At 39.9% G+C, this 57,432-nt stretch carries 60 protein-coding genes (1 of these 60 running past the window's edge); 39 read left to right on the top strand and 21 right to left on the bottom strand.

Annotated elements, in window-relative coordinates:
- Nucleotides 1-50 precede the first annotated feature (50 nt).
- The 9 genes from IGI44_RS17200 (at nt 51) to IGI44_RS17160 (ending at nt 11,630) form a co-directional block, all read left to right on the top strand.
- The gene (locus IGI44_RS17200) at nt 51-1,286 is read left to right on the top strand and encodes a four-carbon acid sugar kinase family protein (protein WP_438789171.1); all 1,236 of its coding nucleotides are present in this window, start codon (nt 51-53) and stop codon (nt 1,284-1,286) included.
- Nucleotides 1,287-1,306: 20 nt separating this feature from the next.
- Nucleotides 1,307-2,464 (top strand): iron-containing alcohol dehydrogenase, encoded by a 1,158-nt coding sequence (locus tag IGI44_RS17195; protein ID WP_438789170.1) that lies wholly within the window; start codon nt 1,307-1,309, stop codon nt 2,462-2,464.
- A 21-nt stretch (nt 2,465-2,485) separates the two neighbouring features.
- Nucleotides 2,486-3,382 carry a 4-hydroxy-tetrahydrodipicolinate synthase gene (gene dapA / locus IGI44_RS17190; protein ID WP_438789169.1) on the top strand — a complete coding sequence of 299 codons (897 nt, stop codon included), beginning with the start codon at nt 2,486-2,488 and terminating at the stop codon, nt 3,380-3,382.
- 15 nt (nt 3,383-3,397) lie between these two features.
- Nucleotides 3,398-4,423, top strand: coding sequence for a 4-hydroxythreonine-4-phosphate dehydrogenase PdxA (gene pdxA / locus IGI44_RS17185; RefSeq protein WP_438789168.1), 1,026 nt, complete (start codon nt 3,398-3,400; stop codon nt 4,421-4,423).
- 11 nt (nt 4,424-4,434) lie between these two features.
- The gene (locus IGI44_RS17180; RefSeq protein ID WP_438789167.1) at nt 4,435-4,881 is read left to right on the top strand and encodes a YhcH/YjgK/YiaL family protein; all 447 of its coding nucleotides are present in this window, start codon (nt 4,435-4,437) and stop codon (nt 4,879-4,881) included.
- A gap of 137 nt (nt 4,882-5,018) precedes the next feature.
- On the top strand, nt 5,019-6,182 hold the full coding sequence (locus IGI44_RS17175) for a sialidase family protein (protein ID WP_438789166.1): 1,164 nt from the start codon (nt 5,019-5,021) through the stop codon (nt 6,180-6,182).
- Nucleotides 6,183-6,658: 476 nt separating this feature from the next.
- Nucleotides 6,659-7,936 carry an SLC13 family permease gene (locus IGI44_RS17170; protein WP_438789165.1) on the top strand — a complete coding sequence of 426 codons (1,278 nt, stop codon included), beginning with the start codon at nt 6,659-6,661 and terminating at the stop codon, nt 7,934-7,936.
- A 14-nt stretch (nt 7,937-7,950) separates the two neighbouring features.
- Complete coding sequence (locus IGI44_RS17165) at nt 7,951-8,706, top strand: SDR family NAD(P)-dependent oxidoreductase (RefSeq protein ID WP_438789164.1); 756 nt, start codon at nt 7,951-7,953, stop codon at nt 8,704-8,706.
- Nucleotides 8,707-8,897: 191 nt separating this feature from the next.
- The gene (locus IGI44_RS17160; RefSeq protein WP_438789163.1) at nt 8,898-11,630 is read left to right on the top strand and encodes a cation-translocating P-type ATPase; all 2,733 of its coding nucleotides are present in this window, start codon (nt 8,898-8,900) and stop codon (nt 11,628-11,630) included.
- Nucleotides 11,631-11,678: 48 nt separating this feature from the next.
- On the opposite strand, the gene IGI44_RS17155 is transcribed toward IGI44_RS17160, so the two are convergent.
- Nucleotides 11,679-11,825, bottom strand: coding sequence for a hypothetical protein (locus IGI44_RS17155; RefSeq protein ID WP_438789162.1), 147 nt, complete (start codon nt 11,823-11,825; stop codon nt 11,679-11,681).
- Between the two features lie 474 nt (nt 11,826-12,299).
- Here IGI44_RS17155 and rsgA point away from each other — a divergent pair, with 474 nt between their 5' ends.
- Both rsgA and IGI44_RS17145 read left to right on the top strand, forming a co-directional pair.
- Nucleotides 12,300-13,304, top strand: a complete 1,005-nt coding sequence (gene rsgA, locus IGI44_RS17150) for a ribosome small subunit-dependent GTPase A (RefSeq protein ID WP_438789161.1) — start codon at nt 12,300-12,302, stop codon at nt 13,302-13,304.
- 138 nt (nt 13,305-13,442) lie between these two features.
- Nucleotides 13,443-15,146 carry a metallophosphoesterase family protein gene (locus tag IGI44_RS17145; RefSeq protein ID WP_438789160.1) on the top strand — a complete coding sequence of 568 codons (1,704 nt, stop codon included), beginning with the start codon at nt 13,443-13,445 and terminating at the stop codon, nt 15,144-15,146.
- Nucleotides 15,147-15,180: 34 nt separating this feature from the next.
- Here IGI44_RS17145 and IGI44_RS17140 read toward each other — a convergent pair whose 3' ends face one another.
- A complete protein-coding gene (locus IGI44_RS17140; protein ID WP_438789159.1) occupies nt 15,181-16,020 on the bottom strand; it encodes an NAD-dependent epimerase/dehydratase family protein in 840 nt (279 codons plus the stop codon).
- A gap of 121 nt (nt 16,021-16,141) precedes the next feature.
- Between IGI44_RS17140 and IGI44_RS17135 the strand changes: the two genes are divergently transcribed.
- Nucleotides 16,142-16,957 (top strand): helix-turn-helix transcriptional regulator, encoded by an 816-nt coding sequence (locus IGI44_RS17135; RefSeq protein ID WP_438789158.1) that lies wholly within the window; start codon nt 16,142-16,144, stop codon nt 16,955-16,957.
- Nucleotides 16,958-17,155: 198 nt separating this feature from the next.
- Here the strand turns inward: IGI44_RS17135 and IGI44_RS17130 are convergent, their stop codons facing one another.
- Nucleotides 17,156-18,070: an ArsR/SmtB family transcription factor gene (locus tag IGI44_RS17130; protein WP_438789157.1), complete on the bottom strand. Its 915-nt coding sequence runs from the start codon at nt 18,068-18,070 to the stop codon at nt 17,156-17,158.
- A 241-nt stretch (nt 18,071-18,311) separates the two neighbouring features.
- On the opposite strand from IGI44_RS17130, the gene IGI44_RS17125 reads away from it, so the two are divergent.
- The 9 genes from IGI44_RS17125 (at nt 18,312) to IGI44_RS17085 (ending at nt 28,237) form a co-directional block, all read left to right on the top strand.
- Complete coding sequence (locus IGI44_RS17125; RefSeq protein ID WP_438789156.1) at nt 18,312-19,589, top strand: extracellular solute-binding protein; 1,278 nt, start codon at nt 18,312-18,314, stop codon at nt 19,587-19,589.
- A gap of 78 nt (nt 19,590-19,667) precedes the next feature.
- A complete protein-coding gene (locus IGI44_RS17120) occupies nt 19,668-20,573 on the top strand; it encodes a carbohydrate ABC transporter permease (RefSeq protein ID WP_438789155.1) in 906 nt (301 codons plus the stop codon).
- 13 nt (nt 20,574-20,586) lie between these two features.
- Nucleotides 20,587-21,423, top strand: coding sequence for a carbohydrate ABC transporter permease (locus IGI44_RS17115; protein ID WP_438789154.1), 837 nt, complete (start codon nt 20,587-20,589; stop codon nt 21,421-21,423).
- A 4-nt stretch (nt 21,424-21,427) separates the two neighbouring features.
- Entirely contained in the window at nt 21,428-21,838 is a 411-nt protein-coding gene (locus IGI44_RS17110) for a hypothetical protein (RefSeq protein ID WP_438789153.1), read from the top strand.
- Between the two features lie 19 nt (nt 21,839-21,857).
- The gene (locus IGI44_RS17105; protein ID WP_438789152.1) at nt 21,858-23,660 is read left to right on the top strand and encodes a glycoside hydrolase family 2 protein; all 1,803 of its coding nucleotides are present in this window, start codon (nt 21,858-21,860) and stop codon (nt 23,658-23,660) included.
- 240 nt (nt 23,661-23,900) lie between these two features.
- On the top strand, nt 23,901-24,407 hold the full coding sequence (locus IGI44_RS17100; protein WP_438789151.1) for a GrpB family protein: 507 nt from the start codon (nt 23,901-23,903) through the stop codon (nt 24,405-24,407).
- A 76-nt stretch (nt 24,408-24,483) separates the two neighbouring features.
- Nucleotides 24,484-25,590, top strand: coding sequence for an ABC transporter ATP-binding protein (locus IGI44_RS17095; RefSeq protein ID WP_438789150.1), 1,107 nt, complete (start codon nt 24,484-24,486; stop codon nt 25,588-25,590).
- 516 nt (nt 25,591-26,106) lie between these two features.
- Nucleotides 26,107-27,822, top strand: a complete 1,716-nt coding sequence (locus IGI44_RS17090; RefSeq protein WP_438789149.1) for an ABC transporter ATP-binding protein — start codon at nt 26,107-26,109, stop codon at nt 27,820-27,822.
- Between the two features lie 67 nt (nt 27,823-27,889).
- The gene (locus IGI44_RS17085) at nt 27,890-28,237 is read left to right on the top strand and encodes a hypothetical protein (RefSeq protein WP_438789148.1); all 348 of its coding nucleotides are present in this window, start codon (nt 27,890-27,892) and stop codon (nt 28,235-28,237) included.
- A 236-nt stretch (nt 28,238-28,473) separates the two neighbouring features.
- On the opposite strand, the gene IGI44_RS17080 is transcribed toward IGI44_RS17085, so the two are convergent.
- Nucleotides 28,474-28,941: an Rrf2 family transcriptional regulator gene (locus IGI44_RS17080; RefSeq protein ID WP_438789147.1), complete on the bottom strand. Its 468-nt coding sequence runs from the start codon at nt 28,939-28,941 to the stop codon at nt 28,474-28,476.
- A gap of 106 nt (nt 28,942-29,047) precedes the next feature.
- Between IGI44_RS17080 and IGI44_RS17075 the strand changes: the two genes are divergently transcribed.
- Together IGI44_RS17075 and IGI44_RS17070 are read left to right on the top strand one after the other, a co-directional pair.
- Nucleotides 29,048-29,893, top strand: a complete 846-nt coding sequence (locus IGI44_RS17075) for an SDR family oxidoreductase (RefSeq protein ID WP_438790289.1) — start codon at nt 29,048-29,050, stop codon at nt 29,891-29,893.
- A gap of 18 nt (nt 29,894-29,911) precedes the next feature.
- Nucleotides 29,912-30,766, top strand: coding sequence for an NmrA family NAD(P)-binding protein (locus tag IGI44_RS17070; protein ID WP_438789146.1), 855 nt, complete (start codon nt 29,912-29,914; stop codon nt 30,764-30,766).
- A gap of 114 nt (nt 30,767-30,880) precedes the next feature.
- On the opposite strand, the gene IGI44_RS17065 is transcribed toward IGI44_RS17070, so the two are convergent.
- Nucleotides 30,881-31,477: a uracil-DNA glycosylase family protein gene (locus IGI44_RS17065; protein ID WP_438789145.1), complete on the bottom strand. Its 597-nt coding sequence runs from the start codon at nt 31,475-31,477 to the stop codon at nt 30,881-30,883.
- Nucleotides 31,478-31,669: 192 nt separating this feature from the next.
- Between IGI44_RS17065 and IGI44_RS17060 the strand changes: the two genes are divergently transcribed.
- From IGI44_RS17060 to IGI44_RS17050, 3 genes are read left to right on the top strand one after another with little or no spacing between them, the layout of a single operon-like run.
- A complete protein-coding gene (locus IGI44_RS17060) occupies nt 31,670-32,731 on the top strand; it encodes an ABC transporter permease (RefSeq protein ID WP_438789144.1) in 1,062 nt (353 codons plus the stop codon).
- An 11-nt stretch (nt 32,732-32,742) separates the two neighbouring features.
- Nucleotides 32,743-33,429, top strand: coding sequence for an ABC transporter ATP-binding protein (locus tag IGI44_RS17055; protein WP_438789143.1), 687 nt, complete (start codon nt 32,743-32,745; stop codon nt 33,427-33,429).
- A gap of 46 nt (nt 33,430-33,475) precedes the next feature.
- Entirely contained in the window at nt 33,476-34,015 is a 540-nt protein-coding gene (locus IGI44_RS17050) for a TetR/AcrR family transcriptional regulator (protein ID WP_438789142.1), read from the top strand.
- A 39-nt stretch (nt 34,016-34,054) separates the two neighbouring features.
- Here the strand turns inward: IGI44_RS17050 and IGI44_RS17045 are convergent, their stop codons facing one another.
- The 6 genes from IGI44_RS17045 to IGI44_RS17020 all read right to left on the bottom strand — a co-directional run bounded on the left by IGI44_RS17045 (nt 34,055) and on the right by IGI44_RS17020 (nt 38,642).
- Complete coding sequence (locus IGI44_RS17045) at nt 34,055-34,699, bottom strand: hypothetical protein (protein ID WP_438789141.1); 645 nt, start codon at nt 34,697-34,699, stop codon at nt 34,055-34,057.
- Between the two features lie 252 nt (nt 34,700-34,951).
- Nucleotides 34,952-35,653, bottom strand: coding sequence for a 2,3,4,5-tetrahydropyridine-2,6-dicarboxylate N-acetyltransferase (gene dapD, locus IGI44_RS17040; protein ID WP_438789140.1), 702 nt, complete (start codon nt 35,651-35,653; stop codon nt 34,952-34,954).
- Nucleotides 35,654-35,834: 181 nt separating this feature from the next.
- Nucleotides 35,835-36,590: a 4-hydroxy-tetrahydrodipicolinate reductase gene (gene dapB / locus IGI44_RS17035; RefSeq protein WP_438789139.1), complete on the bottom strand. Its 756-nt coding sequence runs from the start codon at nt 36,588-36,590 to the stop codon at nt 35,835-35,837.
- Nucleotides 36,587-37,477, bottom strand: a complete 891-nt coding sequence (dapA, locus tag IGI44_RS17030; RefSeq protein WP_438789138.1) for a 4-hydroxy-tetrahydrodipicolinate synthase — start codon at nt 37,475-37,477, stop codon at nt 36,587-36,589. Before dapA (IGI44_RS17030) ends, dapB begins: the two co-directional genes overlap by 4 nt.
- A 141-nt stretch (nt 37,478-37,618) precedes the next feature.
- On the bottom strand, nt 37,619-37,951 hold the full coding sequence (locus IGI44_RS17025) for a YrdB family protein (protein ID WP_438789137.1): 333 nt from the start codon (nt 37,949-37,951) through the stop codon (nt 37,619-37,621).
- Between the two features lie 55 nt (nt 37,952-38,006).
- Nucleotides 38,007-38,642 carry a hypothetical protein gene (locus tag IGI44_RS17020; protein ID WP_438789136.1) on the bottom strand — a complete coding sequence of 212 codons (636 nt, stop codon included), beginning with the start codon at nt 38,640-38,642 and terminating at the stop codon, nt 38,007-38,009.
- Between the two features lie 383 nt (nt 38,643-39,025).
- Between IGI44_RS17020 and IGI44_RS17015 the strand changes: the two genes are divergently transcribed.
- The 8 genes from IGI44_RS17015 to IGI44_RS16980 all read left to right on the top strand — a co-directional run bounded on the left by IGI44_RS17015 (nt 39,026) and on the right by IGI44_RS16980 (nt 46,508).
- On the top strand, nt 39,026-40,168 hold the full coding sequence (locus tag IGI44_RS17015) for an aminotransferase class V-fold PLP-dependent enzyme (RefSeq protein ID WP_438789135.1): 1,143 nt from the start codon (nt 39,026-39,028) through the stop codon (nt 40,166-40,168).
- Nucleotides 40,169-40,174: 6 nt separating this feature from the next.
- Nucleotides 40,175-41,239, top strand: coding sequence for a YedE family putative selenium transporter (gene yedE, locus IGI44_RS17010; RefSeq protein WP_438789134.1), 1,065 nt, complete (start codon nt 40,175-40,177; stop codon nt 41,237-41,239).
- Nucleotides 41,240-41,260: 21 nt separating this feature from the next.
- Nucleotides 41,261-41,494: a DUF3343 domain-containing protein gene (locus tag IGI44_RS17005; protein WP_438789133.1), complete on the top strand. Its 234-nt coding sequence runs from the start codon at nt 41,261-41,263 to the stop codon at nt 41,492-41,494.
- A gap of 262 nt (nt 41,495-41,756) precedes the next feature.
- Nucleotides 41,757-42,911 carry a M20 metallopeptidase family protein gene (locus IGI44_RS17000; protein WP_438789132.1) on the top strand — a complete coding sequence of 385 codons (1,155 nt, stop codon included), beginning with the start codon at nt 41,757-41,759 and terminating at the stop codon, nt 42,909-42,911.
- Nucleotides 42,912-42,926: 15 nt separating this feature from the next.
- On the top strand, nt 42,927-44,225 hold the full coding sequence (gene lysA, locus IGI44_RS16995) for a diaminopimelate decarboxylase (RefSeq protein WP_438789131.1): 1,299 nt from the start codon (nt 42,927-42,929) through the stop codon (nt 44,223-44,225).
- Between the two features lie 24 nt (nt 44,226-44,249).
- A complete protein-coding gene (gene dapF / locus IGI44_RS16990; protein ID WP_438789130.1) occupies nt 44,250-45,077 on the top strand; it encodes a diaminopimelate epimerase in 828 nt (275 codons plus the stop codon).
- A 153-nt stretch (nt 45,078-45,230) separates the two neighbouring features.
- Complete coding sequence (locus IGI44_RS16985) at nt 45,231-46,130, top strand: NAD(P)-dependent oxidoreductase (RefSeq protein ID WP_438789129.1); 900 nt, start codon at nt 45,231-45,233, stop codon at nt 46,128-46,130.
- Between the two features lie 174 nt (nt 46,131-46,304).
- Complete coding sequence (locus tag IGI44_RS16980; protein WP_438789128.1) at nt 46,305-46,508, top strand: hypothetical protein; 204 nt, start codon at nt 46,305-46,307, stop codon at nt 46,506-46,508.
- A gap of 56 nt (nt 46,509-46,564) precedes the next feature.
- Here the strand turns inward: IGI44_RS16980 and rarD are convergent, their stop codons facing one another.
- From rarD to IGI44_RS16935, 9 genes are all read right to left on the bottom strand, one after another.
- Complete coding sequence (rarD, locus tag IGI44_RS16975; protein WP_438789127.1) at nt 46,565-47,455, bottom strand: EamA family transporter RarD; 891 nt, start codon at nt 47,453-47,455, stop codon at nt 46,565-46,567.
- 111 nt (nt 47,456-47,566) lie between these two features.
- Nucleotides 47,567-47,740: a hypothetical protein gene (locus tag IGI44_RS16970; RefSeq protein ID WP_438789126.1), complete on the bottom strand. Its 174-nt coding sequence runs from the start codon at nt 47,738-47,740 to the stop codon at nt 47,567-47,569.
- 110 nt (nt 47,741-47,850) lie between these two features.
- On the bottom strand, nt 47,851-48,495 hold the full coding sequence (locus IGI44_RS16965; RefSeq protein ID WP_438789125.1) for a hypothetical protein: 645 nt from the start codon (nt 48,493-48,495) through the stop codon (nt 47,851-47,853).
- Nucleotides 48,496-48,712: 217 nt separating this feature from the next.
- Nucleotides 48,713-48,970 (bottom strand): hypothetical protein, encoded by a 258-nt coding sequence (locus tag IGI44_RS16960; protein ID WP_438790288.1) that lies wholly within the window; start codon nt 48,968-48,970, stop codon nt 48,713-48,715.
- Between the two features lie 101 nt (nt 48,971-49,071).
- Entirely contained in the window at nt 49,072-49,527 is a 456-nt protein-coding gene (locus IGI44_RS16955) for a GNAT family N-acetyltransferase (protein WP_438789124.1), read from the bottom strand.
- A 32-nt stretch (nt 49,528-49,559) separates the two neighbouring features.
- Nucleotides 49,560-49,745 carry a hypothetical protein gene (locus IGI44_RS16950; protein WP_438789123.1) on the bottom strand — a complete coding sequence of 62 codons (186 nt, stop codon included), beginning with the start codon at nt 49,743-49,745 and terminating at the stop codon, nt 49,560-49,562.
- Between the two features lie 113 nt (nt 49,746-49,858).
- The gene (locus tag IGI44_RS16945) at nt 49,859-51,028 is read right to left on the bottom strand and encodes a galactokinase (RefSeq protein WP_438789122.1); all 1,170 of its coding nucleotides are present in this window, start codon (nt 51,026-51,028) and stop codon (nt 49,859-49,861) included.
- Nucleotides 51,018-52,061 (bottom strand): aldose epimerase family protein, encoded by a 1,044-nt coding sequence (locus IGI44_RS16940; protein WP_438789121.1) that lies wholly within the window; start codon nt 52,059-52,061, stop codon nt 51,018-51,020. Before IGI44_RS16940 ends, IGI44_RS16945 begins: the two co-directional genes overlap by 11 nt.
- Nucleotides 52,062-52,806: 745 nt before the next feature.
- Entirely contained in the window at nt 52,807-53,013 is a 207-nt protein-coding gene (locus tag IGI44_RS16935) for a hypothetical protein (protein ID WP_438789120.1), read from the bottom strand.
- Nucleotides 53,014-53,172: 159 nt separating this feature from the next.
- Here IGI44_RS16935 and IGI44_RS16930 point away from each other — a divergent pair, with 159 nt between their 5' ends.
- The 3 genes from IGI44_RS16930 to IGI44_RS16920 all read left to right on the top strand — a co-directional run bounded on the left by IGI44_RS16930 (nt 53,173) and on the right by IGI44_RS16920 (nt 55,505).
- Nucleotides 53,173-54,078 carry an AraC family ligand binding domain-containing protein gene (locus IGI44_RS16930; protein WP_438789119.1) on the top strand — a complete coding sequence of 302 codons (906 nt, stop codon included), beginning with the start codon at nt 53,173-53,175 and terminating at the stop codon, nt 54,076-54,078.
- 160 nt (nt 54,079-54,238) lie between these two features.
- Entirely contained in the window at nt 54,239-54,940 is a 702-nt protein-coding gene (gene deoC / locus IGI44_RS16925; RefSeq protein ID WP_438789118.1) for a deoxyribose-phosphate aldolase, read from the top strand.
- Nucleotide 54,941: 1 nt separating this feature from the next.
- Entirely contained in the window at nt 54,942-55,505 is a 564-nt protein-coding gene (locus tag IGI44_RS16920) for a YdeI/OmpD-associated family protein (RefSeq protein ID WP_438789117.1), read from the top strand.
- An 18-nt stretch (nt 55,506-55,523) separates the two neighbouring features.
- Here the strand turns inward: IGI44_RS16920 and IGI44_RS16915 are convergent, their stop codons facing one another.
- On the bottom strand, nt 55,524-56,630 hold the full coding sequence (locus IGI44_RS16915) for an NAD(P)/FAD-dependent oxidoreductase (protein ID WP_438789116.1): 1,107 nt from the start codon (nt 56,628-56,630) through the stop codon (nt 55,524-55,526).
- 238 nt (nt 56,631-56,868) lie between these two features.
- Here IGI44_RS16915 and IGI44_RS16910 point away from each other — a divergent pair, with 238 nt between their 5' ends.
- On the top strand, nt 56,869-57,195 hold the full coding sequence (locus IGI44_RS16910; protein WP_438789115.1) for a PadR family transcriptional regulator: 327 nt from the start codon (nt 56,869-56,871) through the stop codon (nt 57,193-57,195).
- A gap of 3 nt (nt 57,196-57,198) precedes the next feature.
- A protein-coding gene (locus IGI44_RS16905) for a permease prefix domain 1-containing protein (RefSeq protein WP_438789114.1) crosses the window boundary here: on the top strand, nt 57,199-57,432 show its start. 711 nt of this gene lie beyond the right edge of the window; 234 of the gene's 945 nt are visible here — the first part of the coding sequence; it begins with the start codon at nt 57,199-57,201; its stop codon lies off the right edge, out of view.

Raw genomic sequence — 57,432 nt, 5'->3', positions numbered from 1 at the left:
GAGGAGGATGCAAGCTAAAATGAAACCATGAAATCTAAGGTGGTGAACGGATGATAAAGCTATTAGTTATCGCGGATGATTTTACTGGCGCACTTGATACAGGCGTACAATTTTCGAAACAAGGTATTCCAACAGTAGTCTCCACCGATACAAATTTGATTTTTGACAAAGTAAGTGAAGATATTGATGTTTTAGTGATTAATACAGAAAGTCGTTACTTGAGTTTTACAGAGGCTTACACATTGATACACGCTATAATTGTAAGCGCTAAAAAGGCGGAAGTACCTTTCATTTATAAAAAAGTTGATTCTGCTTTACGAGGAAATATTAGTGCTGAGATCAAAGCAGCACTAGATGCTAGTCAAAAAGCTGCAGTGCCGTTTTTACCTGCATATCCTGAAATGAATCGCATCGTGGTCAATGGAGATTTATACATTAATCATCGATTGGTTTCGGAAAGTGTTTTTGGAAGAGATCCTTATGAACCAGTAACGGAAAGCAATATCTTACGACGATTAAAAAATGAAGCCGGCATTGATGGACATTTAATCAAACAAACACTTCCGGAAAAGGTGACTGGCGTGCTAGTTTTCGATGCGAAAACCAATCAAGATTTAGAACAGCAAATTGCTACATTGGAGCGATCAGACCTTTTATCACTCACGATCGGTTGTGCCGGTTTTGCGAAGATACTCGCACAAAAAATTTTTCCACAAAAAGAATCCAAAAATTATGCGTTAAAAAAACCGCTTGTTGTCGTTTGCGGCAGTGTGAATCCTATTACAAGAAAACAGGTTGATTATGTGGAGAAACAAAACTATCCTAGAATTTCTTTGAGTCATCACCAATTACTGAGAACCAACTATTGGACTGGACGAGAGGGAAAAGAAGAAATTGATCAATATGTGTCTTTAATGAAAAAGTTTCAACTGATACTTTTTGAAACGCTAAGTAAAGAAACCAGTTTGGGAATTGAAACGTACAAACAGGAGCAAGGGGTGGAGCTTTCAGACTTTCGTTTCAAAATCGGCCAGTCATTAGGTGAATTGACCCAAGCGATTTGGTCGAGGGATACTGAAAATACCTTCTTGTTTACTGGGGGGGACACGTTGTTCCAATCGATGAGTGTGTTGGGGATTAATGAAATAAAACCGCTTGCGGAAATCAGCGCTGGTGTGGTTCTTTCTTCTATTGAATGGAAAGGACAAGAAATTCAAGTCATTACTAAATCTGGTGGCTTTGGAAATATTGAACTTTTTGAAGAAATCAGTCAATTAACAGAATAGGTGAAAATGGAGGAAATATAATGCTTGTAGATTACAGTTTAAAGATGCCAAAGAATATCATCGCGGGTGAACATGCACTTGAACAGCTTGCAGATATTGTTGCAAAAGATGTTCAGAAGATCGTCATCTTTACCGATAAAGGAATTTTAGGTGCGGGGTTAGTCGACTTACCTAAAGCAGTGATTGAAAAATCCGGCGTGGTGTATACGATTATTTCGGAAATTCCAGCAGAGCCAAATTATCATGAAGCGCAGGCAATGGTAGAAGAATTTAAAAAAGAGGGCGCAGATTTCATTATCGCTATCGGCGGCGGCAGCGTGATGGATGTAGCGAAGCTCGCATCGATCCTTGCGACGGATGACTACACGGTTAAAGATTTGCTAGATGATCCATTATTGGCAAAAAAACAAATCACCAGCTTAATGATTCCTACGACCGCTGGTACCGGTTCTGAGGCAACACCGAACAGTATCGTAGGCGTACCGGAAAAAGAATTAAAAATCGGAATCGTTAATCCTGAAATGATCGCAGATTACGTAATTTTAGATAGTCGCATGATCAAAAATTTACCGCAGCCGATTGCTGCTGCTACCGGAGTTGATGCTTTGTGTCACGCAATTGAATGCTTCACATCTGCTAAAGCAAATCCAATCAGCAACACGTTTGCTTTAGAGGCACTTGATCTGATCATGAACAATATCATTGAAGCCTGCACAAACTCTGAAGCCTTAGAAGCGAAAAGCAACATGCTGTTAGGCTCGTTCTACGCAGGAGTTGCGATTACTTCTTCAGGAACGACGGCCGTGCATGCATTATCGTATCCACTGGGTGGAAAGTATCATATCGCTCATGGCGTTTCAAATGCGATGCTGTTAACACCAGTTATGAAATTCAATGAACCAGCGATCAAAGAATTACTAGCGGTGGCATACGACCGAGTAGTAAAAAATGGCGAGAAAAATTTAACTGTGATTGAGAAATCTAGTTACATGATCAATCAGCTAGAGGAAATCGTCAAAGTATTGGAAATTCCTACTAGCTTGAAAACGTTTAATGTGCCGGCTGAAGACTTGGACGGTTTAGTAGCTGCAGGGATGGAAGTAACACGCTTGCTAGTCAACAATAAGCGCGAAGTGACACCCGAAGATGCAAGAAGCATCTATTTAGAAATTTTATAAAAAGGAATGGGGCAGAATAATATGGTAGAAATCAAAGGAATCATTTCTCCGATTTTAACACCAATGAAAAACGATGAGAGTGTTAACTATGAAGAACTTCGTATACAAATTAATCGGATGATCGATGGCGGTATCCACGGAATTTTTGTTTTTGGAACCAACGGAGAAGGGTACATTCTTTCAGAAGAAGAAAAAGTTGAAATCATGAAGGTGGCAGTTGAAGAAGTAAACGGGCGCGTACCTGTTTATGCTTCAACAGGACTTGTAGGAACAAAAGATACGATCCGTTTGTCACAGAAGGCGAAGGAAGTTGGCGTTGATGTACTTTCGATCATTACTCCCTCGTTTGCGGCAGCTTCTCAAGAGGAGCTCTACACCCATTTCAAAACAGTAGCGGAAAACGTCGACATGCCAATCGTTCTATACAATATCCCAGCGCGAACAGGCAACGCCATTGCACCAGCAACTGTTGGTAAATTAAGCAAGATTGACAACATTATTGGGGTAAAAGACAGCAGCGGAAACTTTGACAATATCCTGCAATACATTGAACAGACTCGTGAGCAGGAAGACTTTGCCGTTCTTTCAGGGAATGATTCCCTAATCTTGTGGACGTTGTTAGCAGGCGGACAAGGTGGAATCGCCGGTTGCTCGAATATCTATCCATTTGTCATGGCGCAGATTTACGAACAATTCCTAAATGGAGAGATTGAAAAAGCAAGAGCTTACCAAGACTCGATTCGTTCATTCAGAGACTGCTTTAAATTTGGTAATCCGAATACGATCGTTAAGCATACAGTAGGTTTATTGGGATACCCAGTCGGCAAATGTCGTGCGCCGTTCAATCAAGTTTCTTCGCAAGCAACGGAGGCGTTGAAAAAAGTAATCGCAGAAAATCAAGAAAAAGGCATGAAATAGAATGGGAGAGTCAAAATGAAAAAAATCGTTGGAATCACGATGGGCGACCCAGCTGGAATTGGACCAGAAATTGCCATCAAAGCATTAAATAAACAAGCGTTATACGATCGTTGTCAGCCACTTTTGATCGGTGATAAAAGTGTGCTGCACTATTATTTGGACAAGCATCCAGAGTTAGACCTAGCTATAAATGTGGTGAAAACGCCTAGTGAAGGGAAATTCACGTTTGGGACAATCGATTTGATTGATTTAGCTATTGTAAAGATGGAGGATTTACCGATTGGCGAAGTGTCTAAAGTTGGCGGAAATGCTGCCTTTCAATATGTAAAAAAAGTGATCGAACTAGCGATGGCGAATGAAATCGATGCGACGGTAACCAATCCATTAAACAAGGAAGCGATGAATGCTGCGGGGCACCATTACGCCGGGCACACGGAAATCTACGCGGATCTAACCGGAACAGAGAAATACACCATGATGCTGGCCGATGGGAATCTGCGAGTGGTCCATGTTTCGACTCACGTTTCTTTAAGAGAAGCCTGTGATCGTGCGACGAAAGAACGGGTCTTGGATGTCATACGAATTGCTGATCAAGCATGTAAAAATCTAGGGATTGCGGAACCGCGGATTGCCGTGGCAGGATTGAATCCTCATTGTGGCGAAAACGGGTTATTTGGACAAGAGGAAATTAAAGAAATCAATCCAGCAGTAACAGCAGCACAAGCAGAAGGCATTAAGGCTTATGGTTCGTTACCGGCTGATACAGTCTTTTCTAAAGCGAACGGCGGTATGTATGACATTGTGGTTGCGATGTATCACGATCAGGGCCACATTCCATTGAAAACATTAGGCTTCGTCTATGATCAACAATCGGGTGCGTGGGAAGCGGTCAAAGGAGTAAACATCACTCTTGGGTTACCGATTATTCGGACTTCTGTGGATCATGGAACCGCCTTTGACCAAGCAGGGAAGTGGACAGCCAGTGAATTCAGTCTTGAAAATGCTATCGATTATGCGATTCGTTTAGCTGAGAATTCCTAGGAGGCTGAGAAATGATTATTGATGCCGTAGCAAATCTACATCACTATACGAAATTATTTCCTAATATCCCTGAAGCGCTTGAAGCAATGAACGGGATTGAGCAACAGGAATTTGACAAAAAGTATTTCTTCGAGGGTGGTTTCTTCTTCTTTCAAGAAGGAGCGACCAAACCCATTGAAGAGACGCAATTCGAAGCGCATCGAGACTTCGTAGATCTTCAGATTGTCTTAGAGGGTGAAGAATATATCGCTTGGAACAAAATTGACGATTTAACCGAAGCAATCCCCTACAACGCAGAAAGAGATGTTCAAAAGTTTACGGGTAAAGATAAGCACAAGATGAAGATATCGGAAGGCATGGCATACATTTGCTTTCCGTGGGATGGTCATAAAGCGGTTTTTCATATCGATCAGCCGCTACATTTTAAAAAAGCAGTCATTAAGTTAGCACTTGATTAAAAAGGAAGCACTCTGGAAAAAATAAGTGAACGACTGCCGATGAAAGTTAGTTGGATGGTTTGTGGCATGAATCGTTTACTTAATTTTTCTAGAAGAAAAAATAAACATATTAATAGGAAGAATAAGGAGGAAAAAGTATGACAGAGTTACCAAAAGTAAGACAATCTGAACCAAATGGCGTGGTTTATCGGGATGATTTTATGAATGTAGATTTTGGATTGATTCCCACTGGCGGAAAAGCAACTGCTCATGCACCCGCATTAATTGAAACGAAGGATGGCGGTATGCTATGTGCATGGTTTGCTGGAAGTTTTGAAGGAAGCGGAGACATCTCCATTGCAGTTTCCAAGCTAGACCCTGAAACGCAGGTCTGGTCTGAAGCGGAAATCGTTTCTAAAGGTGAAGACCGCAGTGAGCAAAATCCAGCCTTTTTCAGAGCACCGGATGGCGAGATTTGGTTAATTTATACTTCTCAACTGAGTCGTCAAGAAGGCAAAGACAACATGCAGTTTACTTCTATTATAATGGTTCAAAAATCCACCGATGAGGGTGTGACGTGGAAAGAACCTGAAGTATTGTTCAATAATGAAGGAACCTTCTCTCGACAAGCAATTCAAGTATTGAGTAATGGTCGTTGGATCTTTAGTACTTGGTTATGTGAAGATTCACCTGAAGGATTAACGAATGATCCAACAGAGTTTCAGGTTTCAGATGATCAAGGAAAAACGTGGAAAGCTGTTCGGATGCCTGATAGTAATGGGCGAGTACATGCAAATCTAATTGAAGTAGAAGAAGGACATTTAGTTGCCTTTATGCGTAGTCGCTTTGCGGATCATGTTTATAAGAGTGAATCATATGATTTCGGTGATACTTGGTCAGTTCCAGAGGCGACTGTTCTGCCAAATAACAATGCCAGTGTGAGTGCAATTAAGCTGCAATCAGGTGAAATCGCTTTAGCTTATAATGTGAACGCTGCCAATAACGCGGAATTCGGAACGGTCGCTTGGCCTGGCTTACGAAATCCAGTTGCTGTTTCAATTACAGAAGATCATGGTAAAACTTGGCCAATAGGAAGAGTCTTTGAACCAGCTGAAGGCTATATCGGAATCGAAAACAAAACGAATAACTCGCAACACGAATATCCGACTCTTTATCAAGACAGCAATGGGGTGTTACATTTAGTTTATGCCTATAAGAATCGTTTGTGTGTGAAGTACGTTCGTTTTACAGTAGAAGATTTATTTGGCGGAAAAAGAGAAGCAGAAGGTGTCTATAATCCAACTTCGGGTGAAGGCGTTTAACCTAAAAAAATAGCTATGTGAAATTTCCAGCATCAGTGTGTTGCGCTGCAGAGCGACCGCTGCTCAGGACTTAGAATTGCGTTTACTGTTGATACATAGGGCGTTGATCTTCCTTATGTATCAATAGCAAATAGAAATTAATCCATTAAATCGAATAAGGATGTCAGTTCAACTTTTCGCAGGATATTTAAGAAGAGAAGTAACCTTCAAAGGATGAATAAATTAATATTGATAGCGCTTTAGTTGAATGATATACGGCATTCGAATAAAACTAATTTTTCTATGAAAAATTAATCCATTAAATCGAATAAGGATGTCAGTTCAACTTTTCGCAGGATATTAAGAAGAGAAGTAACTTTCAAAGGATGAATAAATTAATATTTATAGCGCTTTAGTTGAATGATATACGGCATTCGAATAAAACTAATTTTTCTATGAAAAATTAATCCATTAAATCGAATAAGGAGAATACAAAAATGACAATAGAAATGATTCTCGCCCTGGGTATTTTGGTTTTCATGATCGTCTTGATCATGTCTGACAAATTGGCCTTTGGCGCTCCACCTTTGTTGGCCTGCTTGTTATTGGTTGTTACGGGCTTATCTACGGTTCAAGAGGCTTTTGCAGGATTTGTAAATTCAAGTGTAATTATGGTAGCAGGATTTATGGTTGTAATGGCAGGCTTAATGAAAACCAGTTTGATTGGCAGGGTCCAATCCACGATGATTTCTTTGGTTAATCGTGGCGGCTACAAAAGCTATGTATTACTGCTGATCGTTGTGATGCTTGGTGCGAGTCTAACGGGTTCTGGATCTACTGGGTATTATGTTCTTATTTTATCGTTAGTATCGATGATTCCTTATAATAAAAAAATGCCTACATCAAAATTAATGATGCCTTTAGGTTTTGCAACGAACCATCCGTTACTGCCTTTTAACTGTGCGTTATTTTACGGGGTGACGGTTAGTGTATTAGAAACAGCAGGCTATAAAGAAACAATTTCAATGCCGAAATTTGCAATCGTTAACTTCATTTTAGCAATGGGTTTCCTAGTTTGGAGTTTGGTTGCCTATCGTTTATTGCCAGATCACCCAATCACTGAACCTGCCGAAGAAGACAAAAAAGAAGAAGCAGAAGTAATAGTATTGCCAGCATGGAAAGAAAATCTAACCATTGCGCTATTCATGTTGAGTGTGGCCGGTATGATGATGATGAATACTTTAGGTGATGCTTCCTATGTGATTCCTGGATTAGCAGGAGCGATCCTATTAGTGATCAACGTACTAGATTTCAAAGAAGTGCGTGACAGCATGGGTGCCCCGGTTATTCTGATGATGGCAGGAGTCATTGGAGTGGCGGATGCCTTAGCAAATACTGGATTTACAGCAATGATCGGAGATTTAGTAGCAGATACTATTGGAACAAACTTCCATCCATTCTTCTTAGTCCTGATTTTTACTTTATTGACGAGTACTTGTGCCACCTTTACTGGTTCGAACATGGGGTCCGTATACATTTTTGCTCCAATTGCGATCGCGACAACGATCAGTTTAGGCTTAAGTCCTGTTGCAGCGGCAACAGCAGTGGTGATTTCTGGCTGGAATGGTGGGTACATGCCAGTGGATGGTATGCCAGCCATGATCATGGGGATGGGAAAATACAAACTTCCAGAGTTTTGGAAATATTCAGTACCGATGTATTTGATTCGAATTGTCGCGTTAACGATCGGGTCAGTCGTTGTCTTTCCATTTTAAGCTGAGGTGATCAAATGTCTTTGAGGACGTTTCAAGGAAAAGTGGTGCTGGTAACTGGAGGTAGTCGTGGAATTGGCAAAGAAATTGCTCTCCATTTTGCTAAAGCTGGAGCGTCGGTAATGATATGCGGAACGAACCTCCAGAAATTAAAGAATGTGAATGCCGAGATTCAAAAGCTTGGCGGGATCAGTGATTTTATTGCGACCGATGTTTCTATTGCCGAAAACTGCGAGATAATTGTAGACGAAACACTGAAACGCTTCAATAAAATTGATATACTCGTCAACAACGCTGGTATCATCGAGCGAAACGCTACACTTGAAACCACATCAGAAGAATGGAAAAAAGTAATAAGTGTCAATTTGGACGGGACATTTTATCTTTCAAGAGTTGTCTTAAAAGAGATGAAAAAGCTTGGAGCAGGAAATATACTTAACATTACTTCAACAGCTAGTGTTGTGCCACATCCAAATGCTTCACCCAGTTATGGGGCATCAAAAGCTGCCATTACTTATTTAACTAAGCATTTTGCCATGGAATTTGCCAAAGACAATATTCGAGTAAATGCCGTTCAATGTGGCCCAATCGAATCGGAAATGACAGATCAATGGTCAACGGAGTATCGTCAAACTGTATTGGAAAATATTCCATTAGGTCGTTTGGGAAAACCTGCCGATGTCGCAGAGGCAGTCATGTATCTGTGTTCGAATCAAGCTAGTTTTATAACAGGGGCCAGTTTAACGCTTAGCGGCGGCAAGTTAATGCAATAATGGTCAGTTTACAGGACTGTGATTCTTTAGAATTTTAATACCCACATAAGGGAGTAACCAGCAGTTAAAAACTGTGACAGTATCACCAATACCGAAAGAAATTTTCTGGTACTGTCTTGAATGGTGAGACTTGTGTATGCCTTTTTAGACATACACAAGTCTCTTTTTTTAAGAAAAATTAGGAGGAGCCTATGACAGAATCAACTAAAAAGCAACGTATAACGGAATTTTATGCAGAAGATGCAGAACTTGTATTGACTGAACTGCAGTCTTCAAGTGAAGGATTAAGCAGCAATGAGGCAAAAAGCCGCCTAGCTGCGTATGGAAAAAACGAACTGGCAGAGGGAAAGAAGAAGAGTTTACTAATGAAATTCGCGGAGCAATTCAAGGATTTTATGATCCTCGTTTTGCTGGCGGCGGCGATTATTTCAGCGATTGTCTCTCATGAGATCGTGGATTCGATCATCATTTTACTGGTAGTGATCATCAATGCGATCATGGGTGTTTTTCAAGAAGCAAAGGCGGAACAAGCAATTGAAGCGCTGAAACAAATGTCGACGCCAAATGCGACTGTTTTAAGGGACGGGCATACGTTAACAATTAAAAGTGATGAGTTGGTTCCAGGAGATATTGTAATGCTGGAGGCAGGAGATGTTGTTCCGGCGGATATTCGATTATTAGAAGCGGCGTCATTAAAAATCGAAGAAGCAGCACTGACAGGTGAATCGGTGCCAGTAGAAAAAGAAACAGGTGTCTTGCCAGCTGGCGATATCGGCATCGGTGACCGTGTGAACATGGCCTTTTCAAATAGTAATGTGACTTACGGACGCGGCAAAGGTGTCGTAGTAAATACTGGAATGAGCACGGAAGTCGGAAAAATCGCTGATATGCTAGCCCAAGCCGATGAAACAGAAACCCCGTTAAAAAATAATTTAAATGACTTGGGTAAATTTTTGACCATAGCAATTATTGCCATTGCAGTAATTATGTTTATTGTGGGAACATTGATCAACGGGACTTCGTTTGTTGATATGCTTTTGACTTCTATTTCATTGGCCGTAGCCGCGATTCCTGAAGGATTACCCGCGATTGTTACGATAATTCTGGCATTAGGAACGCAAGTAATGGCCAAGCGTAATTCTGTCATTCGTAAATTACCAGCTGTAGAAACGTTAGGAAGTACAGATATTATCGCTTCCGACAAAACGGGGACGTTAACGCTGAACCAAATGACCGTAGAAAAATTGTATGATGAGTTTCAGCAGAAGTCGGCTAAATCAACGATTGGAACTGATAATTTGGCATTGAAAATTATGAATTATGCTAACGATACAAAAATCGCTCAAGATGGAACCTTGATTGGCGATCCAACGGAAACGGCGTTAGTTCAATTTGGGATTGATCAGCATTTTGACATCAACCAAAGTCTGATCAGAGAACCGCGTGTCGCAGAATTGCCGTTTGATTCTGATCGCAAATTAATGAGTACGGTTCATCAACTTGCCAATGGAAAATACCTAGTTGCAGTCAAAGGTGCGCCTGATATCTTAATCCAACGAGCTACTCATGTATTTATGGATGGACAAGAAGTTTTCATGTCTGAAAAACAACGTAACGAAATCCTATTCAATAATGCTGATATGGCGAAACAGGCGCTACGGGTGTTAGCCATGGGGTTCAAATATCTTGATGAACTTCCTCATGAATTAACCACAGAAGTGCTTGAAAATGAGTTGTGCTTTGCCGGTTTGGTCGGAATGATTGATCCTGAGCGAAAAGAAGCAGCTGAAGCTGTACGAATGGCGAAGGAAGCAGGAATTCGACCGATTATGATTACTGGTGACCATAAGGATACTGCTGAAGCGATTGCGGTTCGTTTGGGAATCATTCATGCAGGAAATTCCAACGCAGTCTTAACTGGGGCAGAGTTAAATGAGATGAGTGATGAAGAATTCGCGAAAAAAGTCTACAATTATTCTGTTTATGCTCGAGTATCACCAGAGCATAAGGTGCGAATCGTAAAAGCTTGGCAGCAGGAGGGCAAAGTAGTTGCGATGACCGGTGATGGTGTCAATGATGCACCGTCGTTAAAACAAGCCGATATCGGTATTGGCATGGGAATCACTGGGACAGAGGTCTCTAAAGGGGCCTCGGATATGGTTTTAGCGGATGACAACTTTGCCACAATCGTTGTCGCGGTAGAAGAAGGAAGGAAAGTCTTCTCTAATATTCAAAAAACCGTCCAATATTTATTAGCAGCAAATTTGGGTGAGGTGTTGACCCTGTTTATTGCCACATTGTTTGCTTGGGATACCTTGCTGCCGATTCATTTATTATGGATCAATTTGGTGACCGATACTTTTCCAGCGATTGCCTTAGGAATGGAACCCGCTGAAAAAGACTTGATGAACCATAAACCGCGAGGCCGAAGTTCCAATCTATTTTCTGGCGGCGTGTTTAGCAGCATCATTTATCAAGGTATTTTAGAAGGCGGCATTACGCTATTTGTCTATTGGTTCGCAATTCAGAATCCAGCACATACGGCTTTAAATATGCCTGAACTCTCTACGCAAGCACTTTACCAATTACAGCATGCGGATGCGTTAACAATGTGTTTTGCAACACTCGGATTTATGCAATTGTTCCACGCCTTTAACGTGAAATCTGTGAAGCAATCGATTTTTAAGGTGGGAGCATTCCGTAATAAAACCTTTAACTGGGCAATTTTACTTTCCTTTGCTTTGATGGGAGTAATTATACTTGTGCCCGGACTTAATGATATTTTCCGGGTCGCATCATTAAATGGTGTGCAATGGGGTGTCGTCGCAGGATCGTCCTTTGCAATCATTCCAATTGTGGAAGTTGTAAAATTTTTTCAACGAAGAATTTTTACTGAAAAGGTCGAAGAAGCAGTGACCGAATAAAAAAACAGGCAATGTACAGAGCTTCTGTACGTTGCCTATTTTTATATATTAAGCGATTTTCTTTTTGGGACAGACATATTTCATTGTCGTAGTCCCAACAATTATTGTATTCACATAGATTTGTTCGATGATTCCTGTTACTTTTTCTCCGTGGCAGTCAACCGTAGTAATTTCATTGCCAATAACGTATTCCATCAATACCCCATCCCTTTCCTCTGCCATCCTAACATTGATTGATGACTCAATCTCTTCAATTATTTACTATTCAACGAAATTATTAATAGTGCATATCATTTGTTATTTTACTTATTTCAATAACATACGTGGATTGTTCCACTTTTTTCGCAGGATTAAAAAAAGAATCGAATGACCGAAACTGCACATTGCCTGATCATTATCTTCTTTGTTATACTAATAATGAAAATAAATTGAACACCTTTTTAGGAATGGAGTATGTCTTGTGAGTGTCGCAGGTATCTAATCAATGAGCTGAATAGTCAAATAAACTTAGGTTTATTTGGTGTGCTTATGAAAGTGATATCTGTCGAATGAGTCGTAGCGTTGTATTCTCAGTCGATAGGATGACTATCGGCTTTTTTTGTTTATTTTTTAGGTGGAAAATTTATTTTCAGGCAGATATCTCTAATCAAAAAGGAGAAGAGATCATCTATGAAGACAACTAGTGAAAAAACAGAAGAAATCATCGCTCAAATAACAGCTGTACACAAGGATTTATTTGAGATCACCTATGATAAAGGAAACGCTTTTGCGCGCGTGAAGCGTGGACATTATGACCTGGAGGAGGAAATATATCCGACGACAGGGGACTATGTGGCGATCGACTGGCAGGGGAAGGACCACAGTATTATTTTACGAACACTGCCCCGCAACTCGGCCTTATCACGCATGGATTCTGCGGAGGGCAAGGAACAAATGATTGCGGCGAATTTCGATTATATTTTCATTTTACAATCACTGAATCACGATTTTAACCCGCGACGTTTGGAGCGGTACTTGACACTAGGCTGGCAATCTGGCGGAGTGCCGATTGTACTGTTGACCAAAACGGATCAGGTAAAAGAGTATTCTGAACAGTTTGCCAAAGCTCAAGAAATTGCATTAGGCACTGAGGTTTATCCCATCAGTGCAGTGACCTCTGAAGGATTAGCCGCATTGGAGTCCTATCTGGAACCAGAGAAAACGGTCGTTTTGGTTGGTTCATCGGGGGTAGGTAAATCGACCCTGCTCAATCGCTTGTTAGGAAAAGAAATCATGGAAACACAAGCCGTTAGAGAAGAGGATAGCCGCGGCAGACATACGACCACGCATCGGGAACTATTTATTTTAGAAAACGGGGCAAAAATTATTGACACTCCTGGTATGCGAGAAGTCGGAATGTGGGATGTATCGAAAGGCTTGGAGCAGAGCTTTGCTGACGTGGAGGCTTACTTTGGGAATTGTAGGTTTAAGGATTGCCATCACCAAAGTGAACCCGGGTGTGCGGTAAAGGAGGCCTTGGCTAATGGTGAACTAGCGCGAGAAAGATGGGAGAGCTATCTCAAGCTCCTTGAAGAAGCGCAGTTTACCAATGATAAAACCGCCTATTTGCAGAAAAAGAAAGCTTGGCTGAAAGACCTCAGTAAGTCTGTTCGAAAAATGAATATTAAAAGATAAATCATTGAAGAATCGTTTTGAGTGTTTCTGCTCTAAACGATTTTTATTTAGCTGATCGAAAAATTTCTAACTTGATTTGACGATACAGGCTATAATAGGTTTAATGATTAGGATAGCAACACGAAGAGAGGTGATCTCATGAAATCAAAAAAAGAACCAGAACATTCGCTGGCAGAAAGACGCGAGCAGACTTTGCAGAATACAGGTCAGACAGGACTGCCGCCCGTTTTGGCAGAACGGATCGAGCGCTATCCAGAAAACAAACGCCGACCTGTTAATAAGACCGTCTTCAAAAATGAGTATTTCCAATTGACCTTCAATACGCGAAATCATTCGATGGCGATCTCTTCAAAGGGGGATCTGGTTTATTCTGCGATTCCCTATGATACGGCTCGAAATTATATTCAACGTGCCGCGATTCAATATTTGCTTCATCCAGAAGAGATTCGGCGCTATATCCAGCTGCATCAAACGACAGTCGAGAAATATTTAACGCTGAGTATTTTTCAGGTGACAGGTAATCGAGTCGCTGAAAGTTCCTTTGAGGTCAAGCAGGCCTACAAGGCGATTCTACAGAACCCGTTATTGGAAATTCAAGTTGCTGGGCGGCTCATGCAGCACGATGAAACCGGACCGTTGTCTGCCAATCTCGCAGGTAAATTTCTCTTTAGTGAAAATGTAAAAACGGGGATCTCAGGTTATATCTCTGAGTATTTGACTTTTGTCGTTCAGGTGGCTAATTCGTTGCCGCTAATGATCAATGGCAAAGAGGTTCAATTGCTGGATACAGTGGAACAAGACCAACTGAAGATTGAACAAGGGTTATCGATTCATTCGGACATTGAATCGGGGCTATCTTTGCTGCCGCAAGAGGTGAAACAAGGTGTCGAAAATGCGCTCGTTTCTACAGAGGCGGTTCAACTGATCAATACGCAACCGCTTTTACGTTCACAATATGGCGAGGAACTTTCCAGAACACGAGAAAATTATGTCGCTCACAGTGTCCATCCCGATGAAGCAGAAAAATACTTTAAAAATGTTCATTCAACTGAAAATCGTAATATAATCAACGTGATTTCCGATATTCATGCCAAAGAGGGCAAACTACCATTTATCAATCGGAATTTCAATGTGTTGGTTGGTGATGTCTCGGATTCTCATGTGGAAGATTCAGAAATAGAAGGGCTATATGTCATCGGTGGGCACGAATTAGTCGATATTTTACCTGAAACGACCGATCGAACAGACGAAGAATGGGATAAATGGCGGCCGTTTTTTAACTACGAATGGTTTAAAGAATTGGTGGCAGATCCCGATGAAGCATGGTATCTATTGCCGACAGGTGAGCACGAATTTTATGAAGTGGTCAAATCCGAAATTGCTAAACGTTTTCCCAAAATGCAACTACTGAATAATGCCAGTGTGATTCATAATGGTGTTCGCTATATTGGGCTGACGATTCCCGTCGCATTAGTCAGACGAAAAGAGGCACTGCAACGCTTTATTTTGGCATCATTGGAGAAAATCTTAGATAAAGATGTCAAAGTACCAACGGTGATCGTCTCTCATGTACCATTGTTCAACGAGTTGAGCCTCCTACCGGAAACCAGCGATGCTTATAATAAGGACTATGTTTGTGAAGAGCCAAAAATCGAAGAACTATTCAAAAAGTACAATATCATTGGCGCCATTCACGGACACCACCATATTCCAGCATCTTCAAGACGTTTTAAAAATGTCGACTTTGCTGGAAAGCGACTGTTTGTGGTGTGCTCGATTTATTCGAAGGTGAATACCGGATTTGAATTGATGAGTCTGCTGCAAGACATCAAAAAAGAGTAGAAACGGCTCACGTTTCTACTCTTTTTGGTGCTATTTATAACGCGTCCGCATCAACAGCGGCCTGGAAGGTCGGGTATTTGGCTTCAAATCCTAAGTCTGTTTTGATCGCGCTTGTATTCAAGATCATGCTGAAGGGATTATTTGCTGGCAAGGTGTCCGCAGCAGCGGCAGTGTTGACTGCTAGCAGTAAATCAGCGATGCTGGTTGGCTCATTATCGGCAACGTTGTAGATGCTTCCTAGGACCATTGGTTTTGTTGCCGCTAAATAAAGTGCTTGGCAAATATCATGATGATGGATCATTGACATTTTTTGTTCAGGATTCCAATGGCTCATGATCGGTGCGAATTCTGATAAATGTTGATCGCCATCGCCATACACAAAAGCAAAGCGGAGAATTCGAACATCAAGTTTTGCTGTTTCTTGCATGTCTAATAGAATTTTTTCAGCAGCGACTTTGGTTTTTGGATAAGTCGCTTGCGGCTCGACCGGATCGGTTTCCCTGCATTCCTGTTCTCTTTGAATGTCCATGTAAACAAGACTGGTACTGCTGAATACAAATCGTGAGACTCCTGCAGCAACAGTAGCGTTTGCTAAAGTCTGTGTGCCGTCAACATTGGCCTTCCATGCGGCCTCATCGCTAACATTGCGGAATTGAGCCGCTAAATGAATCACGACATCTGTTCCTTTGATGAGATCAGCCAATTGTTCTTGATCAGATAGATCACCGAGAACCAATTCGGCGCCTCGCTCCTCCAAAAAACGGGCACGCTCTAAGTCTCGCACAAGCACCCGGACCTCTTCGCCTTTATTTAACAGATAAGTGGCAAAACGACTGCCGACTTTTCCAGTGGCACCGGTTAAAAAGTATTTCATAAAAACTCTCTCCTTTGTTATCAAAATCATTTACTTTATAATCATAGTTGAAGAATAAGAGCTTATCCTGATGCTGGTTATCCTACCATTGAGAGTGTCAGGCTAAGAGAGGAGTACAATCATGAATGAATTAACCACTACAAAATCGATCGGCGCGTTTCTTTCCTCTGCACGAAAACGAATCACCCCTGAAACAGTCGGTTTACCCAATACTCGTCGAAGAAGAACTCCAGGATTGAGAAGAGAAGAAGTCGCAGAACTGGCAAACATTGGGGTTTCTTGGTATACCGCAATCGAACAAGGAAAAAATGTTCATCCGTCTTTGCAGGTATTGGAAAGTATCGCCGCAGCGCTGCAGTTGACTGCTGCTGAAAAAGGCTATCTATTCGAACTGGCGAATTTATCTGAGGGATACCTGACGAAAGAAAGTACCGAATTGAGTGATGGAATCACTCGAATGGTCGATGCTTTAGACCCGAATCCCGTCTATGTGATTGATCAATATTGGAATATCATCTATTGGAACCATGCTGCAGAATTCATTTTTCAATTGCCACAACATGCTTTAGAAGAAACCAATTTGTTAGAGCATTTCTTATTGAGTGAACATATGAAGAAGCTGATCCCTAATTGGCAAAAATATGCCGAAACAATGGTGGATCGCTACCGTGCTGACAAGGCGAAATATCCTCATGATGAGAAATTTCAAGTAACGATTGATGAGTTACAAAAAGAGAGTCCTTTGTTTGCCAAAAAATGGGTAGAAGAAACAATCACGGTTCCAGCCGACAGCTACAAAAAATGGCAGCATCCAGAGATTGGAGCGATCGCCTTTGACCATATGAATCTGCTGTCGTCAGAATCACCGAATTATACGATCAAGCTATTTATGGCGGATGGTTCAACGAAGGCAAAAATAGAGAAGAATATGCATTGAATTTCTGTTATATAATACGGCACAAAGCGCCAGTCGTTATAAAATTCGGAGGTGGGCTTCCAAAAAAATATTGAATTAATGGAAATCTCAACAATAGTTGAAAATGCACAAAACAGGCTTCTATGATAGCAGAAGAGCCGAACTGCTATCATAGAAGCTTGTTTTGTTTAGAATGAGTGGCTAAGACGAGCACGTTGGTCAGTTGTTTTCACGATAATAGACATTGATTTTTATATCTTGATCATGATTGCCAAATCCCTTGCCGAATAAGGTTAAACCACCTTTGTTCTTGGCATCTGATTCAATTTCAAAACGCAATGTGATAAACTCTTCTTCATGTAGATTTAAATCATCAATTGATACCTCGGAATAGGACTGACCATCAATGCCAGTATCTAACTTGTTTACACGAAGATGCTTCAATAACCCATATTGACTAAATTCATCTCCCCACCAAAGCGGTGTATAGCGCCCTCTAGTATCAGAAAAATTTCCAGGAATTGTATAGACTGCCACTCTTTTTTCATTAATAAAAATGGAAACATCGCTTGGCCAAACGTTATTTGAAACGGGAAACTCCGAAGCAATTTCGAAGCTAAGTTCTAGCATTTCAGGGAGTTCATCTTCATGTAGCATATTGGGAATTTTATATTCAACAAACCCGTTATTAAACCAAAGCAATGCGGCATCTACCCGTTTTTCATCCATGAAATATTTTGGTTCATCCGTCAAACCAACGATATCCTTCAGAGTGGCGAGTCCACATGTCGGTTCCACATGAAAATCAGTAAAATGACCTAAACGCAAGTTGGTTTGGTAGGATTTATATTCTTGGTAGACTTTTTCTGGAAATGAGAGATTAATATTATCAACTTTCAGATAAACAAGCTTTTTATTCCGATTGGCCCCGATCCCTCGTTCCGATCCCAAAAGTCCAGCATCTTCCATTTGTTGTACGTGTCTAGTCACAATCGCGTTGCTAAGTTTTAGCTCTTTGGCAATCTCTCCGAGACTTTTTTTACTATTTCCAATAAATAGTAAGATATTAATTCTTGTTTCGCTAGCTAACGCCTCAAAAACTGGTAGAGAATAGGTGCTCAAATCTAATTCCATATAATCCTCCTTTTTAACTGAATAGTTAAACTCGATGTTTGTAAAACTAGTATAGCATAATATCGTTTTAACTAAAAAGTATTATTTGATTTACTTGGTATAATTAACGTTGACAGCGCTTTCTGAGGATGGTATTTTCAGTTCAGAACAAATAAATACTTTGCGTTTGACCAATAAGTTAATCCTTTTACGTGTAACGTACGGATAACGATTAACTTATTAGTAAAAAGGAGGAAAACGAATGAAAGTATCAAAGTTGGCAAGTTTAGTAATTGTAGCAGGTGCGTGTTTAGGAATGCTCGCAGGCTGTGGTGGGGGAGGATCAACCAGTAATTCTTCCGCAAAGGATAAAAAGGAAATTGTCTTCTGGAATCCATTTACCGGTGCCGATAGCGAAAATATCAAGAAAATGATCAATGATTACAATGATACCAATCCAAACTATAAAGTAAAAAATGTTGCCATGAAAGAAGTGGATATGTATAAAAAAATTCCGACAGTGGTAAGTTCAGGGAAAAACATTCCAGACTTGAACATTGTACACGCGGAACGAATCCAACAATATAAAGACAATGACATGCTGACAACTTATGATGATGTGCTAGGCGATTATCCAGAGGTAAAGGCTGAAAACTATGTTGAGGCTGCTTGGAGCATGGGAGAATTGGATGGGAAACGTTATGGACTTCCATTAGATATTCACTCTTGGGGTACCTACTATAACAAAGCTCTGGTGAAGAAGTATTGTCCGACTGCTTTAGATGATGAGATTGTAACATTTGACGAAATCATAGAAGCAGGCAAGAAAGCAAAAGCGGATAATATTTCTGCTATTGGTGAAACCTGGGTTAAACCGAATTTTCTTTCTGTTTTAAAGCAAAAAGGAGGGCAATTATCTGAAAACGGCATTGATCCAACTTTAGACACGGCGGCTTCAAAAGACTCGATCAATGAATGGCGTGACCTTTACGAAATGGGCATTACAAATAAGGACGGGGAAGATGCAACACAAATATTTGTATCTGGAAAATCGATTTTCTTGCCAGAAGGAATTTGGGCTCAAAATACAATCAATGAAGCAGAATTTGAATGGGGATTTACTAATTCACCTCAGTTATCAGATGACTTGAGTAAAGCCGTCAATTGGTCTTCATCACATCAATTCGTCATGTTCAATAATGAAGATCGTTCAGATGCTAAGACGAAAGGAATCATGGACTTTATTGAATGGCTGCGTACGAATTCTCTAGAATGGGCTAAGGCTGGTCAGAATCCTGCATCACTAGATATCTTAAATAATGAAGAATATAAAAAAATGCCACAATCATTATACATGAATGATCCAAAAGAACGTGATACACTAACGATCTTTGATTATAAATACAACGGATACGTTTCTGAATACCTTGAAACAAACGGTTTTGATACTATTTTCGGTAAAAAATCGGTAAAAGATTTTACAGCAGGTATGCAAAAAGAAGTGAAAGAAAAAATCGCGAAAGATAAAACCAATAAATAAGTAAAGAAGTCGTGGTCTAAGAAGAGGCTTTAATCTGAGATCACGATTTTCTTCCTTATATGAAAGGACGTAAGCATTATGATGTCAGTAGCCGAAAAGTCCAAGCCCAAAAAGCAGATAAAACTTGCGATGAAGCCCTGGTTGTTTCTAGCACCTCATTTAATTATCTTTTTGATCTTCTTTCTGATTCCTTCAGTTTTTGGTGTTATCGTATCTTTTACGGATTGGGATCTAGTCGGTTCACCAGAATTTGTGGGATTCGCTAACTATAAAGAAATCCTTTTTAATCAGGATTCGATCTTTTATGAACAGTTGCGAATTGGTCTGAAAAATACTGTTTTATTTGTTATCTTTACCGTGCCATTTTGTATTATTGTTCCTTTATTGCTAGCGGCTGCCTTAAATGCAAAGCCAAAATTTTGGAAAGTTTTCCAATCATTGTTTTACCTACCTTCATTATTTGCGATTTCAGCGGTGGCGATTCTTTGGACGATGATGTTCAATGTTAGTTTCGGTCCGATTAACCATCTTCTAGGAACGGATATTCCTTGGGTGGGGATTCAACCATATGCATGGATAACTTTAGTAGTTGTCACTGTCTGGTGGGTGATTGGACAAAACATGATCATCTATCAAGCAGCATTAAACGGGATATCGAAAGATTTTTATGAAGCAGCGGATATTGATGGTGCAACTTCGGTACAAAAGTTTTTTAAGATTACACTACCAGCAATTAAGGGTCAAATTTTATATACGGTTGTAATGACAACGATTTCTCAATTTAACGTCTATGGCCAACCATTAATGGTAACTAAAGGCGGTCCAAATGATTCGACACGAGTCCTTTTAATGTATATTCAGCAAAATGCCTTTGGTTCTGGACAGTCAATCGCAGGGATGTCTTCTGCTTTAGCCGTGATTTTAGGATTGTGTATCATGGTCGTTTCTGCTATTCAGTTTGTCTTGTTGAGAAACAAGGATTAGGAGGGAAGGAATAATGAGGAAAAAATCAGGTACAAGAATCGTTGCTTTTCTATTTTTGTTTGTTATGGCGATCATTTGGATGTTGCCTCTGCTTTATGGCTTTTTCACTTCCTTTAAATCTCATGGAGAAATCATGACTAGCGGGTTTAAAATTATGCCCGCAGAATGGGTGATGAGCAATTATACAAATTTACTTGTTAATAATACTAGTGCGCCGTTATTAAGGTGGTTCTTAAATTCGATGTTTATCGCAGTGGTTCATACAATATTGGTATTGTTCGTAGTATCTTTTTCAGCTTTTGCTTACAGTCGATTGAATTTTAAGGGGAAAAATGTTTTATTTTCTTTTTTGTTAGTGACAATGATGTTTCCCTCAGTGGTGAATTTGATTCCCCTTTATAAAATTGTTGATATTTTTGGCTGGGTGAATACACCGATGGCAATGATTGTTCCGGCTGCTTCTGGAGTGTTCAATATTTTTTTGGTTCGGCAATTTATGGATAATATTCCAAAAGATTTTGATGAGGCGGCTCAAATTGATGGTGCAGGTGAGTTCACTATTTTTACAAAGATTATTCTGCCATTAGTAAAGCCCGTTTTGTTAGTGGTCGCTTTGTTTTCATTTACGGGTTCGTGGAACGATTTCTTGTGGCCTTCGATTGTGTTTAATGATGTAGAGCGGATGCCGATTACTGCGGGTCTGCAATTGCTGCAGGGAATGTATGATGTGAAGCCTGGTTTATTGATGGCCGGGGCATTGATTGCGATTGTTCCGACATTCATTTTGTATCTTTTTGCACAGAAGTATTTCTTACAATCAATGTCACTTTCAGCCGGAGTGAAAGGATAATCTTATGAGTCGAAGAAAAGAACGAACGTTGATAAAGATTATGGGGATTTGGCAGGTGATAGATGGTCTTATTACGATTTTGTTTTATGGTGTTTATCAGGAGTTTTTTGCCAATAATAATACAAGTAGTTTCAGTAAGCAGTATCACGGAATAAATGCCCTTTTTGGCAATGCTTTTTTGTTTATTTGTGGATTTGGGACATTACTGATTGGGTTAGGGTTGTTTAATCTAATTGCCAGTCAGAAATATGTTAAGGATGATCAGGTGGTTAAGTCCATCGGGGTTGTTTTATTAATCCAAGCATTATTTTCATATGTGATTTTTGATGTGATCAGCTTAGTTTTAGGAATGTCGGCGGCAGTGATCCTGCTAGCAAAAAATAAAAGTATACGCTTAAGCAGTCAGACTGGTTAAGCAAGAGTAGGAGTAGAGAATGAATAGAAATGAATACCCGCGTCCGCAATTTGTTAGAGATTTTTGGATAAATTTAAACGGCGAATGGCAATTCGCTTTTGATGATGATGACCGAGGAAAAAGAGAACACTGGTATGCTGGTAAGAAGTTAGATGGCACAATCAACGTGCCATTTGTCTATCAATCAGAATTAAGTGGGATTAATGATCGTACCCCCCATGATATTGTTTGGTACAAACGGACCTTCGAGGTACAGGCAGAAAAAAATGAGCGTGTCATTCTACATTTCGGTGCGGTGGATTATGAAGCGGAGGTATATGTCAATGGGCAGCATGTCCGTCATCATATTGGCGGGAATACTAGTTTTTCAATCGACATTACAGATCAATTGAATGAAGCTGCCACACAAGAAATCAGTGTGCGAGCTTTTGACAGTCATTATGATGAGTCGATCCCGCGTGGCAAACAGTTCTGGGAAGATGAATCTCGAGGCATCTGGTATACGAACTCTACCGGAATTTGGCAAACCGTTTGGTTAGAGATCGTTCCAATGAATTATATCAAAGATGTCCGCATCACCCCGTTGTTTGATGAAGGAAAGGTTTCCTTCGATGTGGAATTCCCTGCGATTCATCCGAAAGCTTCATTGAATTACGAAATTAGTTACGGAAAAAATTTCATTGCTTCGGGAACGGTGGATGTTGTCGCTGAAAGAACGATATTTGATGTGGAGCTGATTCAGAATCACATTTTTCGAACGAATTATCATAGTGAAGGGTGGACTTGGACACCGGAGACCCCTAATTTATTTGATGTTACTTTCTGTCTGAATACAGAAGGTCAAACGGAGGATAAGGTTTCCAGCTATTTTGGATTGCGTAAGATTCATACAGAAGATGGAATGGTTTTTTTAAACAATAAACCTTATTATCAGAAATTGGTTTTGGATCAGGGGTATTGGCCAAGCGGATTACTGACTGCTCCAACGGATGCTGATTTTGTTAGGGATATCGAGTTAGCAAAGAAAATGGGCTTTAATGGCTGTCGGAAACATCAAAAGGTAGAGGACCCGCGTTTTCTTTATTGGGCGGATAAACTTGGCTTCATTGTTTGGGGGGAATGTGCTGCACCTGCGATTTACAACCATGATTCCGCTGAACGGTTAGTGGGAGAATGGTCGGATATTATTCGTCGTGATTACAATCATCCATCGATTATCACTTGGGTACCAGTGAATGAAAGTTGGGGAGTACCAAATATTTCCTTTAATCGTCAGCAACAGCACTATACTCAAACGATGTATCACTATCTAAAATCGCTTGATCCTACGCGTTTAGTCATTTCAAACGATGGTTGGGCACTGACAGATACTGATATAGTTGCCGTTCATAACTATGCGCATGGTGAAGAAGAGGAAAAAGAAAAATACCTGCATTTTATGGACAGTCTCTCAACGGTTGAAAAATTAATCACCAGACGGTCTTCACCATGGCCGATATTTGCTAATGGGTTCTCTTATCAAAATCAACCAATTTTATTAACAGAGTTTGGCGGTATTGGTTTTGACGTTTCTGGACAACCCGGCTGGGGATATACCTCGGCAGAAAATGAGGAGGATTTCTTACGAGAGTATCGTCGAGTGATGGAAGCTGTATTTGCTTCAAAAAGTCTTTGGGGATATTGCTATACGCAGCTAAGCGACGTTGAACAAGAAATCAATGGCTTGCTCACCTATGAACGTGAACCGAAGTGTGATTTGAATGAACTTGCTAAGATCAATGGTTCGTATCATTTGATGGCGTTAGATGGTTTTGGCAACTAAGGACAGATTCGTTCTATTGATTAGATGTTGAACATTCTTAGAGAAATACTGAAGTCGCCAGATAGTCTAAATGATCTGCCTAGTGTGCGATCAAGAAAATCACTTTTTTGAAAAATGGCGTATTTTAAGACTTCAATAATTCTTTTTGAAAAGATACTACTATGTCATCATACGAGAGAAAAGCTAATTTGATGAAAGGGTCGCTCGATCTAGGAATTTTATTCAAGGAGAGAAATGACAGTGAGGCAAACAGTTCAGGTAGTTGACTATGACAAGGAATGGCCTAAGCAATTTACGGCTATCAAAAAAATGTTAAATAAAGAGCTAGCTGATTCTGTGGTTAGCATAGAGCACGTGGGGAGTACCTCGGTTCCCAGTTTGGCTGGTAAGCCTATTCTAGATATTGATATCGTGATTTCTTCAATGGAAGAATTTCCTGATATAAAAAGACAATTGACGAATCGTCTTGATTATATTCATGTGGGAAATCAAGGTGTTGAGGGACGTGAAGTTTTTGAGCGATCCTACAAAGATGAATTCATGGCATATCACTTGTATGTTTGTGTGTGGGGAAGTCCCCCGTATCGTTATCATATAGAATTTCGGGATTATCTGAGAACGCATCCAGAAGCAGTCAAGGAGTATGCGCAATTGAAAAGAGTATTAGCAGTGAAACACGCGGATAATTTAATGGCCTATTTTCATGAGAAAAGTCAATTTGTCGAGAAAATCCTCCAAAAAAAATAGTGAATACCCAAATAAGAGAAGCATCAAAAATCCATTAGCTGCCAAGACTCAGGCATAAAGAAACGGGAGATGGAAAATGGTTGAATTAGAGCTAAATCACATTTATAAAAAATATGAAAGCAACGAAAACTATACGGTAACGGACTTTAATTTGCAGATCAAAGATCGAGAGTTTATCGTTTTCGTTGGTCCATCTGGTTGTGGAAAATCAACTACCTTAAGGATGGTTGCCGGACTAGAAGATATTAGTGAAGGGGAGTTCAAGATCGGTGGTGCACGAATGAATGATGTTGCGCCAAAGGATCGTGATATCGCAATGGTTTTTCAAAATTATGCACTCTATCCTCATATGACGGTTTTCGATAACATGGCATTTGGTTTAAAACTGCGAAAATTTGAAAAAGCTGAAATCAAAGAACGTGTGGAAAATGCGGCAGAAATATTGGGACTAACTGAATACCTGCAAAGTAAGCCCTCAGGACTTTCAGGAGGGCAGCGTCAAAGGGTTGCCTTAGGTCGTGCGATTGTCAGGGACGCACGAGTTTTCTTGATGGACGAGCCTTTATCTAATTTAGATGCAAAGCTTCGGGTCGCCATGCGTGCGGAGATTGCGAAACTACATCGCCGATTAAATACAACAACAATCTATGTCACACATGATCAAACGGAAGCAATGACGATGGCTGATCGAATCGTTATTATGAAGGATGGACTGATTCAACAGATTGGTACGCCTCAAGAAGTTTACAACACACCGAAGAATAAGTTTGTAGCAGGCTTTATTGGTTCACCAGCGATGAATTTCTTCCCAGTGACCTTAGCAAATGGCTATATCACTGACGGGAAAGGTCTACGGTTACGCGTTCCCGAAGGTAAAAATAAAGCGCTGGTCGAAAAAGGCTATGAAGGTAAAAAAGTAATCTTTGGGATTCGGCCAGAGGACATTCACACGGAACCAATCGCTATTGATGCAGCGCCCGATTCGACAGTCCGAGCAAATGTGGTGGTATCGGAATTGCTGGGAGCAGAGACGATGCTATATACGAAAACAGGGGATACGGAATTTATCTCACGTGTCGATGCTCGCGATTTCCACGAACCAGGCGTGGTAATAGAGCTGGCATTCAACATTAGTAAAAGTCATTTCTTTGATGCAGAAAGTGAAGAAGTCATTACTTTTTAATCTAAACAACTTTTTCCTATGTGTGTTCACCGGATTATCAGGGAAATAATAAGGTTCTTTTTTACAGTAAGAGTATCTAAAGCAGGTATTCTTGGTGTGGAAGAGAATCTTTTTTAGTATTTTTACGGAAAAGAGCTCCCTTTAGAGAAACAGGATGGCAGTTACTATCTCAGGTATTACCACTTCTTAAGAGGAAAAAAAGTACGGCTAGAATTTGTTCAAGGGAGAGTTAATAGGATCTACCTGTGAGAAAGTAGAAAGCTAGTAAAGAAATATTCGCAAATTTTTTCGTTTTCTTTAAACAAGGAAACAGCAGATCTATTTTTCTTCTTCACTCAAGACAAAAAAGAAATTACGATTGTTTTAGTGTTGTGTTTTTTCTGAATTAACTTATTGTTTGATGCAAAAAATGCTTCGTGGTGAAATTGTTCGAATTATTTTATGGAAAAAGCCATCAAGACTGACTTTTTGCTATAATGAGTGGAGTTATCCAGTTTTATCGAAAAGGAGAAAAACATGTTAAAGCGTTTTTTTAGTTATTATCGTCCTTATAAAAAATTGTTTATTTTGGACTTTACCTGTGCGGTATTCGCCGGTCTTTTAGAGTTGGCGTTTCCGGTGGCTGTGAATCAGGTGATTGATAAAATCATGCCGCAAAAAGAGTTTCGCGTGGTGCTTATGGCTTGTCTCGCACTCTTTTTATTCTATGTGTTGAATACGATCTTGCAATATATCGTGGTCTTCTTCGGGCATAAATTAGGGGTCAACATCGAAACGGACATGCGGCGGGAATTATTTGCCCATTTGCAGACGCAGCCCTATGAATATTACGACAATCAAAAAACTGGGAAACTGATCAGCCGCTTGACCACTGATTTGTTTGAAATATCAGAAGTTGCTCATCATGGTCCAGAAGATGTATTTATTACGATCATGACGCTGGTGGGGTCATTTTTACTGATGCTTAACACGCATGTAAAATTGGCTATTGCAACATTTGCATTGTTGCCGCTGATTACGGTCGCTCTCGTATTTTTTAATAAGAAAATGACCAATGTAAACACGCGGATTTATGAAAATTTAGGAGAATTTAATGCGGGAGTAGAAGCTTCGGTTAGCGGAATTCGCGTAACTCAATCTTTTGCTAATGAAGAACATGAATACCATAAGTTTGGAGGCTTGAGCGAAGCATACCGTAAATCAAAGATTATTTTCTATCGGGTAATGGCGATTAGTTCGGCTTATAATTATTTACTCATACGTCTGATTAACTTGTTTACGTTGATTTTTGGATCGTACTATGTCATTCAAGGAGAATTAACGAATGGGCAATTTGTCGGTTTCATCTTATTAGCCAATGTTTTTATTCGTCCAATTGAAAAAGTAAATAATATGATTGAAAGCTATCCAAAAGGTATTGCGGGGTTTAAGCGTCTGACCGAAGAATTGGATAAAAAGCCGAATATCGTTGACCTGCCAAATGCAATAGAGGTGAATCATCTGTCAGGAGATATCAACTACGAGGATGTATCATTTTCCTATGCAGATGGGAAAAAGGTGTTAAATCACATCAATCTTTCTATTAAAAAGGGGGAAACAGTAGCTTTCGTCGGCCAAAGTGGTTCTGGGAAAACGACATTGTGCAATTTACTTCCGCGTTTTTATGAGGTAACCAGTGGGAAAATTACCATCGATGATATAGCGATTCGCGAGATGACGTTAGCCTCTTTACGAAATCAGATTGGGATTGTGCAACAGGATGTCTTCCTGTTTCCAGGGAGTATCCGGGAAAATATTGCTTATGGACGGTTAGATGCTAGTGATGAGGATATTTTAGCAGCAGCCAAACTAGCCCATCTTGATGGTGTATTGGAAGAAATGCCTGAGGGAATTGATACTCAAATTGGTGAGCGGGGTGTGAAACTTTCTGGGGGACAAAAACAACGGGTAGCCATTGCCCGAATGTTTCTGAAAAATCCGCCCATTTTGATCTTGGACGAAGCGACTTCTGCCTTAGATACCGAAACAGAACAGGTGATTCAGGACTCCTTGAATTCACTAGCGAAAGGGCGAACAACCATGATCATCGCTCATCGTTTAGCCTCGATTAAACATGCCACTCGTATCGTTGTCGTTAGCCCTGAAGGTATTGTAGAGCAGGGGACCCATGAAGAATTAATGGTTAAAGGCGGAGCCTATCGCGCGTTGTATGATGCCCAATTTAGGAGATAAACGAGTTACTGTAATCAGAATTATGAAAAGCTAAATGTTGGCGGGAAAGGTTAAAGGAGAGAAAAAGATGGGGAATAGCGAAGAGTATCAAAAACAAAAAGTGATGTTTATTTTACCTTCTACTGTGGTAAGCAGTCCTGATAGTCGGATGTTTGTACTTTCTCAGTATCGTGAACCGGTCAATCGGATGCAGGAGTATTTTGGTAATAATTATTTGGTTAAGTCAAACTTTCTAGACAATATCAAGAAGTTCGATGATGATACGATTTATTTGATTCCTGAACAACTGCGGCATGTGATTGATTTTGAGAAAATCAGTAAACGAATCATGGTTCCTTCTAGTATTTTTGGAGATGAAGTTTTAGAAGATATTCGCCGTGAAGTGGCTGTCCTTCAAATGAGTCGGCGTATCTAAAATTTAGGACACAAGCTTTAAGCATGTGCACTTTTAAACGGTAGACGCTTCATTGTTTTGTTAGTATTAATTTCTTTCTGCAATTGTTTGATGTAGGCAGTTGTTTTCGGGTTCTAAAGATGCGTTAAAGCGTATAAAGCAATCGTAGTAATGATGCTTGAATGAGTAAAATGTGAAATAGAGTATTCAAAATAAGTGGGTTTCCTATATCATAGGAAACCCACTTATTTTCATACTTATAAAAAGTCTTGAACTAGCTTCCTATTTTCGGGTCTTTTTTCAAGTTCTAGCTGGGCGATCTTATGAATTAAGGTATCAAGTGTAATCTCATTCATTTCTTCTTCAACTTTTTTTTGCAGCTCAGTATATTTTTCGCTTAGTACTTCTTGAATATTTGCGCCAACGATACAATTTGGATTTGTTTTTGGATCTATTTGAATTAAGTTGGTGTTGCCTTCGATACTTTTATATATTTCTAACAAAGTTATTTCGTCAGGTGATTTGGCTAGAGTAGGGTTTGGCTTGCCAATTTGGGTGAGGATTAGTCCAGCTTTTTTTAGTTGGCTCATGATTTTTCGAACATTTGCTGGATTTGTTTCCACACTTCTAGCAATCATCTCACTGGACAGCGTGTCAGTTCCTTTGCAGATTTCGATATAAGCAAGGATATGGATGGCATCACTGAATTGTAGCGAGTATTTCATGACCTCAGCTCCTTTTGTAATTTTCTTTCTTGACATATCTTATCATACTACTTATGATTATAGGTGTAAATTATAAATGTACAGCAAACGAAAAGGGGTAGAGGATATGAATTATTTAGTAACAGGAGCAACCGGTGGATTTGGCAACTATGCGTTAGAGTTTCTGAAAGAGAATGTGCCGACCGAGAATATTTTTGCCATGGTTCGAAGTGAAACTAAGGCCGCTGCATTAAAAAAAGCGGGTATAAATGTTCGAGTTGGCGATTATGGAGATAAGGATTCTATGGAAAGAGCGCTTGAAGGGGTGGATCGGTTGTTGTTTGTTTCCGGTGCACCTGGAAATCGTCAGCAGGAGCATGCAAATGTAGTAGAAGCGGCTAAAGAAGCGGGTGTATCTTATATCGCTTATACAAGTTTTGCTAAGGCGGATAAAGCGACTAGTCCTTTAGCAGCAGACCATCTTTTTACAGAACGATTGATTGAAAAAACAGGCATCCCACATACGTTTTTACGTAATAATTGGTATTTAGAAAATGAGCTGCCATTAGTAGAAGCGGCTCTGAATAGCGGGAAATTTGTTTATGCGGCTGGAAACGGTAAGACTGGGTGGGCACTGAAAAAAGAATACGCAGAGGTTGCTGTAAAAGCTCTTTTGGGTGCAGATTTTCCAGCAATTCTTGAGTTATCCGGTAAACCTGTAGATTATCAAGTTTTAGCGAAAGCTTTAGAAACTGCAACAGGAAAAACGGTTGACATAATAAGCTCAGATGATCAAGGCTTTATTGCTAACTTAGTTGCTAACGGGGTGCCTGAATCAGTCGCAGAGATATTCTTAACCTTTCAATATGATATTAAAAATGATCAATTAGATGTTACTTCTACGGATTTTGAAAAGGCCTTAGGAAGACCACTACGGAGTATAGAAGCAGGCCTTAAAGAGCTTCTTGATTAAAGGAAGGAATGGAAAAGAATGCACTATGCTGTATCTGGCGCTACTGGAAATTTAGGCAGCCGTGTCATAAACGAGCTAGCCGGATTGGTACATGTGGAAGAGATTGTTGCGCTTGTTCATTCGATGGAAAAGGCTAAAAGCTTACAGGAAAAAGCAATCACTGTGAAACAGATTGAGTATTCAGGCATTGGAATCATGACGGAAGCCTTGCAGGGGATTGATTTACTAATCTACATTCCCAGCAAAACCTACGATGTTGTTCAACGCGTACTTGAATTAGAAAATACCTTGGTGGCTATGCGTAATGCGAAGGTCACAAAAATAATTTTTGTCAGCTTCTTTGCTGATCAAGAAAAGAATCCTTTTACAATGTCACCTTATTATGGTTATGCATCAAGACGCTTAGCGGGGGCTGAACTAGCCTATACAATTGTCAAAAACACGTTATATGCGGACCCTTTGATTCCTTATTTACCTGAATTGATCGAACGGGGAAAGATTATCTATCCAATCGGTAAAGAGAAGTTATCGTTTATTTCTTTAGACAACAGTGCAGAAGCCCTAGCAAAACTGGCTGTAACGCCTAGCCTCAGAGATAGTGGGCAGAGCTATTTACTAAGCCAACTGGAGAATTACTCGATGATAGAACTAAGTGAAATCATGAGTGAAGTTACTGGCGAGAAGATTGGCTATCAGCCGGTCATTCTAACGAAATTCGCGGAAATTTATCCGGATGATGGGGATGAGTTAGCCTCCATGTATCATGGAGGGGCTCTGGGAATGCTAAGGGCGACTACTGATGATTTTGAAAGAATTACTGGGCATACACCGATGTACATGCGAACATTTTTATCCAAGCACTACAAAGGATGATTGGAATAGCTGCTAGTAATTTGTAAAGTTTTTCGAGAAAATACGTTACAAAATGAAAGCCGAACACGCTTTTACTTTCTGGAATGAAAGTGAAGGCGTGTTCGGCTATTTAATTTATTTAGAGATTATCTCAAGCATACTAGCAAGATCCTCTGCAGCCATTTGAACCTTTGATTTTTCAATCAAAATATTTTTACCCGTCATGATGTAGGAGGGCATGATTCGAATATTTTGATAGTAGAGTTCAGTTTTTCGGATTTTATAGGTGGAGATGGCAGGGACAGCATTTCTTTTTGTCGCCTTTTTAGTGATTCGGTTAAAGCATTTTTTTGCAACATCGCCCATTAGCATGATTACTTGAACATTTGGAAAAAGTGTTAATTCCTTTTCCAAATAGGGCAAACTTTTCTCAATACTATCATTATCAATGGTCGTTTCTGATTTAGGGAACTTGATCGCATTGGTTAGATAAATGCCCTGTGCTAAAATTTCTTGAATGGTGGAAACATCGATACCGGCTTGTCGAAATAATGGAATGGTGGTTTCCATGTAAGCGGCATTTTCTGAACCGTAAAAATCATTTTGAGGATCGGCAGGAACAACCTCATTTATCATAAGCGCTTTTATCGATTTTGGATCAATTTCAATGTTGTTTAATTGAACGTGATTATTGCTACCAACGGATTGTTCAATTTCTTGTTTGATGTTCATATTTTGACCTCCTTTATATCTAGTATACAAGATAAATCTTGACAGGGAATGTCCAGTTTACCAGAGTGGTTATTACACATGAGTCATAGTGACTGCCAATGATTCACTTATCACTTGCTAAGCAAATAATTTTCTTTCAAAAATAAATCGTGTTACGGTAATTTTATCAAGTGATAAGTGGAGGTCTTTTTTATGTTTCTAGCAATTAATGAAATTAAGCACTCAAAATTACGCTATACGTTAGTGATGGGTGTCATGTTTTTGATTGCCTATCTGGTGTTCTTTCTGACTGGTTTAGCCTATGGGCTGGCACAGGATAATCGAACAGCGGTAGACAAGTGGAATGCTGATACTATTTTGCTTACGGAAGAAGCGAATAACAACTTAAATATGTCGATGATTCCTTTGAAAACCTTTGATGATGTCAAGGCGGATGAAAAAGCCTATCTTGCTCAAACAGCGGGAGTCATAAAAGGGGACAGTGGAGAAAAAATTGATGTCAGCTTTTTGGGGATCGATAAGGATCAATTTTTAGCACCAAAGCTGACCAGTGGCAAAATGTTTTCTTCGGATGACGAAGCCGTAGCAGATAGCTCATTGAAGGATGAATATGATTTAAAACTCGGTGAAACAGTTAAAATGGCAGGGAATGATAAAACATTGAAAATCGTCGGCTTCACCGACAATGCGAAGTTCAATGTTGCGCCCGTCCTATATACGACCATTGGCGCTTACCAAGAAATTCGGTTTGAAACGCAGGGAACAAGTGAGAATACCAGAATCAATGCCATTATTACCCGAGGCAAGGTGGACTCAATTCCAGATGATTTAGAAAAAACGAGTATTAAGAGCTTTATCAATGAGTTGCCTGGATATAGCGCACAAGTTTTAACCTTTGGTTTTATGATCGGTTTCTTGATTGTGATTGCTGCGATCGTCATAGGAATTTTTATTTACGTGCTGACCATGCAAAAAGCGGAAATTTTTGGTGTTATGAAGGCCCAGGGAATTTCTAGTCGTTATATTTCTAACTCCGTAATCGCTCAAACGTTCTTATTGGCAACTGTCGGAGTGGTGATTGGATTGGCTGCGACACTAGGAACCGCGCTGATACTACCGGATGCCGTTCCGTTCCAAGTAAATATGCTGTTCTTTGGTGGAATCAGCGTGTTAATGATCTTAGTCGCATTGATTGGTGCGTTTTTCTCAGTACGAACCATCGTTAAAATCGATCCACTAAAAGCAATCGGATAGGGGGAAGAAACATGAGTGCAATTGAATTTAAACAGGTAGAAAAATCGTTTAAAGATGGCGATTCAACGATTGAGGCACTGAAGGAAACCAATTTTTCTGTAGAAAAAGGAGAATTTGTTGCGATCATCGGTCCTTCTGGTTCCGGGAAAAGTACATTTCTGACGATTGCCGGAGGACTACAATCACCATCAAAAGGCGAAGTGTTGATTAATGATGAAGACTTCAGTGAGAAGAAAGAAAAAGAGCGAGCAAAATTACGTTTTAAAGAAATTGGCTTTATTTTACAAGCCTCTAATCTCGTCCCATTTTTAACGGTTAAAAAGCAACTGAAATTGGTTGATAAAGTGAATAAGAATAACAATACAGAAGTAGCAACTAACTTGTTTGAGCAGTTGGGAATCGCTAGCTTAGCAAATAAATATCCGGAAGATCTTTCTGGAGGGGAACGTCAACGGGTCGCAATTGCCCGGGCGTTGTATCATGATCCGACAATTATTTTAGCCGATGAACCAACCGCTAGTTTAGATTCCGAAAAGGCGTATGAAGTCGTGAAAATTTTAGCCAAAGAGACAAAAGAAAAGAATAAAGCAACGATCATGGTTACCCATGATACTCGTTTGGTGAAATTCTGTGATCGAATTTTGGAAATGAAAGATGGGATATTAACAGAAAAGAATATTTCAGAAGAGAATAAGTAGGATTATCGCGTATAATAGTCGTATCAAAGAAAAAAGAGGCGATTCCATGTATGAAGAGATTTTAGATGTTGCCGAAGAATTATTTATGAAACAGGGATACAATGACACGTCTACTCGGCAAATCGCGAAAATTCTTGACATTACCCAACCCAATATTTATTATCATTTCAAAAATAAGGAGGAAATTTACTTCCAAGTCATGCAGCGCCTAGCAAGAGAAGTTGGGAAAAACCTAACAGAATTAGCTGAGATAAATACCAATTTTGAGGAGAAAATCTTAGCGATGGCCTTCTATTTGCAACAAAGGCACCCCTTTAGCTTGTTTATGATGATGCACGATATTCAGCATACGTTGAATCCTGAAACAGCCAAACAATTATTTTCACTGTGGCAGGAATCTTATAAGCAGCCGTTTCTTAACCTATTTGAAGGGGAGGCTCAGATAAGGACCTCCGTCGATCCGAATTTTGCTGTTCGTCAATTGTTTATTTTGATATCGGCTTATTTGGACTCACCCGCAGAGGTGCGTCAAGAAGATTTGGAGCAAGCTATTCAGCTTTTTTTCCACGGGGTACTAAAGAAATAAACTTAAAAACCCATCGTCATTTTGGACGATGGGTTTTGACTATGCTAAAACTGCTGCGATCATATCAGGTAATTCTTTTTTCATAACGCGTTTAGTATTTAGTGCGTCCGTATAAGTAATTGTTTGATCTGCTGCGACCGTCGCTAATAATTGACGGTCTTTTTTTGGTGGGTTATAGAAGACTTCGATCGTTTTATCAGCATCCGACCATTCAGCAGAGTAGTTTGCTTTTGATTTCAACGATTGATTTAACGCGTCAGCTTGTTCCGCAGTTACCGCTGTGCTCGCAGGTTCTTTGACCACGTCCGCCAAGATATCTTGAGCCAGTTCTGCTGCTTTATCCGTATCTTCACGCTCGGCAGCAGGTGCTTCAGTTTTAAAGCTTTCTGACCATAAATTGTAAATACTGTTGGTTAATTGATTCAATGTGTTGGTTTGCGGTTTCTTAATATGTGAATCAACTAACTCTTTAAATGAATGATCGTGCTCTGCACTTTGGATATGACGTGTCTTACCGTCAGGTGTTTTTTCATCAAGATGAATTTGATGTGTATTTACTTTGTCAAAATAAATTTTTACATCACTGTGGATGTGGTCGGCAAGTGTACTTTCCACTTGAGCAAAGGTTTTGCTGATTTGTTTGTTACGATTTTTGATTGATTTTTTGATACTTTTTAAATTCACGAGTATAATTCAGTCGCTTTCTTTTAAGAGTTGTTCTAATCCGATAGTATTATAGCATACTTCGTAAAAAAATCAGTAAGAATACGATAAAAGAGGTTATTTCAATTAAAAAAACGACATTCCATTCAAATATCCTGTGTAGATTTCAAAAAATGCTTTGATTTTGTCAAATGATAGCAGGCTGTTTATAAATAGAGAGTAAAAAAAGAATCTCGTCATTTCCAAATGAAAGTGACAGAGACTCTTTTTCGTTTATCTTAAGTCATCTAAGAATTCGGTTTTGCCAGGATCAATCTCATCCCTCATTTTGATAATCTTGGCGGGTGTACCAGCAACAACCGCACCAGCAGGCACATCTTTAGTAACGACCGCTCCCGCTGCAACAACGGCGTCTTTCCCGATACGGACCCCCTCTAAAACAACCGCATTGGCACCAATTAAAACATTATCTTCTACAACAACAGGGGAAGCACTAGGTGGCTCAAGGACACCAGCCAACACGGCGCCGGCTCCGATATGGGCATGTTTCCCGACCGTTGCACGTGCGCCAAGAATCGCACCCATGTCGATCATGGTGCTTTCACCGATGGATGCACCGATATTAATGATTGCCCCCATCATAATGACGGCTTTATCACCGATCTCTACACGGTCACGGATCAACGCGCCTGGTTCGATCCGTGCATTGACCGTTGAGATATCCAGCATTGGGATTGCTGAATTTCTGCGATCGTTCTCTACATGCACATCACTGATTTTTGCTTGATTTTCGTTTAAAACCTCTTGTACCGCTTGACTTTCACCAATCAAGATCCAGGTTTGTTCTTGACCGAAAAACTGAACTTTTTCTTTGGTGATGCCTGCTAAATCGCCTTGAACATAGGCTTTTACAGGAGTCATTTTTTCGGCATTCTTAATATATTTTGCAATTTCATAAGGATCGGTTAAAGTCATTGAATCTGCTCCTATCTCATACTAAGGTAATTATTTTTCAAAAGGCGAAAAATACGTTTTATTTTCGCCACGTATATCATCCAACTAAAGATCTTGAATTAAAATTAATCAATGATTCATGACTTAATAAAAATTCAATTGTAACTGCCAAAAGTTGGACTGACAGTCATTTTTTTAATTATTATTTTTCATCGATCAATTTTTCCATATCGTATAAACCAGTGGACTTGTCACTGATATATTTTGCAGCTTTCACTGCTCCGCTAGCAAAAATATTTCGCGATAAAGCCAAATGATTCAACTCGATCACTTCGTCAGGTCCAGCGTAGATTACCGTGTGTTCACCGGGAATCGTACCGCCGCGAACAGCATGGATGCCTAATTCTGATAAAGGATTTTCTAAATCATTGCCATGGCGCCCATAGATATAGGTTTTCTTTTCTTTCACCGCATCATTGACCGCATCGGCCAATAAGAGGGCAGTGCCGCTTGGAGAATCCTTTTTCTGATTGTGGTGTTTTTCCACGATTTCAATATTGAATTCATCCTCTAAGACTGGTGTGATCTCGCGAATTGCTTTTGCCAAAAGATTAATTCCTAAAGACATATTGGCTGAAAAGAAGACCGCTGTTTGTTCTGCCGTTTTAGCTAGTTGTTCTTTTACTTCATCAGTCAGCCCGGTCGTGGCTACAACAACTGGAATTTTCTTTTCTCCACAATAATCTAGAACAGCCGGAACTGCGGTATAGTGTGAAAAGTCAATGACTACGTCTGCATGTACCTGACAATCGGCGATTGTTTGAAAAGTAGGGAAGTCTGCTTTGAAGACCTCGCGATCAATTCCCGCAACGACTTGCATATTTTGTTGCTGAGCGATCATGGCTTGTAGGACTTGTCCCATGCGGCCATTGGCGCCGTTTAAGATAATATCAATCATTTAGCAACCTCCAAACCATAAGCAGCCATTTCCTTTTTCAAACCTTCTACAGTTTCTGCTTTCGCCGCTGAAAGAGGAAGGCGGAAGTTTGGTTCAATTTTTCCTAATAGCCCCACACCAGTTTTGACTGGAATAGGATTTACTTCGCAGAAAATGGCATGGATTAATGGAATCTGTGCCAATTGAAGTTCTTTTGCTTTTGAAAAGTCGCCATCTAATAAGGCTTGCGTCAATTCATGGGTTTGCCGTGGAGCAATATTGGCAATGGTTGAAATAGAACCTTTTCCACCAAGAGCCATGATTGGTAAGACTTGATCATCATTTCCAGAATAGATCGTGAAATCTTCTGGCATCAAACGGGCAATATCAGCAATTTGCGAGATATTTCCGCTAGCTTCCTTGATCGCAACGACATTAGGAATTTCGCTTAATCGTTTCACCATTTGTGGAGTGATATTCATATTGGTACGTGAGGCCACAGAATATAAAATAATCGGCAAGTTCACGCTCTCTGCAATTTTTTGGTAATGTAAAAAGAGGCCTTCATCTGAGGCTTTATTATAATAAGGAGTCACAATCAATAGAGCGTCGGCACCAACTTTCTCAGCACCTGTCGATAATTCGATGGCATGCTGCGTGTCGTTTACGCCGGTTCCTGCAATGACTGGGATTCGTCCATTGACTTTTTTGACGACTGTCTCGATTACAGCAATATGTTCATCATTGGCCAATGTGGAGGCTTCGCCAGTAGTTCCGCAAGCGATGATTGCGTCGGTTCCTTCGCTGATTTGCCACTCAACAAGCTCCTCTAACTTCTTATAATCAACAGCACCATCGGCTTTCATGGGCGTAACTAGAGCAACACCAGATCCTTCAAATATTCTCAAGGGAAACAACTCCTTCTTCAATTTTTTTCAAAGTCCCTGTAAAAAGGTCTTTAATAGTAGAATTATATCTTAATTATGAGTGCCTGCCAACGAAAATCTCATGAAATTTTTAATCAGGAATAGTCAAAAAAACAAGGACGCCTAATGTCCTTGTAAGTTTAATCGGTATATGAACCATAGATTGAGACTGGCGATCACTAAATAAATGGTGCCGATCTTGGGGCCAAAGAGCCCGAAATACGCAAAAGTTCCTAGCGAATAAACGATAAGTTCTAGGATTAGTTTTGCATTTCCAGTCAGGACTGTCGGAGACTTGGGAGCACCGTATTTCGCCCAGACAAATGTAATAATTATCGCTAACGTAGCAAAGATTATTTTTTGATACAGGTTTTTTTTGATAAAAGTTCCACTGACAATTCCTCCGACGGTTACAACTTCTAATAAAAAGCGAATACCTAAGATAATACTAGACAAGGGGACAACCTCCAATGAATTTTAATTTAAATAAAATACCCATTTATCGAGTTGATTAAAGTATAAATGCGATCGCCACGAAAAGATAAGTCCAGCGAATATCTTTTTGACAAAGAAGATAGAGACATCCGGCGACTATTGAAAAAAAGATCGTATACAACCCACCACTAAATCCTTGAAGTAGAAAATGAATCAGCCCCCAAGTGATCGCAAGTAATAATCCTCCACTAGGAAATCGCTCCGATAGCCTAAATTGAGACTCGAAAAATTTCTGACCAAACGCAATCACTAATACAATTAAGCTACATTCGGCGAAATAATAGAGTAGGCGAACACTAAAGGCGACCATACTTTTATTTAGTTCACCATTGAATTCGACAACTGGTTTAAACCCGCCAAAGCCGATTGTAGAAACCACAATCACAGCAAATACTAAGCTGACAATTAGTACAAGGTTTTTCTTTTCCAGCGGCCGAGAAATGCTAAAAACATCAAAGTGAAAGCGACTCTTCGCATAATAAATCAAGAAAAGAGAGACGGCTGACCATAAAATTGCCGTCAACACAGCGCTTAAAACTAAACTCAATCCACTGATGACCATCCCGAGAATTAATTCCAAACTAAACCCTGCAAATGCATAGAGTGCCAACCATAAAAAATCGACTGGCAAAATCTTTTTTTCTTTTTCCAATTTGGTTCCTCCAAGTATCTTTTTATATAGTGTATCAAGTAGTTAAGAGATATTCACCAATAAAATGAATAAATCCAAAGTAAACAATGAGAAAGATTCGGAGTATTTGTAAAACTTTAGATTTCAAAAAAGACGCTCCGCAATTTAGCTCTTTACAGCGGTTCTTATTATCCGCTACACTTGAATTGTGATTTGTTGAACGATGCTGCTTTTGTTGTGAAATACTAGGGGGGTGGGAACGATGCAGGAAATTATGACTGCTTTTACATGAATGTGAACAAGTTCATACTTAGAAGTTTCTAAGAAGCGCAAAATGTTTCCTACTCAATGGCGTCTTTCCCTAATCTTAGGGAAAATTGTTCACAATAAGAGGAGAAATAGCAATGATTTATTTAGACAACTCCGCAACAACTTTAAAGAAACCTGATGTAGTGGTTGAGGCAGTAATTGCTGCGTTGCATCAATTTGGGAATTCTGGACGTGGCGTTCATGAGGATTCCTTGAGGTCATCTGAGGTGATTTTTCAGACGCGCCGTTCGTTGTGTCGGTTATTCAATGGAGAGCAGGCACGACAAATCGTACTTACTTCAGGTGCGACAGAAAGTCTAAACCAAGCGATCGAAGGCTTACACACAGGGAAGGATCATGTCATCACAACTGCTTTAGAGCACAATTCTGTTTTGCGTCCGCTTTATCGATTGCAACAAGAGAAGGGCTTGGAGTTAACGATCATCCCAGCTGATGAAAAGGGCCGATTAAATTATGCTGATTTTAGTGTGGCAGTAAAAGAGAATACAAAGTCAATGATTGTTACTCATGCATCCAATGTAACCGGCAATATAGTAGATTTGGAGAAAATTAGCTTAATTTGCCGGGAAAAGGACCTTCATTTGATTGTTGACGCTTCCCAATCGGCAGGGATACTGCCAATTGATGTACAAGCGTTAAATATTGATCTGCTTTGTTTTACTGGGCACAAAAGTCTCTATGGACCGCAGGGAACCGGCGGATTGTATGTGCGTCCAGGAATTTCAGTGCGTCCACTGAAGGTTGGCGGAAGCGGGATTGATACATTTAATTCGCAGCATCCAGGGATTTTTCCAACGGCTTTAGAGGCGGGGACATTGAATGGCCATGGAATTGCTGGACTAGGTGCTGGTGTCGACTATATTTTGGAACAGACAATCGAAAAATTGAACAAGAGAACTAACTATTTGACCCAGTTTTTTTATGAAGAAGTGTCAAAAATCAATGATCTGATTGTCTATGGCGATTTTACAACGAAGAATCGTTGTCCGATCGTGTCAGTGAATCTTGGTAATAGAGATTCTGCAGAAATCAGCGATTTGTTGGCTCATGATTATGGAATTGCCACGCGTTCCGGTGGTCATTGTGCCCCGTTGATGCATGAGGCGCTGGGAACGAAGGAACGAGGAGTTGTTCGTTTTAGTTTTTCCTCCTTTACGACTGAACATGAGATTTTGGAAGCAGTTAAGGCTTTACAAAAAATTAGTCAAAAGGGGTAATATTCAATGGCAGATAAAAAGATGTACTTAACAGTTGGGTTGGGATTTGGTCTCATCGCTATTTTACTGGCCTACTTTGGTAATCCTGCAAATATGGCAATTTGTGTGGCTTGTTTTATTCGTGATATTGCTGGATCAACCAAGCTTCATGGGGCTCCGCCCGTTCAATACCTAAGACCAGAAATTATTGGAATTATTTTTGGTGCGATGCTAATGGCGATTCCACGTAAAGAGTTTAAAGCAAGAAGCGGTTCTTCTACTGGAACGCGTTTTTTACTAGGTTTCATGATGATGATCGGTGCATTGGTTTTTCTAGGTTGTCCGCTTCGTATGATTCTTAGAATGAGCGGTGGCGATTTGAATGCCTATGTTGGCTTGATTGGTTTTGTTGGCGGGGTATTGACGGGCAGCCTCTTTTTGAAGCAGGGTTATACTTTGGGGAAACCACAGGATACGAAAACAACTAGCGGCCTTATGGTTCCAGGCTTCTTTTTAGCTTTATTTGTTTTATTTTTGATCGTTCCATCATTGTTTGTCGTAAGCAAAGAAGGTCCAGGAAGTATGCACGCACCGGTAATGATTTCATTGATCGGCGGGTTAATCTTTGGTGGCTTGGCACAATTATCCGCAATTTGTTTTTCTGGTAGTATTCGTGATATCTTTTTAATGAAGAATTTTAATCGAATCACTGGTGTGCTGACTTTATTCGTTGTTGTTTTAATTTATAACTTTGCGACAGGGAATTTTCATTTAAGCTTTGTGAATCAGCCCATTGCGCATACCGAACATCTTTGGAATATTCTTGGTTTGTATGTGGTTGGCTTTGCTGGAGTATTGCTTAGTGGTTGTCCGCTTCGTCAGTTAATTTTGACGGGTCAAGGTTCTTCGGATGCCGGAGTAACAGTGATTGGAATGTTAGTGGGTGCAGCTTTTGCTCATAACTTTGGCTTGGCTTCTTCGGCAGAAGGAACCACTAGTTTTGGTCGAATCGCAGTCATTTTATCTATTGTATTACTATTTATCATTGCCTTTACCAATTTAGAGAAAAGGCTGCGTTCTTCCGCAAATTAAACAAGTGAGGGGCAAGTTATCATGTCAAAAGAATGGATGATCGTTACTTTCGAAACAGAATATGACGCCTTACAGTTTGCTGATTTATGTAAGCCAGCGAAGATAGAAGGTCGTTTGATGCCGATCCCGCGAAAGCTTTCCGCTGGCTGTGGCATTGCGTGGCGTTCGGAAGTTCTTCTTGAACAACAAATTCAAGAACTTGTCCAGCGGCATGCAGCGGTGCTTTCTTGTGAAGTCGTAAAAATTAGCTTATAAAAAAAAGAACCTGATCAAATTCAGGTGTTCTATTTGATTGATCCCATGTTGTAGAGTCATTCGATTGTGATAAGAGCAAAATAATACTGTTAAAAAAGATACGCCTATTTTTGAAATAGGTGTATTTTTTTCAATAACTTTGAAAATTTCAAAAACAAATTAATGACCGTTGATGCAATCTATACTATAATATGAGAAACTATCAATGAATTTCTAATCTAAAAAACAGGATTCTAAGAATTTTTACGAAATGAGTGAGACGATGATTGATACGAAGGTCAAAGAATTAGAAGAATTAGTCACTACCATGCGCCGCGAATTGCACCAGATTCCTGAACTAGGTTTGCAGGAGAAACAAACGGCAGCATATATTCGAAAAAAGTTGGCAACCTTTGGTGTCACTGAGACGTATGAAGTCATTGAAACAGGTACGATTGCCGTCTTGCGCGGAACCAAGCCGGGTAAAACGTTGGCCTTTCGCTCAGATATTGATGCGCTGCCAGTAGAAGAACAAACGGGCTATGAATTTGCTTCAAAAACGCCTGGCAAAATGCACGCCTGTGGTCACGACGGACATATGGCTACTCTACTAGGTTTTATTGCCTTTTTACATAAGCATCCGGAAAAAATTCAAGGAACCCTTGTCTTTGTCTTTCAGCCGGCTGAAGAAGGACCGGGCGGAGCGGAATTAATCATGAAGTCCGGTATTTTACAAAAGCTAGGGGTAGAAGAAATCGTGGGACTGCATGTCTTTCCCGATCTTCCAGCAGGGAAAATTTCTTGTCGGCCAGGGCCAATGATGGCACGTAATGCCGAGGTGACCATCACAATCAAGGGAGTTAGCACACATGGGGCACAGCCACAGCTCGGAGAAGATGCAATTGTTGCTGCTGGCGGTGTGATTACTGGGTTGAATAGTATTTTAGCTCGAAATATCGGACCACTAGATAATGTAGTGTTGACCTTTGGGACGATCCATGGTGGAGAGGCGATGAATATCGTTGCTAAGGAAGTTGTTTTACATGGAACGATGCGGGCCTTTGATGATGCAGTATATGATGAAGTCGTTCGACGGACCAAATTAGTCGCCGGAGAAATCGCTAAAGGCTACGGCTGTGAGGCAGTGGTTGATTTCAATCATATGTATCGAGTGGTCGATAATGATGCTGAAATGGTGAAGAAGCTAGAAAAGGTTGCCGCGGATTATTATGTGGAAACACCGCCGTATTTAATTGCAGAAGATTTTTCTTGGTATCAGCAAGAAATTCCGGGAATGTTTTTCTTCTTAGGAATTCGTGATGAAGAGAAGGGCTATACGTATCCGCTCCATAGTGGAAAAATGAAATTTGATGAAGTGAATCTCTTACTAGGAATTCAAACTTATGTGAATTTGATTGCCGGATTAAACGATAATTAATTGAGGGGGCTTATAATGGAAATTGAAACAAAAAATGGTCATTTAATGTGGGATGGCTGCGATACTGTTGCTTTAGCAGAGAAATTTGGAACACCGCTATACGTGTTTTCGCAAACTATGATTGAAAAGAAGTGCCAAGAGCTGCAACGGGATTTTGTTGAAAAATATGAGAACGTTCGAGTGGCCTTTGCTAGTAAAGCTTTTTCAACATTAGCAATGCTAAAAATTATTGAAAAACAAGGCTTTTCTTTAGATGTTGTTTCTGACGGTGAATTGTACACGGCGATCAAAGCTGACTTTCCCGCTGAGCATATTGAAATGAACGGCAACAACAAATCAATCGAAGAGCTAGAAATGGCGATTGATTACGGTGTTGGACGAATCATTATCGACAGCTTGCAGGAAGTCGATCTGATTGCGGCAATCGCCAAAGAAAAACAAAAAGTGGTAGACGTTTTGTTCCGTATTACACCGGAGGTTAATGTTCAAACCCATTCATTTATTTCGACGGGCCAAAAAGATTCAAAATTTGGTATTCCGATTGATGAGACGATTTTATTCCCGCAAATCGAACATGCGATTGAAACACCAGAAGTGAATTTTTTAGGCTTCCATTTCCATGTAGGCAGTCAATTATTTGATAATCATGCCCACTTAGCAGCGGTAGAAATTGCTTTAGATTTAGTAAAAATGGTGAAAGCGCGTTTTTATTATACGATTGAGGAATTGAATTTTGGCGGCGGCTTCGGTGTTCGTTATACGGATGCAGATCAGCCAAAACCCTTTAGCTATTTCACTGATCCCATGATGGAGAAAGTACTGGCTTTTTGCGAAAAGGAGAACTTTCCGCAGCCAGCGGTTGTGATTGAGCCAGGCCGGAGCATTGTGGCTGAAGCTGGAATCAGCTTACACAAAATCGGTGCGATTAAAGAACTTCCGGGATTGCGAAAATATGTCAGTATTGATGGCGGAATGACCGACAACATTCGTCCAGGTCTTTACGAAGCGGAATATACAGGAATTTTGGCCAACAAAGCAGATGTTAAAGCAACGGAAAAAGTGACCGTGTCAGGCAAAGCCTGTGAAAGTACCGATATTTTGGTGAAAGATATTGATTTACCGACGGTTGAAGCAGGCGATCTGTTCGCTACTTTTTCAACGGGGGCTTATGGCTATTCTATGGCTAGTAATTACAATAAATTAGCGATCCCAGCTGTGGTATTGACCAAAGCGGGTCAAGTTGAAATTATCGTTAAAAGACAGACGTTGGATCAGATCATTCAAAATGAAGAAATACCGGAATTTTTGAACTAGAAATTCTTGAAATGAGGCGGATGAATGGAAATTCCATTTTATAAAATACAAGGTGCTGGAAATGATTTTATTTTGATTGACAATCAAACCCTTGCTCTTTCCAGTGCCCAGTTAACGACATTTGCGGCTCGGGTTTGTACCCGTCGTGTTTCAGTTGGGGCAGATACGTTGATTGCAGTAGAGGCGGCCCGTGATTCTGGCGATTTTTATGCGCGCTTCTTCAATGGAGATGGATCGGAAGCCGAAATGTGCGGCAATGGCGCTCGCTGTGTGGCGCGCTGGGCCTTTGAGACAGGCATAGCTAAAGAAAAAATGATCATTGAAACGATCGCAGGCAATGTGCCAGCAGAACGTTTAGACAAGCGGACCTATCGTGTTCAATTGAACTCACCGACCGTTTTCGAAGCAGATAAAACGATTCAGGTTGATGGAAAAGCCGTAACCGTCGACTATGTTGAATTGGGGAATCCAGGGATTCCACATTTAGTTGTTCACATCCCCGACTTAGCTATGACCGAACTAGAATCGATCCTTGATTTTGCGAGAAAATTGAGAAATCATCCCGCTTTTGAAAAGGGCGCCAATGTGAATTTCTATGATCTGTTATCTGATCAAACGGTAGTGGAGCGTACTTATGAACGGGGCGTAGAGGATTTCACTTTGGCCTGTGGTACCGGTACAGGTTCAACAGCGTATGCGTTGACTAAAAAAGGTCTGGTCAAAAGTGATCCAGTTGTGATTGAAGTTTTAGGCGGACAGCTTCAAGTGAATGTTGTCGAGGATGACCTTTATTTAATCGGTGATACGAATATGGTCGTCAAAGGAACAATTTTAGATGAAGATTTAGCGTAAAGAAGGATGGCCAAGTTTGGTCATCTTTTTTTACGCTAGTTATAAATAGTCTTAGAAGGGACTTTTTCGATGATTGCGGGTTAAATCTTGTTTATTGACGCAGAAATTTGTAGGACGTATCATGAGATGAATAGAATTACTTAGGAGGCTGACATGGAGAAATTTAAAAAGATGGTGGCAATCGAGCCAACCAAATTATTACCTGAATGGGATGAAAAACTCAAAGAGCTAGCGGAAGAAGCGATTTTTTATGAAGACATACCGACGGATACGGCAACGATCATCGATCGAATTGATGACGCGGATTGTGTAATGTTGAGTTTTACCAGTTTCATTGATAAGGAAGTCTTGGATGCTTGTCCGAATATTCGTTATATTGGGATTTGCGCCAGCTTGTATGCGCCAGAAAATGCGAACGTAGATATTCTCCATGCAGAGAAAAAAGGGATCGTGGTAACAGGTGTTCGTGATTATGGCGATGAAGGCGTGAAGGAATATGCCATCAGTGAGCTGGTTCGCTTATTACAAGGTCGCGGGCCTGCGATGTGGAAGGATGAACCGATGGAATTGACTGATGTCAAAGTCGGTATTGTGGGCATGGGAACAGTCGGCAGTTTATTGGCAAAAACTATGAACTTTTTTGGTATGGATGTTAACTATTATAGTCGAACACGCAAACCTGAAATTGAAAAAGAATTGGATATGACGTATTTATCCTTAGATGAGCTGTTAGGTAAGGTAGATATCTTGATTACCTGTTTGAATAAAAATGTTGTTCTATTAGATGAAGCGGCATTTAAAAAATTTGGTAATGGAAAAATTTTGATGAACGTATCGATTGCTCCATCTCATGAAGTGCCAGCATTAAAAAATTGGTTGGCTGAACCTGGGAACTATGCGTTTAGCGACACTGAAGCGGGATTAGGTGAAGAGGTAATCGGTTTGCCAAATGTTTTTGCTGGTAAAACCAATGCTGGACTGACTTCAATGGCAAAAGTTCGCTTGGCTCAAAAAGTCATTGCTAATATTGAGGAATTTCAAGCAAATCATTAATGGGGATTTTATGAAGATTCAAGCGCAATGTCGTTTGGGTCTTTTTTAACGTCCAAGTATATGTGAAGAAACATCACGTGAAATGTTGCTTTTTTCAAATTATTTTTATCTCATGTCATATAATATTACATAAGTTATTGAAATTCCCCTGAAAACTCGCTATGATAATAAAAAATGATGGTTGCGCGTATTGAAAAGAAATGGGGAAAAGAGATGGAATATCAATACTTAGTACAGGTAGAAACGGTTGTTGGAGAAATGACGGAGGAAACATTCACTACTTATCGCGAAGCGCTCTGCTATGCAACAAATTATGCAAAGGTCAAGATGAGTAGAGTATTTCGATCTGGTGAAATACTACATGAATTTAACTATTAAGCATTGAGTCCATTTGGTTTCAAAAATGCACGTAGAGTTGAAAAAAGGCTTTGCCACTATGGACGAAGCCTTTTTTTTCGTACTTGAATGACATTTCCTGCAACAAAAATCAGAATACCCAGCCAAATAAAGGCAAAGGCAATAAATTGAGGCAAGGCGTAGGGCTCATGGAATAGAAAAACTGCCATCACCAGCATAATTGTCGGGTTCACGTACTGGATGAAACCTAACGTAATATAGGACATTTTTTTAACAGCTGTTGCAAAGAGCAGCAGAGGGATCGCAGTCACCACTCCAGCACCCATTAATAGTAGATTCGTGCTCAATGAGTAATTCATGAAGCCAACCGGTGAAAGGAAAAATAAATAAATCAGGCCGATTGGCGCGATGATTAATGTTTCTAAAGTAATGCTAGTCGCAGAACTTAGTTTTAATTGTTTTTTTGTTAAACCATATAAGCAAAAGCTAGCTGCGAGAAAAAGCGAATTAAAGGGAAAAACACCGGTTTGGATCGTCAATAAAACAACTCCGGTCAACGCGGACAGGCTTGCCAATTTGGCTTGTTTTGATAGAGGCTCTTTTAAGTATAAAGCGCCGGCTAAAACATTTAGCAATGGGTTGATATAGTAGCCCAGACTTGCTTGCTGAACCTGCCCAACCGATACCGTATAAATGAAGATTCCCCAATTTAGTGAGACAAAGATCGCTGCCATAATAACGGCAAGAACATTTTTTCGATTTTTTAAAAGTGCTTTGACTTCTTGAATGAAGGTGGACATTTTTTGTAATACCGTCATATAAAGCAACATAAAAACCAACGACCAAATGATTCGATAAAACAAAATATCAATAGAGCCGACACCGCCTAATAATTTCCAATAAAGCGGAAGAATACCCCAAAGAATATATGCACTAAATCCATAAATTAACCCTGAATCCTTTTTCATCCGTACCTCCTTGATTGAATCGTGTTTTATTATTTTAACACAAATCATTAAGAGAGAATTTGAAAAATTAGGATTTGATGATCATTAAAGAGAACACTGTTTAAGATTAAATTACCGATCTTGTGCTTCTTTGATTGCTTTGAAGGCATTAATACCAAAAGAAATCATAAAGAAGAAGCTTGCTAATTTTAAGATTGTTCCTGATTGAAAGGCAAAGAAAAGTGAGACAAACAGATAAGAAAGAGCTAGATAAGTGTACATATTATTGAAGCTTTTCGGTTTCATGAGGATCACCTCTTTAGGGGAGTATATTCTTTTATAGGATCTCCGTCAAAACAACGAACTGGGAGGAGCTGCTTTCACCAAAAGTAAAGTGAAAGTCTTTGAAAATGGGGTTAAATGTGTAGGATTTTAAAGTTATCAAAAAAGGAGAATAAGTATTTTCTGACAAAAAAGAAAACACGGAGGCCGGTATATAGACTACTTAGTATGAGAACGACTATCGAAATTCGATACTCCGATCTAAAGGAGTGAACGATTCCTTTGAAAGCACCAATGGAAAGTAAATCAGTTAAAAACTTTCCAAAAGTAAAGTCAGCAATTAATAAACCACCCAATAGTAAAGTGAATGAGACATATACCGCTTGAAGAGCAAACTCGAGACTAATCCATTCTGTTGTTTCACCAATAAAACTCATGGTTAGAAAAGAGGGTCGTTGATCATTTGCTAGCTGAAAAAATAATCTGCGAATCCCACTGACGGTATTGATAAAAAAAAGAATCGCAATCAACAACGAAATAAACTTAAAAAAAGTCAGAAACATTCCACTTGGGGAAATAAGATTTGCAATACCTATCGATCCCATGGAAGCAGCTTCATTAACTGTGTAAGTATACCAATGAGAGATAAATAAATGCATGTTCAAAAAGAAATATGACAAAAAAGCAAGCAACAAAATTAGAATACAGGACAGGGTCATTCCTGAAGTTCGAATTACATTCTTACTAGCGTTTTGAAAAACATAATAAGCTTTGATCAAATTTCTTCTCCAATCTAATTTTTTTAATAATTTGAAGTATTCTCAATGATTTCAACCAAGATAGATAAAAACAATATATCTAAGCACAAAATGTATCGAAAAGGGATCTGAAAATGAGAGTAGCGAAATAAAAGAGAAAGTAATTTCACAAATAGCTTTCCAATTGCCAAGCAAGTATTCGAAATACTTTCCAATAATAAAGTAATTATTAAAATTGCTATTCTTCAATTTTATAGTATTTTTCCGATTTTAAAACAGCGCTAATAAGATAGATAAAAAACAGTAAAGAGGGAACTGCAAATAGAACAATCGCCAACGAGCTCTTTGTTGCGGCGTTCAATATCAAATAAAGAAAAATAGCGATAACTATCATATAGATCCCGCCAGCAAAGGCACATCTGCTAGCTATTTTACTGATGGTCTTAAAATCAACTAGTTGTTTTTGTTTTTCAGTCAGATTGTTATAACCAGCAATAAGCGTTCACCATTTTTGATGGGCAAACTGAAAGCTGCAAACAAAAAAGAGAATGGATAGAAAGAAAATAAAACAATAAAATAAAAAAATCAGCATAAGGTTTACTCCCTTGTAAGTTCTGGTGCTTTAGCCGTCCATTCCATCAAAAATTCCATTTCATTTGTTTCAGGCTCTTTTTGTTCTTGAAGAATTTTAAAATCTTGCTTCAAATAAAATTGAACAGCCCGCTCATTTTTTTGATAGACGGACAAGGTTAATTTCGAGTGCTTTGCTTTTATTTTCGCTACTAATTGTCCACCGATGCCTAATGATCGGTAGTCACTTAACACAAAGATTCCAGCGACATACGTATCAATTAGTCCAAGAAAGCCGACGATTTTGTCGTTATGATAATAGGCATAAAGTTCAGCAGTTGGAAGGGTCTCTTTGACTGTCTGATAATTTTCGAGCCAATAATTTTGGTCAATAAAAACGTGCGCCTCTAAGTTACTCTTTAACCAAATAGAGGCAAGTACTTCTAAGTCCGTGTCAGTGATCGTTTCAAGCAATTGAATCATAATAAGCTCCTAATTCTTCATAGTAATAAAGATCAGTTTTTATCAGCTGATTTAAAAAGCGGTTCTTTTGCGTTTGAGTAATAGTCCTTATTTAATTTATCCTCTGATTTGACACCCAATAAGGAAACGAGCATCGGACTGAACCCTAAAATACCAAGAACTATCGCTAAGGGAATATAAACACGCTTTTTTTCAAAAAGAGATCGTTTGTTTGCCATGGAAAATGCTCCTTTTCCATCATTGTAGACTAGAGATAATTTGATGGCAAAGTTTTTTTGATAGACTAAAACGCCTCTATCCAACATAGATAGAGGCGTTCGTTATTTAAGGGTTATCCAATCTTAGTCGTTCCGCTGCCAATATGAGCGACATAGAAGTCCGGAGCGTATCCAACGATCTCCATGTATTTATCATAGACCTTGTTTTTGAAGGTTGGGATTGTTTCTTCTTTTACGACCGCGATCGCGCAACCACCAAAGCCGGCACCAGTCATTCGGGCACCAAGGACACCGTCTTGTGCTTGTGCCGCATCAACTAAGGTGTCTAATTCGATCCCCGTTACCTCGTAATCGTGACGAAGCGAATAGTGAGAGGCATTCAATAATTTTCCAAAGGCTTCTAAATTGCCCTTTTCTAATTCCGCTTTTGCCTCTAATGTCCGTTGGTTTTCAGTCACCGCATGGCGCGCCCGGCGAATCAAGGTGTCGTCACCGATCAGATCAATATTTGCTTCGAAGGTGGCTTCATCCAGATCGCCTAATGCTTGAATGTCCAGTTTCCTTTGTAGACGAGCAAGTGCTTCCTCACATTCGCTGCGACGTTCATTGTACTTGGAATCGGCCAGTTCGCGACGTTTGTTGGTATTCATGATGACAACCGCATACCCATCCAGCTTCACTGGAACCATTTCATATTTTAGTGTATTAGTATCCAACAAAATTGCTTGATCAACATCACCGAAGCCGATAGCAAATTGATCCATAATTCCTGAGTTAACGCCAATAAATTCATTTTCGACTTTTTTTCCTGTTTGAACTAGTTCAAGCCGATCGGTCTTTAAATCAAACAAATCTTCTAAAACCACACCGACCAATAATTCTAAGGAAGCACTGCTGGATAGTCCGGCACCATTTGGAATCGTTCCTTCGACCAATAGTTCAAAGCCATGCTCGATTTCATGACCAGCATCCTTCAGTTTTAAAACCATGCCCTTTGCATAGTTGGCCCAGTTATCTTTTTTATCGTAGTCTAATTGATCGACATCAAAGGTGATGACACCAATATCTTCAAAGTTAGTGGAATAAACCAAAACTTTCTTGTCTTCTCGCGGAGCCGCTACACCATAGGTACCGTAAGTGATGGAAGCAGGGAAGACGTGACCGCCATTGTAATCAGTATGTTCACCAATCAGATTGATCCGTCCAGGTGAAAAGTATTGGGTCGTTTCTTTTGGTCCAAAAATCTCAGCAAATTTTGTATTTAATTCGCGTTTAATTTCCATGAGTATTCGCTTCTTTCAAGATTATTTTATAGTCAGTAATTGTTTCAAATGGTTCGTTTGCAGGTAGGGTGATCGAGCCAAATTCAGGAAACTGTTCTGCTCCGGGAGCAATTTGTGTTTCAAAGGTAATGCCGCCGTGGTGAGCGAGTTTTTTTCCTTGCATCATCGGTCCGTCCTCACCAAAGTTAGCAGTGAAGATAACAACACTGGAAGAATCTGTTGAAACAATTAGTTCAACACTTCCATCCGGGCTAGTTAGTGTCGCTGCAGGTTTGTTCAAGTCGCTTTCTTTTAAGAAGAAGGGGTGGTCCAAACCATTACATAGATTTTTTTGTTCGAAATCACTAGCGAAGAGGTCAGTCAAAGTTGTTTCCGTTTGAAAATCAAATGGTGTATCAGTGACATTCATGATTTCGCCAGTAGGAATGGTATCTGGGCGAAGAACAGCGACAGAGTCACTATTTAACCAGAGCTTGTGTTCGTCGATTGCTTGGGTAGCATCACCTGTCAGGTTGAAATACACGTGATTGGTTGGATTAAACAAAGTTGTCTGATCGCTGACCGCTTTTGTAGTCACACGCCAAACATTTTCATTCGTCAGGGTGTGACGAACCTCGACTCTCAAATTGCCAGGGAAACCATGTTCACCATTCGGGCTAGTCGTTGTGAAAATAACGGATGCCTCCTGATCGCCATTTTCGATCGTGTAGTCCCATTTTTTTGTTTCAAAGCCAGGTTTGCCGCCGTGTAAGGAATGACCGGTTTCAGGGTCAATGGCTACTTGATAAGCTTTCCCGTCAAGTGTGAAGCGGCCATTTTCGATTCGACCAGCCGTTCGACCGATTGATGCGCCGATAAAGGCATCCTTTTCTAGATATTCCTCAGCTGAATCAAAGGCTAAAATTAGTTCTTTGTCACGTCCAAGGCTGACGATGCGTGCGCCTAGATCAGTTACCGACAGGTGGAAACCGGATTCATTTTCGATCGTGATTAATTGATAGTCTTTGCCGAAATCTTTTTTTGTAATTTGCATATAAAAACCTCACTTTTTTGTAATAGTAAATTTGTCATGTCCTACTAAGTTTAGCGATTTATTGATTCAGTGACAAGGACTAAAGTTTCAGCATTCACCCTTGAGTTTAATGTAACAAGAAATCGCTTTCTTTCAAACGTATTTCTGTGACGAGTATTTAACTTTTTGTTGCATTTTTAACCAATAATAGATAAAAAGACCCGCTAATGAGCAGGTCTTCTACAAGAATCGCTAAGATAAAAGAGGAGCAAGGCGCATAAACCTAGAATGAAAGAAAAATTACCAGCATAATCATAAATAAATCATACCTTTCCAACCGTGTTATCAGGACAATAACAATAAACGGGCAGATAGCAGTTGTAAAAACTTGTAATACAAATGGTCTATTCTCAAAATCCATGCATAGTGGTTTGTCAGTAGTAACCATAAGACAAGCAAAATCACTGCCTGGGAACTTCTTTCCGTTAAGTGACCGGATAAAACAGTCATAAAATCAGGCTGAAAATTCCAGCTGTGACTAGCGGAACGAATAGTGTGAGCTTGGAAAGTAGTCCGCCGATTTTTTGGGTTTTTGCGTAGCGGGTTAAGGTACTGGATTTTTTCGCTAAGTAAAAGTAGTAGAAAACTAACAAAAGAAAAATAATTGAAATCAACAACTGATCCTTCCTTATTCATAAGATAGAAATAACTTCAAGATACAGATACTTTATACATACCACGATATGAAACTAGCAAAGGGAAACTGTTACCATTTTCTTCGATAAATTTTCCAAAGCTCCTTTAGCAGCCAGATAAACAGAACCGGCATCATAACAATCAAGAATAACAGAAAAATTTCCCGGTAAGAGAGGTCATAATCAATGAAGGGATTGTTTTTTTGCAAGAGCAAGGTGCTAGGGACGATTAGACAGAGTAGAATCGCTTGAGCAAGTTCCTTTAGACTCGTTTTCAAAAAAATCATTCCTTTCTTGGTTCAAGAAAGCTTTTTGATTTTAGCATAGCATGAAAGCAGGAGTGATTGATTCATTCACCAATAGTTTTGAATACAAGCAAAAAAATGGGGGATTTTCATGTATAATTTAGAATGAAATCAGAAATGGAGGAGCATGTAATGGAGCAGGCAATTTTTTTAAAAAAGGAACAACGTCAATTGAAAACTGATCTCCATTTTGATTATTGTGGCATTTCAAAAACGTTGCCTTTTCATGCTTTTGGACCGGCGATTCGACAGAATTATACCTTGCATATTGTCATGGAAGGGAAGGGAACCTATCAGGTCAAAAATCAGCACTACCATTTGAAAAAAGGGGATCTATTTTTGATTCGTCCAGGGGAGTCGACCTTCTATTTAGCTGATGGAGAAGATCCTTGGATGTATGGCTGGCTCTCTTTTGGCGGTTCGGCCGCGGATGAGATTATTCGGCATTCGCAATTTAAAAAGGAACAATACACGATGGTCTCTTCAGATACGCAAAAATATATTGAGACAATCTTGGCTTGCTTGCCCTTTGCTGAGAATACGTTAACGTGTGAACTGCATTTAAATGAATTGACCTATCGCTTTTTAGCTACGCTATTAGAAGATGGGGGAAGGAGTCATTTAGGGAATAAAAAAGTTTATTCCCCATTGGCGGTGGCGACTGTTGAGTATATCGAGGCTCATTATGCGGAGCATTTAACTGTTGAAGAAATTGCGCATCAGTTAGCAGTCAATCGCAGTCATCTATCGCGAGTCTTTCGAAACCACATGGATATTAGTATCAAAGATTATCTGTTAGGAGTACGGATTAACCGAGCAGCGTTTCTACTCTCCATGACAGATGAAACCGTCGAAAGTATTGCCGAACAAGTTGGCTTCAATAGTCTTGTTGTTTTTAGTCGGATGTTTAAAAAATTGACTGGTGAAACGGCCACTGCTTACCGCAAGCGAATGAAAAATGAAAACTTTAAAAATGTTTCGCTAAGTGAGCTAACCAATCAATTGGAAAAACAAGCGGTGATAAACCGAGCCACTTAGACAAGAGAACGTTTACAAAAAAGAGGTGTTATTCTATACTTAAATATATAAGTATAGAATTTTTTTTGACATAAATTGTTTATTTTTGTGAATCCGATCACTTTTAGAATTGTTAGAATGTATGACAAACATGGAAAAAATGAATGGGAGGGATCCAACCATGAAAAAAGCAAGTGAAATGACTATTGAGGAGCTTGGTGCGTACATTGATCAGTCGGTGCTGAAGCCAGATTTTACGGAAGCAGAGATTCGTCAATACATTCAAGAAGGAATTGATTACCACTGTGCAACGGTTTGCGTGAATCCAGCTTCGTTGGATATTGCAGCAGAAATGACCAAAGGAACGGACACTAAGATTTGTGTTGTTTGTGATTTCCCGTTTGGAACGAGTACAACGGCTTCTAAAGTGATTCAAGCAGAAATGTATTGTCAGCGTGAAGATATTTTTGAATTAGATATCGTCGCAAATTTTGGCTGGATTCGCAGCGGGAAATATGATGATGTTACCAAAGAGCTGAAGGTAATCGTGGAGACTTGTCATGCACATGATACAGCTGTGAAGGTAATTTTTGAGACGGATACGTTAACCGAAGAGCAAATTCGTCAAGCCTGTGAATGTGCGATAGCAGCGAATGCTGATTTCGTTAAAACAAGTACCGGTTTTATTACTGGTTATGAAAGCAAAGGAGCGACCAACGAGGTAATTCAGATCATGATGGATCAATGTAAAGGACGAATCAAGATCAAAGGCAGTGGGGGAATTCGCACGCGGGAGCATTTCTTAGAGTTGATCGATATGGGCATCGACCGCATGGGTATCGGCTTCAAATCAACACCAGTCGTTTTAGGGTTAGATAAATAATATGGAAGAAAACTTACTTTTTGAAAAACGAGCAGATTTTCGCAGGTGGCTCACGGAAAATGCAACAACTAGTGGTGGTGTTTGGCTGGTCTTTGGCAAAACGAAGCAAGTAAAGACTTTAAAAGCTGGCGAAGCATTGGAAGAAGCCCTGTGTTTTGGCTGGATTGATGGGGTAATGAAAAAGGTCGATGATGATTCGTATCTCAAATATTTCGCTGCACGACGTAAAAATAGCAAATGGTCTGAAAAAAATAAAAAAATCGTAAATAAACTGGAACAGCAAGGGTTAATGACCGATCTAGGGCGTGAAAAAATTACAGAGGCCAAGCAAAATGGTCAATGGGCGAATGCCACCAAACCATCGGCGATTACGGAGGAACAAATTGCGGAAGTCGCGACGTTATTGAAGGAAAATGCGGAGGCCTCAAAGAATTTTGAAAATATGCCGCCGTCTGTCAGAAAAACCTATACGCGTGCCTATTTTGATGCCAAAACAGACGCTGGAAGAAGCAAACGGCTCGCGTGGATGATGGACCGCCTAGAAAAAAACTTAAGACCAATGTAACGAAACGCTGGAATCAATTTAAGATTCCAGCGTTTTATCGTGTTTGATATAAGTCGACAATTCTTTTTGATAATTTTGCCAGTCGGCTTCTCCAGTGTTCAGATACTGGGCTAATAAATAGCCAATATAGGGACCAGTAGTCAATCCTGAGGAGCCAAGCCCACTGGCAACCAGCAGTTGATCCGTCAACTCACCAAAGAAGGGAGCAAAATCAGAAGTATACGCGCGGGTGCCGACGCGATAATGAAAAGGTGCAGCTAATAGCTTCTCGGGTTCAAACAGGAACTCACGAGCACTATTCGTAAGTTGCGCAAAGGCTTCTGGAGTTTCTGACAAGTCCCAAGCGGCTTCATTTTCGTGAGTCGCTCCTAGTAAGATTTTGCCATTTTGGAAAGGAATTAAATCGGCTTCACCATCCAGCATGGCAACAGGGAAATCACCGCTGGTCTTAAAGGCTGTTTCAAAAACCAAGAGCTGTCCTTTTTGTGGACGCAAATCCACTTGATAACCTAAAGGTGCCAACAAGTCCTTCAAATGAGGGCCGACAGTTAAGATAATTTGATCAAAGGTTGCTTTATTTTCACCGTAGCTGACTGTTTTTTCATCTGTTAATTGAACACGTTGGGAAATAAACGTCACATTTTTTGCTTCTGCAAGTTTACGCATCCGAAGCAAATAGGCTTTTCCATCTAAACGGCCGCCGCCACTGATTTTCAGAGCAGGCAATGGTTTTAATAAGGGTAATTCTTGCTGCGTTTGTTCTCCAGAAAGCTGTTCAATTGTACCGATTTCTGGTGCGCTTTTTTTACGTTCTTCAGCTAGTCTTTGCAGTTCGACTAATTGTTTGTCGGGACGTAAAAGCAACGTGCCGGATTGCTGATAAATCGTGTGATCTAATTGGAAATCTTGGATCAATTTTGGGAAGAAAGAAGCACCATCTTTTGCTAATCGATACCATTGTTTGTTTCGACGTTTGGATAACCAAGGTGAGATGATCCCTGCACTGGCTTTGGTGGCCTGTCCTGTTGGTTCATCAAATATGGTGACTTGATATTTTTTTTGTTCTACATAATTTGCGAGCGTCATTCCAATGATGCCCCCGCCAATAATTGCGATTTTTCTCATAGAGTTTAAATTCCTTTTCTATCTTAAATGGACTTGACCATATGATCATATCACTAGTTTGCGAAAAATGCTTTTGGGATATTTTATGTGAAAATAGTATCAAATCGCCTTTTTGGTAATCAAATCCATTTAAATAAAGCTATTTCTCTATAAAACTAAAATATTTTACTTTACCTGTCGTAGTAATTGTCGTACAATGATTACAACGACAGATGAAGTAATTTCAGGAGGTGGCAAAATGATTTCGAGCGATGGGATTCGCGGGTACAATGACGTCATCATTTTGTCCGTGTTGAAGGATGGCGATTCTTATGGCTATGAGGTTTCCCAAAAGATCCGAGCTGTTAGTGAGGAAATCTATGTCATTAAAGAAACGACGCTCTACTCGGCGTTCAACCGCTTAGAAAAAAACGGCTATATCCATTCTTATCCAGGAGAAATTACCCATGGAAAAAAACGAACGTACTATCATATTACTGATAAAGGTCTGGCTTTTTTAAAAGAGAAACGAGACGAATGGAAGCAAACCAAAAAAGTTGTGAACCGATTTATGAAAGAAGGGTAAAAAATGGATACTATCAAAAATTATGTGGAGACCTTATTTCTAGAGTTTCCGAAGACAAAAGAGGTCTTACGCGCAAAACAAGAAATTTTAACGATAATGGAAGATCATTATCTGGCTTTATTAGATGAAGGAAAAAGCGAGCATGAAGCAATTGGGCAGGTCATTAGCGAGTTTGGCTCTATCGACGAGCTGCGGGAGGAATTAGAATTCGCGACGCGTGAAAGGGAACCAGAGAAC

The sequence above is a fragment of the Enterococcus sp. DIV0756 genome (genome assembly GCF_051710745.1).
GTDB lineage: Bacteria > Bacillota > Bacilli > Lactobacillales > Enterococcaceae > Enterococcus_A.
Note: the sequence above shows the minus strand (reverse complement) of the source record. Positions and strands in the feature narration are given on the sequence as shown.

Bases quoted from the DNA above. Each gene is read 5' to 3' on its own strand.
- IGI44_RS17200 (WP_438789171.1), top strand. From the start codon at position 51: ATGATAAAGCTATTAGTTATCGCGGATGATTTTACTGGCGCACTTGAT.
- IGI44_RS17195 (WP_438789170.1), top strand. From the start codon at position 1,307: ATGCTTGTAGATTACAGTTTAAAGATGCCAAAGAATATCATCGCGGGT.
- dapA (WP_438789169.1), top strand. From the start codon at position 2,486: ATGGTAGAAATCAAAGGAATCATTTCTCCGATTTTAACACCAATGAAA.
- pdxA (WP_438789168.1), top strand. From the start codon at position 3,398: ATGAAAAAAATCGTTGGAATCACGATGGGCGACCCAGCTGGAATTGGA.
- IGI44_RS17180 (WP_438789167.1), top strand. From the start codon at position 4,435: ATGATTATTGATGCCGTAGCAAATCTACATCACTATACGAAATTATTT.
- IGI44_RS17175 (WP_438789166.1), top strand. From the start codon at position 5,019: ATGACAGAGTTACCAAAAGTAAGACAATCTGAACCAAATGGCGTGGTT.
- IGI44_RS17170 (WP_438789165.1), top strand. From the start codon at position 6,659: ATGACAATAGAAATGATTCTCGCCCTGGGTATTTTGGTTTTCATGATC.
- IGI44_RS17165 (WP_438789164.1), top strand. From the start codon at position 7,951: ATGTCTTTGAGGACGTTTCAAGGAAAAGTGGTGCTGGTAACTGGAGGT.
- IGI44_RS17160 (WP_438789163.1), top strand. From the start codon at position 8,898: ATGACAGAATCAACTAAAAAGCAACGTATAACGGAATTTTATGCAGAA.
- IGI44_RS17155 (WP_438789162.1), bottom strand. From the start codon at position 11,825: ATGGAATACGTTATTGGCAATGAAATTACTACGGTTGACTGCCACGGA.
- rsgA (WP_438789161.1), top strand. From the start codon at position 12,300: ATGAAGACAACTAGTGAAAAAACAGAAGAAATCATCGCTCAAATAACA.
- IGI44_RS17145 (WP_438789160.1), top strand. From the start codon at position 13,443: ATGAAATCAAAAAAAGAACCAGAACATTCGCTGGCAGAAAGACGCGAG.
- IGI44_RS17140 (WP_438789159.1), bottom strand. From the start codon at position 16,020: ATGAAATACTTTTTAACCGGTGCCACTGGAAAAGTCGGCAGTCGTTTT.
- IGI44_RS17135 (WP_438789158.1), top strand. From the start codon at position 16,142: ATGAATGAATTAACCACTACAAAATCGATCGGCGCGTTTCTTTCCTCT.
- IGI44_RS17130 (WP_438789157.1), bottom strand. From the start codon at position 18,070: ATGGAATTAGATTTGAGCACCTATTCTCTACCAGTTTTTGAGGCGTTA.
- IGI44_RS17125 (WP_438789156.1), top strand. From the start codon at position 18,312: ATGAAAGTATCAAAGTTGGCAAGTTTAGTAATTGTAGCAGGTGCGTGT.
- IGI44_RS17120 (WP_438789155.1), top strand. From the start codon at position 19,668: ATGATGTCAGTAGCCGAAAAGTCCAAGCCCAAAAAGCAGATAAAACTT.
- IGI44_RS17115 (WP_438789154.1), top strand. From the start codon at position 20,587: ATGAGGAAAAAATCAGGTACAAGAATCGTTGCTTTTCTATTTTTGTTT.
- IGI44_RS17110 (WP_438789153.1), top strand. From the start codon at position 21,428: ATGAGTCGAAGAAAAGAACGAACGTTGATAAAGATTATGGGGATTTGG.
- IGI44_RS17105 (WP_438789152.1), top strand. From the start codon at position 21,858: ATGAATAGAAATGAATACCCGCGTCCGCAATTTGTTAGAGATTTTTGG.
- IGI44_RS17095 (WP_438789150.1), top strand. From the start codon at position 24,484: ATGGTTGAATTAGAGCTAAATCACATTTATAAAAAATATGAAAGCAAC.
- IGI44_RS17090 (WP_438789149.1), top strand. From the start codon at position 26,107: ATGTTAAAGCGTTTTTTTAGTTATTATCGTCCTTATAAAAAATTGTTT.
- IGI44_RS17085 (WP_438789148.1), top strand. From the start codon at position 27,890: ATGGGGAATAGCGAAGAGTATCAAAAACAAAAAGTGATGTTTATTTTA.
- IGI44_RS17080 (WP_438789147.1), bottom strand. From the start codon at position 28,941: ATGAAATACTCGCTACAATTCAGTGATGCCATCCATATCCTTGCTTAT.
- IGI44_RS17075 (WP_438790289.1), top strand. From the start codon at position 29,048: ATGAATTATTTAGTAACAGGAGCAACCGGTGGATTTGGCAACTATGCG.
- IGI44_RS17070 (WP_438789146.1), top strand. From the start codon at position 29,912: ATGCACTATGCTGTATCTGGCGCTACTGGAAATTTAGGCAGCCGTGTC.
- IGI44_RS17065 (WP_438789145.1), bottom strand. From the start codon at position 31,477: ATGAACATCAAACAAGAAATTGAACAATCCGTTGGTAGCAATAATCAC.
- IGI44_RS17060 (WP_438789144.1), top strand. From the start codon at position 31,670: ATGTTTCTAGCAATTAATGAAATTAAGCACTCAAAATTACGCTATACG.
- IGI44_RS17055 (WP_438789143.1), top strand. From the start codon at position 32,743: ATGAGTGCAATTGAATTTAAACAGGTAGAAAAATCGTTTAAAGATGGC.
- IGI44_RS17050 (WP_438789142.1), top strand. From the start codon at position 33,476: ATGTATGAAGAGATTTTAGATGTTGCCGAAGAATTATTTATGAAACAG.
- dapD (WP_438789140.1), bottom strand. From the start codon at position 35,653: ATGACTTTAACCGATCCTTATGAAATTGCAAAATATATTAAGAATGCC.
- dapB (WP_438789139.1), bottom strand. From the start codon at position 36,590: ATGATTGATATTATCTTAAACGGCGCCAATGGCCGCATGGGACAAGTC.
- IGI44_RS17015 (WP_438789135.1), top strand. From the start codon at position 39,026: ATGATTTATTTAGACAACTCCGCAACAACTTTAAAGAAACCTGATGTA.
- yedE (WP_438789134.1), top strand. From the start codon at position 40,175: ATGGCAGATAAAAAGATGTACTTAACAGTTGGGTTGGGATTTGGTCTC.
- IGI44_RS17005 (WP_438789133.1), top strand. From the start codon at position 41,261: ATGTCAAAAGAATGGATGATCGTTACTTTCGAAACAGAATATGACGCC.
- IGI44_RS17000 (WP_438789132.1), top strand. From the start codon at position 41,757: ATGATTGATACGAAGGTCAAAGAATTAGAAGAATTAGTCACTACCATG.
- lysA (WP_438789131.1), top strand. From the start codon at position 42,927: ATGGAAATTGAAACAAAAAATGGTCATTTAATGTGGGATGGCTGCGAT.
- dapF (WP_438789130.1), top strand. From the start codon at position 44,250: ATGGAAATTCCATTTTATAAAATACAAGGTGCTGGAAATGATTTTATT.
- IGI44_RS16985 (WP_438789129.1), top strand. From the start codon at position 45,231: ATGGAGAAATTTAAAAAGATGGTGGCAATCGAGCCAACCAAATTATTA.
- IGI44_RS16980 (WP_438789128.1), top strand. From the start codon at position 46,305: ATGATGGTTGCGCGTATTGAAAAGAAATGGGGAAAAGAGATGGAATAT.
- rarD (WP_438789127.1), bottom strand. From the start codon at position 47,455: ATGAAAAAGGATTCAGGGTTAATTTATGGATTTAGTGCATATATTCTT.
- IGI44_RS16970 (WP_438789126.1), bottom strand. From the start codon at position 47,740: ATGAAACCGAAAAGCTTCAATAATATGTACACTTATCTAGCTCTTTCT.
- IGI44_RS16955 (WP_438789124.1), bottom strand. From the start codon at position 49,527: ATGATTCAATTGCTTGAAACGATCACTGACACGGACTTAGAAGTACTT.
- IGI44_RS16950 (WP_438789123.1), bottom strand. From the start codon at position 49,745: ATGGCAAACAAACGATCTCTTTTTGAAAAAAAGCGTGTTTATATTCCC.
- IGI44_RS16945 (WP_438789122.1), bottom strand. From the start codon at position 51,028: ATGGAAATTAAACGCGAATTAAATACAAAATTTGCTGAGATTTTTGGA.
- IGI44_RS16940 (WP_438789121.1), bottom strand. From the start codon at position 52,061: ATGCAAATTACAAAAAAAGATTTCGGCAAAGACTATCAATTAATCACG.
- IGI44_RS16930 (WP_438789119.1), top strand. From the start codon at position 53,173: ATGGAGCAGGCAATTTTTTTAAAAAAGGAACAACGTCAATTGAAAACT.
- deoC (WP_438789118.1), top strand. From the start codon at position 54,239: ATGAAAAAAGCAAGTGAAATGACTATTGAGGAGCTTGGTGCGTACATT.
- IGI44_RS16920 (WP_438789117.1), top strand. From the start codon at position 54,942: ATGGAAGAAAACTTACTTTTTGAAAAACGAGCAGATTTTCGCAGGTGG.
- IGI44_RS16915 (WP_438789116.1), bottom strand. From the start codon at position 56,630: ATGAGAAAAATCGCAATTATTGGCGGGGGCATCATTGGAATGACGCTC.
- IGI44_RS16910 (WP_438789115.1), top strand. From the start codon at position 56,869: ATGATTTCGAGCGATGGGATTCGCGGGTACAATGACGTCATCATTTTG.